The organism is Aeromonas sp. Y293-4, from assembly GCF_027705905.1.
Classification (GTDB): domain Bacteria; phylum Pseudomonadota; class Gammaproteobacteria; order Enterobacterales; family Aeromonadaceae; genus Aeromonas; species Aeromonas veronii.
In genome coordinates this window covers 115,344-171,011 of sequence record NZ_JAPDCI010000005.1, presented here as the reverse complement: position 1 = coordinate 171,011, position 55,668 = coordinate 115,344, and the positions used below count along the sequence as shown (strand labels likewise).

Sequence of the window (55,668 nt, the reverse complement as noted above, 5' to 3'; positions counted from 1 at the left end):
GCCAGCAGAAGTGGTTTGCCCTGTTTGGTGAGCGACTGCTTGCCCCAGCCCTCTGGCAAGGGGGCACCCGCGCCCTGAGTGGCGCGGTGGCGGCCGGGATCTTCGCCTGCTGGTTCCCCATCCCGATGCACTCGCTCATCGCTGTCGGTCTGGCGCTGGCATTCAGCCTCAACCTGCCGCTGGCACTGCTGGCGGTCTGGTTCAACAATCCGCTGACCCTGCCATTCATGTATCTCTACGCCTATCGCACCGGTTGTCTGGTACTGCACCAGACGCCGGAGCCTTTCCACCTCAGCTGGACCCTCCACTGGCTGGAGCAGGAAGCGGCCACTCTGGTACCTCCCTTCCTGCTCGGCAGCCTGCTGCTGGCGGTACTCACCGCCCTGAGCGGCGGCGCCCTGACCGCTCTGCTGTTGCAACTGCGCAAGCTGTGGCAAGGTGCCCGCCACCACTGAGTCGCCCTTACCCTTGTTTGGCGATCAGCCGTTGGCGATCAAAAAAGCCCGTCACCAAGGTGACGGGCTTTTTCATGGCATAGTGCCAGAGCACAAGGCGATGCGATTACAGCACCTTGGCGATCGCCTCGCACAGAGGATCGATATTGGCGCGGGTAATACCGGCTACGCTGATCCGGCCGGAGCCGACGATGTAGATGGCAAATTCGCTCTTGAGGCGCTCCACCTGATCCTTGGTGAGACCGGAGAAGGAGAACATGCCGTTCTGCTCGCGGATAAAGCTGAAATCCTGGCTCACGCCGAGGGCAGCCAACTTCTCTACCAGCAGTTCGCGCATCTCGCGAATACGCACCCGCATAGCGGCCACTTCTTCGACCCACTCGGCATAGAGAGCCGGATCGCTCACCACGGCGGTGACCACAGCGGCACCGTGTGACGGCGGGTTGGAGTAGTTGGCACGGATCACGGTCTTGACCTGAGTGAAGGCCACATCGGCGATCTCCTTGGTTGCGCTGACCAGCGTGAAGGCGCCGACCCGCTCGTTATAGAGGCCGAAGTTCTTGGAGAAAGAACTCGCCACCAGCAGCTCGTCATGGCACTCGGCGAAGATGCGCAGACCTTCGGCATCCTCTTCGATACCACGGGCAAAACCCTGATAGGCAAAGTCAAACAGCGGCAACCAGCCGGCGGCCGCACTCTGCTTGGCCAGCGCTCGCCACTGATCGCTAGTGGGGTCGATACCGGTCGGGTTGTGGCAGCAACCGTGCAGCAGCACCAGCTCACCCGGCTGCACTTCGGCCAGCGAGGCCTGCATGGCGGCAAAGTCGAGCCCCTTGGTGGCGGCGTCGTAGTACTTGTACCACTTGACGGTCAGGCCCGCGGCCTGGAATACGCTGACGTGGTTGGCCCAGGTGGGATCGGAGATCCAGATGGTCTTGGCCAGACCGTTGCGCACCACGAATTCGGCCGCGATACGCAGGGCACCGGTACCGCCCGGCGCTTGCGCGGTCTTGGCGCGACCGCTGGCAACCAGCGCAGAGTGCTGCCCGAACAGCAGTTGCTGCACGATGCGGCCATATTCGATATTGCCTTCAATACCGAGGTAGTTCTTGGTCTTCTCGTCGGTCAGCAGCTTCTGCTCGGCTTTCTTGACGCAGTGAAGAATGGGGGTGGCACCGGACTCGTCCTTGTAGATCCCTACGCCCAGATTGATCTTGTGGCTGCGAGAGTCAGCGCGGAAGGCTTCGGTCAGGCCCAGGATCGGATCCGCTGGGGCGGCAACAACCTTTTCAAACATGGTATTCCCTGTATTCCGTTGAGTTCGTTGGGTGGCAAAGCGGCTTGATAAACAAAAGCGCTCATCTGGCGAGCGCTTCGTCAACTCTTTATATCACCGCGTTCAATGGGGGAAAACCGCTTTTTGGCTCGCTTTCAGGCCAATTTCAACCAACGGCATGCCACGCTGGCGCCAGTGCGCACACCTCGGCCGATAAGCCACCATTGGACTCAACCAAACCGCTACAAACTGCTAACAATGGCTTGGGGATCCGGCTCGGTTCCCAGGGCCGGGCCTCAGTCAAAGGTTGGGCATACGCGCTGAGGATGGGAGCCAGATCACGGGGCAGCCACCAGCTGGCCGGACGACCCAAGCGCTGGGCCAGCGCCTGCAGCCGATCCACCCCTGCAGGGTCGAGGGCGGTGAGATGACTCCACAGCACATTGGGGGGCAAGGCGGCCACCACCTGCTGCAAGGCGAGAGGAGCCGATGGGGGAGCCCACACCAGCAAGGTACCAGCATCAAGGGGCATCTCGGCAAAGGCGCCGACGCTATCTGTGGTGATCACCCGCTCGATACTCCCCTCCCCCCACAGGATCTTGCCAAGACCCGCCAGGGTGCGTTCGGGCAGCGCCACCTCCCCCAGCGCCAGCAACCAGGGGGCTGCGTCGATCAGGGTACCGCCGCTGAAAAAGAGGCTGAACGGCTGGGCGGCGCGCAAGCGCAACAGCTGATCGGCGCAGAGCCGGATCCCCTTGTCCTCGAAATCGATCTGCTCGTTGGGGGTGAAGTTCACCTCGCTCTTGCGATAGAGCGCCGCCAGCACCCGTTCGTTGACCAGCTCCCCCAATTGCCAGCCCTGACCATGCAACCACTCCTCTGGCTCGGGGGGAGCGGTGGCGATCTCGGCCAGCATCAGCTCGCGGGTGAGATAGCGCCGCCCGGCCGGGGTGAGCTCATAGCTGTGGCTGCCGTGGGCGAGCAGCAGCTGGTTATCCTTGAGCAAGCCCACCAGCGGTTGCCACTGGCGGCCACGGATCACCACTGGTGAGTGGCTCAGCAACTGCTGCGCCAGTGCCCGCCATTCGGGGTGACTAAAGTCGATCAATTACAATCCATCCCTGTCAGTGCTCAATCGGATAAACAGCCTGAAAAGGTACCGTTACAGGCCGATGACGCCAAGCCTTCCGCGCCAATTACGTGACCTCGCTCCCTGCAATTTTCCCCAAACAGAAGAGCCCACCGTGGGGTGGGCTCTTCCTTGGATAACACTCGACGCTTATTCGACGTTGAGGCGCAGCTCGGCATCGTGCCAACCCAGTGGCAGGGTCAGCAGCTGATCGATCAGCTCCCGGCGATCTGATTTCTCCAGATAGGCGAGATAGAGCGGACGGCTCAGCGGCTGGCCCCCCTCCACCAGATGGAGCGCCCCCTTCTCGAGGAAGGGGCTGACCATCCGCCGTGGCAGGTAGGCAGCACCACCGTTGGCCAGCACGAACTGCAACGCCATGCTGGCGGAGCTGGAGTGCAGCACCGGGGTCTTTTGCAGGCTCTGCAACCGGCTGGGTTGCGGCTCGAAGCTGGTGCCCCAGTCGAGGTGGATGTGCGGCATCTGCATCAGGTTGTCGGCATTGGCGGCCGGATCCCGGCTCACCAGCTCGAACACCAGCTCACCGATGGGATGCAGGGCAATCTCGTCGATCTTGGTGGGCTCGGAGAGCAGGGCCAGATCGAGGGAGCGCTCCAGCAACTGGCGGCAGAGATGCTCGCGGGAGGCTGTTTCCAGCCGCACCGCCAAACCGGGCGCCAGTGCATAGATGTGATTGAGCCAGTCGTTGAAATCGAGCTCCCAGAACACCGCGGGCGCGCCGATAGCCAACTGCTGGCTGAATCCTGGCGAGAGCGCCACATCCTGCTTGGCGCGACCAAGGGTGTGCAAGATGGCGTCTGCGTAGGGCAGCAGACGCTCACCGGAGGCGGTCAGACGGATATTGTTGCGATGACGGGCAAACAGACTGACACCCAGTTGCTGCTCTAGCTGGCGGATCCGGAAACTCACCGCCGACTGGGTCAGGTAGAGATTTTCAGCAGCCCGGCCAAAATGCCGGGTCTTGCTCACCTCGATAAAGGTCCGAAGCAGCTCGGTATCCATTAATCGATGGACTCGTCACTGCCACCACCGCTGCCACCACCGACATCAAAGCTGCCGCCACCGCTGCTCTCTTCGCTGGCGCCGCCGACGACGGTGCAGAGGCGATGAACGCGCTTGGGACCGATCACCTTGAGGTACTTGAACCACACCTTGGCATGGGGGTTGGCGCCGGCTTCGCCGGATTTGACCTGCTCGACGAAGGCGGACTCGACATCGTCACGGGGTGCAAGGTTGCCCTGGTAGAGTGCCAGCATGGCGGTGCCATACTTTTCCAGACTGTCCGCTTCGGCCACAGTGAATTCGCCACTGCGACGCAGGCCACGGGGAAAATGTTTGAAGTCGTTGAAACGCTTGTCTGATTCGAAGCTCATAGTGCTCTTTTTTCTGGTTAGTTTGACCTTTGCGGGCAAGTATCATCAGGCCATCGCCGAGTGCAAAATCAATTTTCTCACTATGTTAATAAATATCTTTTATCGAAGTCACTTTGCCCCATAGCTGACGCCGATTTTGTGGCATAACACACAAAAAACGTTGATAAATAATAAACTTATGTAAACGTGCAGCCAATTTGCACGTCACTTTCTGGACTGTGCAGGCAAAAATAAAGCGCCATACGGCGCTTTATTTATCACATCAGGTGAACCAGCTGAACCTTTGGTTCAAACATGCTTACTCAATCATGGCCGGTTGGGCCAGGTTGTCGGCACGCCACAGACGGTAGCGCACTTCATACTCCTGCGGCACGTAGATCACGAACGGCAGTTTTGAGTTGTAGTTCACGAAGAAGCCCTGACCGTAGATCTGGACGAAGGTCTCTTTCTGCTGGTTATCCGGGCACATCATCAGGGTGCTGATGGGGTCGGAGACTTTGCCCAGTTTCAGGTAGTTGTAGCCCCAGCCTTTGACGCTGTGCTGTTCCAGGTTGCCTGCAAAACGCGGTACGTTGCAATCAACCATCATCTTTTTGCCGACCTGCAGCTCGACCATCATGTCGGCTTCTTTCTCGACTTCAGGCAGGCGGATCACCACACGTTCCTGATTCACGTCAGCGGCTGGGAACATGCTGATATCAAATTTTTTCGGCTCGGCGGCGAAGGCATGGCCACCCAGCAACAAGGCGCCCAGCAGGCTAAAACGCAATACGGTTTTCATCTGTACCTCATGGGGTTGGTTCAACGCCGCTAGACTAACCGCTCTGCCGATTTCATGCCAGCGATCTGCTACGTAAAAACTGCGTAAAATGATGCAGATCCGGCACACCATGACGTGATCTGGCTATTTTCTGACAGGGCGCACACTCCCGTTGCGGGAACCTGAAACAAAAAGCGAGGCCAATTGGCCTCGCTTTGCATTCAAATGGCGCCAGAGTGCTATTTGGCCGCCTCTTGATGGGCCTTGATGACGGCCACCGCCTTGTCGGGGAAGTCGCTGAACACCCCATCCACATCGGCCTGATAGAGGAAGATGTTAAGGAGATCGGTGAAGTCCTTGGCATAGGCCGGGATCTGCCCCTCATCCTGACGGAAGGTATAGGGGTGAACTTTCAGGCCCGCCGCATGGGCTTCTTTTACCATGCCGGTGAAGACCGGTTTGCCCAAAGTGCCCGGCTCGGTGACGATCATCGGCTTCCACGGGCCAATCCCTTCGGCATAGCTGGCGATGGTTTTCATCGCCCCCGGCTTGAACATCCAGTCATAGTTGTAGGGGGTCGCCTTGCCCTTGGCGTCGTAGACCATGGTCTCGTTCCAGTCGGTCTCGGCCATCAGCTGCACCAGTTTCAGATCCATACCCATGGCGGGCATCAGCTCGCTGTTGATGCGCTTGAGTTCATCGGCATCGAAGCACTGCAGATAGACCTTGTCATCCTTCCCGGTGTAGCCGTACTCCTTGAGCACCTTCAGCACCACCTTGGAGATATCCTTGCCTTCGTGACGGAACAGCCAGGGCGCCTTGATCTCCGGGTAGATGCCGATGTTCTTGCCGGTGCTCTTGTTGAGCCCCTGGATCATCTCGATCTCCTCCTGGAAGGTGTGGATCTTGAAGTCTGACTTCCAGAGCGGGAAGCGGGCCGGATAGACCGACACCTGCTTGCCATCCACCAGCTGGAACGGTTCGGTCATACGCAGGGAGCGCACCTCGTCCAGAGTGAAATCCACCACATAATAACGGCCGTCCGGACGGGCACGGCCGGGGAAGCGAGCCGCCACATCGGTGATACCATCGAGGAAGTGATCGTGCATCACCACCAGCTGGTCATCCTTGGTCATCACCAGATCCTGCTCCAGATAGTCGGCCCCCATGCCATAAGCCAGCGCCTTGGACTCCAGGGTATGCTCGGGCAGGTAGCCGGAAGCGCCACGGTGGGCGATCACCACCTTGCCTTCATCGGCAGCCAACACGGGTAATGAGAGGGATGCCCCAAGGCTCAAGGCGATGAGGGAAACGGCGAGTTTTTTCATATGTGATGCTCTTTATTATTGTGTGTAGGTAATTGTTCTATCAGAGGTTTGTTGCACATTTACGGTGGAAAGCGGTGGGCAGCAGCGCACTGCCCACCGTCACGCATCAGCTCGCCTTGCGCAGAGCCTGATGGTATTGGTCGAGCCAGATCTGCAGCATCTGCTGCTCTGAGTCGTTCAGGCGCAGCCCCAGCTTGCTGCGGCGCCAGAGGATATCATCCAGTGAACAGGCCCACTCCCGCTCGATGAGATAGCGCACTTCCGACTCGTAGAGGCCACCACCGAAGTGAATGCCGCGATCCTCTTTCAGCCAGAGACGGGCATGGGCGCCATAGGCTTCGGCAATGCGCAGGGCGCTACGATCATCAAGCCAGTCAAACTCCAGTGCAAAAGCGCGGGCCAGCTCGCGTACCGAGCAGTCAAACTCGCCGCCGGGCAGACGGCTGGTCGCCGTCCAGTCATCCCCCATCTGGCGAAACCAGGGCTTGAGCTTGTTGCAGGCGGCCTGCGCCAGCTTGCGGTAAGTAGTGAGCTTGCCGCCAAACACCGACAAGAGCGGCGCACCGTCAGACTCGCCAGACAGTTCGAGGGTGTAGTCGCGGGTCACCGCCTGCGGTGAATCTGACTCGTCGTCACAGAGCGGGCGCACCCCGGCGTAAGTCCAGATCACATCTTTCGGCGCAATTTGGCGAGTGAAGTGGGCGTTGACCACCTTGCACAGGTAGGTAATTTCGGCCTCGCTGATCTTCGCTTCCCGCGGGCTGCCGTGATGCTCCACATCCGTGGTGCCGATAAGGGAGTAGTCCTGCTGATAAGGGATGACGAAGACGATACGGTTGTCTTCGTTTTGCAGAATATAGGCCTCTTCGCGCTCATGGATGCGCGGCACTATCATGTGGCTGCCTTTAATAAGGCGAATGCCGCGGGGGGATTTCTCGTGCAGGCTCTCGTCATAGAAGGTCTTGACCCAGGGGCCCGCCGCATTGACCAGACCACGGCAGGTGACGGTGAACTGCTCACCCCCTTCCCGCTCCAAAGTGAGCGTCCAGTGTTTGGATCCGCGCACCGCCTTGATGCAGCGAGTGCGGGTCTGCACATCGGCCCCCTTGTCACGGGCCATCATGGCGTTAAGCACAACCAGCCGGGCATCGTCGACCCAGGCATCCGAGTATTCAAACCCCTTATTGATCCCTGCGGTCAAGCCATCTTGCGGGAGGAAGCGCACACCACAGCTCCCCTTGAGCTTGTCGCGCTTGGCCAGATTGTCATAGAGGAACAGACCGGCGCGGATCATCCAGGCCGGACGCAGGTGCGGGCGGTGCGGCAGGCGAAAACGCATGGGACGGGCGATGTGGGGCGCCATACCGAGCAGCACCTCACGCTCCGCCAACGCCTCTTTCACCAGCCGGAATTCGTAATGTTCGAGATAGCGCAAACCGCCGTGGATCAGCTTGCTGGAGTTGGACGAGGTGGCAGAGGCGAGATCTTGCGCCTCAAACAGGGCAACCTTCAGACCCCGTCCTGCCGCATCGGCTGCGATGCCGACCCCGTTGATGCCGCCACCGACGACGACCAGATCATAATGTTCGCTCATGTTCACCTACTTTCATTTTTATGATTGCCATAACAGCAATGTTTGATTTCGCTCATTTTAGAACATGAAAATACAACAAACGAACATTTTATGGCGAAAGTGTGATCGCCACAGCCCGCCAGAGGTGGCAAAAGTGATACGGCAAGTGACCGAATGGCGTCGGGCTAAAACCGGCGGGTTAATAGCCAAAAAAACCTGATTGAATAGTGGTTTTGGCAATACCCATAAAGGGGTGAGATGAGTGCGGGACTGGGGGAGAGAAAGATAAAGGAGGCCGCCCTGACGGGCGACCGGCACAGCCTTGGCGTGTTTCGCCGTCAGCAGATGTGGCAGGCGATCTGGTGTTGCGCCATCAATCGCGCCAGCTTTTCCGGTGGCTCCTGATCGGTAAAGAGGGCGTGGATCTGGCTGAGATTGCCCAGATTGACCATGGCATTGCGACCAAACTTGGTGTGGTCGGCGGCCAGGAACACCTGACGGGAGTGGGCGATGATGGCCTGGGCGATCTTCACCTCGTGATAGTCGAAATCGAGCAGGGAGCCGTCGTTGTCGATCCCCGAAATCCCGATGACGCCATAGTCCATGCGAAACTGACCGATGAAGTCGCGGGTCGCCTCCCCCACGATGCCGCCATCGCGGTTGCGGATCTCGCCGCCGGCAATGATGACGGTGAAGTCATCCTTGGCCGTCAGAATGCTGGCCACGTTGAGGTTGTTGGTGACGATGCGCAGCTCGCGGTGATCGAGCAGGGCGCGGGCAATGGCTTCGGTGGTGGTGCCTATGTCGATAAAGAGCGATGAGCCGTCGGGAATATTGGCCGCTACCTCGCGGGCGATGCGCTCTTTCTCCTTGAGTTGCATCACTTTACGGGCGCTGTAGGCGGTATTGACGGTACTCGAATGCAGGGAGGCACCGCCGTGATGGCGCCGGATCTTGTTCTGTTCGGCGAGATCGTTCAGATCCCGGCGAATGGTCTGGGGGCTGACGTCAAAGTGGGTCACCAGATCGTCGGTCGAGACAAATCCCTGCCGCGTCAGGACGTCCAGGATCTCCAGATGTCGTTGGGTTTGCTTCACGCTTGCACTCCGATGATGAGACAAAAAAAGGCCCCGGCAGATGCGGGGCCTTTTGGCAGTTTACCTGATCCCCTTTGGGATCAATAAGCTGAGGATCACGTTTTATGCCTTATGGGCAGCCGCTTTCTTGGCCGCAACGGCAATGTTCTCATGCTTGAGGGTCATCGCCAGCAGGATGATGGAGAGCACGCAGGAGACGGTTAGCACCATGAAGCCGCCATCCCAACCGAAGTGGTCAACGGTATAACCCAGCATGGCGTTGGCTGCCACGGCGCCGCCCAGATAACCGAACAGACCGGTGAAACCTGCCGCTGTACCGGCTGCTTTCTTCGGTGCCAGCTCAAGAGCATAGAGGCCGATCAGCATGACAGGGCCGTAGATCAGGAAGCCGATAGCCACCAGCGCCATCATGTCGATGGTCGGGTTGCCGGCCGGGTTGAACCAGTAGACCAGTACAGCCAGGGTCACCAGCACCATGAACAGGATACCGGCCGGTGCACGGCGGCCCTGGAACATCTTGTCAGAGATCCAGCCACACAGCAGGGTGCCCGGAATACCGGCCCACTCGTAGAGGAAGTAAGCCCAGGAGGAGTTGTCGACGGTGAAGTGCTTGGCCTCTTTCAGGTAGGTTGGCGCCCAGTCCAGCACACCGTAACGAATGAGGTAAACGAAAGCGTTGGCGATCGCGATGTACCACAGCAGTTTGTTGTGCAGCACGTACTTGACGAAGATCTCCTTGGCGGAAAACTCCTGCTCGTGGCTTTCGTTGTAATCCTTCGGATAGTCGTTCTTGTACTCCTCGATGGGAGGCAGACCGACCGATTGCGGGGTATCACGCATCACGAAGAAGGCGATCACCGCGATGGCGGCCGCCGCTGCCGCAGGCACATAGAAGGCGCTGCGCCAGTCGTTGAACCAGCCCATCCCGAGGATAAACAGCGGGCCAATCATGCCGCCACCCACGTTGTGCGCCACGTTCCAGACCGCAACCACTTCGCCGCGCTCTTTCTGTGACCACCAGTGCACCATTGTGCGACCGCAGGGCGGCCAGCCCATGCCCTGTGCCCAACCGTTGAGGAACAACAGCACAAACATGATGGCAATGCTGGAGGTGGCCCAGTGCATGGTACCCATCATGAACATGATGGCAGCCGAGAGCAGCAGACCGGCGGAGAGGAAGTAACGGGCGTTGGAACGGTCAGAGACGTTCCCCATCAGGAACTTGGACAAACCGTAAGCGATGGAGACCCCGGAGAGCGCGAAACCGAGATCACCACGGGAGAAGCCCTGCTCGATCAGATAGGGCATCGCCAGACTGAAGTTTTTCCGTACCAGATAGTAGCCGGCGTAACCGAAGAAGATCCCGAAAAACACCTGCCAACGCATGCGTTTATAGAAGGGGTCGACCTTGTCAGCCGGGAGCCTGTCGATGTGCGCCGCAGGCCTGAAGAGACTAAGCATGTTCTGCTTCCTTATTGTTGTTATGGGCGGTTGAGGATGCCCTGACCATTCCAACGAATCATGTGAGTCCGCCGATTCGTAAGCGAGCCTATTGTGCTCATATGCGCTCATTTAATCTGTGATGCATGCTCAAATATTGCAGTTTTATTACAAATAAAAGCTCCAAATGAGAAATCACTCAGCAAGCACCAGCCCTTATGTGGCAAGGGTTGCGAGCTACCCCCTAAGTGGTAACTGGTTGTTATCAAGATGCTTTACGTCACATTTTCTTAGCAATGAGTGGGATCTTGTCCACATTTCCTATGGAGGGGGGATGGTGAAATTATTGGGAAGGGTTATTTTCTGTCACGACCGATAACGAGCGCAAACGAGCATAACGTTTGCGCAAGACGCAAAAACAACAAGGAAACGTTTTCGGCAGCAACGGATAGACACAAAAAGATAAAACGGAACATCAAACCTCTACGGGTGGATATAAGGAACAAAAGTATGAGCATACAAAGACCCAATACCCTGCTTGGCGAGTGCATCGCCGAGTTTATCGGAACCGGCCTGCTGATATTTTTCGGCGTCGGATGTGTGGCGGCACTGGTGCTGGCAGGCGCCAACTTCGGGCAGTGGGAAATCTCCATTACCTGGGGTCTGGGTGTGGCCATCGCCATCTATGTGACCGGCGGTATTTCAGGTGCTCACCTGAACCCTGCTGTAACCCTGGCGCTGATGACCTTCTGCGGGTTCGACAAGCGCAAGGTGGTCCCCTACATCATCGCCCAGATGGCCGGTGCCTTCTGCTTCGCCGCCCTTGTCTACTTCCTTTATGGTAACCTTTTCACCCAGTGGGAAGTGACCCATAACGTGGTGCGCGGCAGCGTCGAGAGCCTCGGCACCGCCGGGATCTTCTCCACCTACCCCAATGCCCTGCTGACCAACATGCAAGCTTTTGCCGTCGAGCTGGTGATCACTGCCGTCCTGATGCTGGGCATCATGGCGCTGGGTGACAACAACAACGGCGCCCCCAAAGGATTCGCGGCCGCCCTGCTGATCGGTATCCTGATCGCGGTGATCGGTGCCTCCCTTGGCCCGTTAACCGGTTTTGCCATGAACCCGGCCCGTGACTTTGGTCCGAAACTGTTCGCGTTCTTTGCTGGCTGGGGTGATGTTGCCCTGACCGGTGGTCGTGACAATCCCTACTTCTGGGTTCCGATCCTTGGCCCCATCGTTGGCGCCCAGATTGGTACCGCTCTGTATGTCAAAGTGCTGGCTCCCTGCGTCCCGGGCAACCGTGTCGTCACCACCGAGCAAGCGACCCAAACCGCCAAAGAAGAGGCTGCCGCATAAGAGCGGCCCCCTCCAACGTATAAAAACGTGGAAAATAGAAACGTGGAGAACATCATGTCTGCTGAAAAGAAATATGTCGTCGCTCTGGACCAGGGAACCACCTCTTCCCGCGCCATCGTGTTTGATCAGGATGCCAACATTGTCGGTACCTCCCAGCGCGAATTCACCCAGCACTACCCGAAAGCGGGCTGGGTAGAGCACGACCCGATGGAGATCTGGGCGACCCAATCCTCCGTCTTTACCGAAGTACTGGCCAAGACCGGCCTGCGCAGCGAAGAGATCGCCGCCATCGGTATCACCAACCAGCGTGAAACCACCGTTGTCTGGGAAAAGGCCACCGGCAAGCCCATCTACAACGCCATCGTCTGGCAGTGCCGCCGCACCGCCGCCATCTGCGAAGAGCTCAAAGCTCGCGGTCTGGAAGAGTACGTTCGCGAGAACACAGGTCTGGTGCTGGATGCCTACTTCTCCGGTACCAAGGTGAAGTGGATCCTCGACAACGTGGAAGGTGCCCGCGAGAAGGCGATGAACGGTGAGCTGCTGTTCGGCACCATCGATACCTGGCTGGTCTGGAAGATGACCAATGGCGAAGTGCACGTCACTGACCCGACCAACGCCTCCCGTACCATGCTCTACAACATCCGCGAGCTGAAGTGGGACGAGAAGATGCTGGACGAGCTGGGCATCCCCATGTCCATGCTGCCGGAAGTGAAACCCTCTTCAGAAGTGTACGGCTACACCACCCGTGGCGGCGGCTCCCGCATCCCCATCGCCGGTATTGCCGGTGACCAGCAGTCTGCCCTGTTCGGCCAGCTCTGCTTTGAAAAAGGGATGGCCAAGAACACCTACGGCACCGGCTGCTTCATGCTGATGAACACCGGCACCGAGCCGGTTCGCTCCAGCAACGGCCTGCTGACTACCGTTGCCATCGGCCCGAAAGGGGAAGTGAACTACGCGCTGGAAGGTGCGGTATTCATGGGCGGCGCCACCATCCAGTGGTTGCGTGACGAGCTGAAGATCATCCACGATGCCCGCGATACCGACTACTTCGCCTCCAAGGTGGGTGACACCAACGGTGTCTATCTAGTGCCGGCCTTCGTCGGTCTGGGCGCCCCCTACTGGGATCCGTATGCTCGCGGCACCATGGTCGGTCTGACCCGTGGTGCCAACCGCAACCACATCATCCGTGCCGCGCTGGAATCCATCGCCTATCAGAGCCGCGATGTGCTGGATGCGATGCAGCAGGACTCCGGCATCAAGCTGGCAGCGCTGAAAGTAGACGGCGGCGCCGTAGCCAACGACTTCCTGATGCAGTTCCAGGCTGACATGATGCACACCCCTGTGGTACGTCCGACCCGCATCGAGACTACCGCCATGGGCGCCGCCTTCCTGGCAGGTCTGGCAGTCGGCTTCTGGAAGAGCTCGGACGAGCTGGAAGACAAGTTCAGCGTGGACCGCGAGTTCATCCCGCAGATGGACAGAGACGATCGCGCCAAACGTTACAGCGGCTGGCAAAAAGCGGTTGAGCGTTCACGCCGCTGGGCTGAAGAGGATTGATCGGGCACCCGACATTCCGTTGAGATAAACACCCAAGAGGCCGACCGCAATGTCGGCCTCTCTTTTTTGCTTTCCCTTGCTGGTTTCTGCCCCTTCCCCGCCCATTGCTCCCTCCTGTTTTTCTGCCGCCCTCTGTTGTCACCATCCGCCACAACACAATTGAGTTCTCTATCTATAATCATCATCTGGGTCGCATATGCGACCTTATTTATGAGGAGAGCGATATGGAGAGGGCGATACACCGTTTTACACTGCACTCACTCTGGTCAGGGCTCGGGATCCGCACCCGGATCCTCGCTGGCGTGGCGATACTGATGGCCATCGCCATCAGCTGCATCACCTTGATCCTCGAGCAGATATCCCACAGTCAGGCCCAGCAGCGGGTCGAACGCTACGAGCTGCCAAGCAGCGTGGATCGCATTGCCAACCAGCTGACCGCCCAGCTTATCCAGCACCTCACCGAGGCGCAGGCGCTGGCCAGCAACCGTTTTGTCATAGACTGGCTGACCGCTGGCATGCCAGAGCAAGAGTGGCCCGCCATGGAGCGCTACTTTCAGGATCTGCAACGGCGGATCGGCGGCAACGTCTTTATCGCCCCCCGCCAGAGCAGCACCCTGATCAACTTCAGCGGCGGCCCCACCGCCCAGAAATCGCTGAGCGAATCAGACCCGAAAGATGAGTGGTTTTTCGGCTTTCTCAAACGCAGCAAACCCTATGAGCTGAACCTCGACATCTCCGATTTTGACAAGCGCGCCTCCCTCTATATCAACACCGCCGTCACCCACGAGGGCAAAACCCTGGCGGTGGCTGGCACCTCCATCGACATGAGTGCCCTGAGCAAGCTCATCAGCGGCTACCGGATCGGCAAGAGCGGTCAGGTCTATCTGGCCGACATGGAGGGCAATATCGAGATCCACCCCGAGCAGGAGGTAGAAGGGGCCGCCCACCACCAGCAATCCTTCCTCGATACCGTCAAGCGGCTTATTCCCAATGCCCGGGAACAGGTGGCCGTAGAGGCGCTAACGCTGGAGGGACAAACCTACCTCATCGCGGTGCGTTACATCCCCACCCTCAACCGGCTGCTGATTGGCGAGATCAACAGCGCCGAGCTGGAAGAGGGACTGCAGGAATCCCGCCAGCTCATTATCATGGTGTCGCTCGCCATCGGCGGGATCGCCATGCTGGCCTCCGCCTGGCTGGCTCACTCCATCAGTCGCCCCATTCGTCAGGCTGCCGATGGCATGCATCACATCACTGCCGATCGGGATCTGGCAACCCGCCTCGACTTCTCTGACGAGTCGGAGCTGGGGCTGATGGCCCAAAGCTTCAATCGGCTGATCCAGAGCCTGAACCAGAGCTTCTCCCGCTTCCAGCAGTCAGGCAGCGCCCTCTCCGCCCAGTCGTCCCAATCCATGCAGCAGGCCCAGGCACTGGCAGGAGAAGCGTGCCAGCAGGCCCAGAGCATTCAGGAGCTGACCACTGTGGTCACCACCATCGGTGACAACGCCGAGCAGATCGCCAGCCGCTCGGAAGGGGTCAACGACGTGACCCAACGCATCGCCAACCATATGCTCAGCATCGAGCAGGATGTGACCCAGAGCGCCGCGCAACTCGACAGCTTGCGCAGCAGCATCGGCAGCTCCTCGGCCCTGCTCGATGAGGTGGTGAAAGACAGCAACAACATCACCCAGATCATGAACCTCATCCGCGATGTCTCGAACCAGACCAACCTGCTGGCCCTCAATGCGGCCATCGAAGCGGCCCGGGCGGGGGATATGGGACGGGGCTTTGCGGTGGTGGCCGACGAGGTACGCCAACTGGCGGTGCGTACCCAGACCGCCACCAAGGATGTGCAGGATCTTATCTTGCGCCTGCAGGAGGGAACGCGGCAGGCCAGCAGCTCGATGGCAGACTCCCGCAACCTGAGCGAAGAGGGATACAACCGGATGAATCAGGCCAGAGAGGTGCTGGTTGATGCCACCAGCCAGATCAACCAGACCGCCCTCGAGATCAACGAGATCAGTGCGCTGGCGCAGGCGCAGAATCAACAGATGGGGCAAGCCAGAACGGCGCTCGACGAGCTGGCCATGGTGGCCGAACACCAGCGGGAACACGCGCAGGAGAGCAATGCCGCCAGCCGCGAACTGTTCGAACTGGCCAAGGCCATCGACGAGCAGATCCGCCAATACCGGATTGGCTAGGCCCGGCGCTTCCCCCTCTCCCTCTCAATAACCAAGACGCCACCGCAGGGTGGCGTTTTCATTTTGCAAATCATTTTGCCTGCGCTCTCGAAACGGGAATGACGACAAGACTTGCAAGCAATTGATAATTAACATGAAAAAATGTGGAATGGCCATTGCTTAGTGATATCAGACTCAACAGAGGGATATCGCCATGAAACCGACCACCAATCAAGCGCCCGTAGCCCACGTCGCCACTCAAAAAGAGACCCTGACCCCCCGCGAAGGCACCTTCCTGATGATGGTGGCCCAACTGGTGGTGCTCACCTGCATCGTACTGGCCGCCACCGTCGGCGGCCTCTCCTGGCAGTGGACCCTACTGCTGGCCATTCCACCGGTGATCGGCGGCGCCCTGCTCAGCCGGGTATGGGGCAAATTGCCCCGCTAACTGCGCTTCAGCTCACACACCTTCCCGAACCGGCGGCCGACCCTCAAGTCGGCCGTCTGTTTATCTGCCGCCTGGCTCATGCTGATTGGCCGTAACGAAGGCGCGGCTTGTTTTTCGTTAAGCAAACCGCAGCGACGAACCGTTCAAACAAACCGCACAAACCAACCTGAACTACAGGGTATGGCTGCCCAGCTGCTCTTTGAGAAAATCGAGCCAGACCCGCAGCCGGATATCCCGCTGGGCATCGGAGTAGAAGACCGCATTGATGGGGCGCGAGGCGCCACTGTTGCTGCGGGCCAGCACCTCCACCAGCGCGCCGCTCTCCCGATCCGGCCCGGTCATGAAATCTGACAGACAGACGATCCCCTGCCCCGCCAACGCCAGCTGACGCAAGGTTTCGCCGCTGCTGGCTCGCAGGCTGGGGGTGATGGCAAAGCGATCCCCCTGCTCGGCACTGAGCAGCGGCCAGTGGTTGAGGTGATCGGGATGCAAAAAGCCGAGCAGCTCGTGACCGCTCAGCAGATCCGCCGGTTGGCGTGGGGTGCCGCGCTCGCTCAAATAAGCGGGAGAGGCCAGCAGCCGCAGCCGCGAACGGCCAAGGGGCAGCGCGCGCAGGGAGGAGTCGGTCAGCTCGCCGATGCGGATGGCCATGTCCACCCGCCGCTCCATCAGATTGATAAAACCCTCCGAGCTGTGCAGCTGTAGCTCGATAGCGGGGTAGCGGCGGCGAAACTCGCCGATGAGCGGCACCAGCCGGTGCAGGATAAAGGGGGTGGCGGCATCGACTCTTAACACCCCTTCGGGTTGTTCCCGGCGCATCAGCAGATGCCCCTCCGCCTCGCTCATCTCGGTCAGGATCTTCACCGCCCGCTGATAGAACCAGCTCCCCTCCTCGGTCAGGCTGACCCGGCGGGTGGTGCGATTGAGCAAAACGGTTGAGAGCTTCTCCTCCAGCCGCTTGATGCCGCGACTCACCACCGAGTTGTCCATGCCGAGGTTCTCCGCCGCCTGGCGAAAACTGCCCGCCTCCACCACCGCCACAAACAGGGTCAGTTCATCAGAATGGGTCTTCATTGCTGTTATCCGGACAAGAGTAATGGGCCTTTATAGGCGCAGCCGCTGTGGATTAGCAAGCGTGCTCAGAGAGACGATCTTGTTTTTCGAAGAGAAATAACCAGAGAGAATCACTATCTCTCATCCTGTTTAATCAGTAGAATGCTATAAAAAGGAATCGTATGAAGCCATGTTATCAAGGAGATACATTAATGGAGTTTGAAGAACGGCTGGCTATTGCCCATCAACTACTGGCTGACAGTGGCCTCAAGGAATTTCACTACAATCCGTGGCTGTTCAAATTGCTGCGTAAACTCGGCGTCCCCGTCAAGCCGCCTTATTACGCGGGCTGGCTTACCAATTTCCTCTGTTCCGGCCTCTCTATTGCGCCGTTATGGGGTCTGATTATGTGGACATTCGTCTGGCATCCAGAGGGAAGGGATCTTTTATCAGCCCTGTTCAACACAGCCATGTTCGCTGGCGTATTTGGTCTTTTCACCTTAATTGGACTCTGGCTCAAGCGCCGGCAGCTTGGATTGACCCCATGGGAGCAGTTGGAGCACCAGCACATCAGTGAAGGCACAGAGAAGAAGGTTAAAGCTCCTGCTGCCGATTGAAACTGGGTGCAATACAGGCTCTGAAGAGCACACTTTCACAGACTCGGACTCTCACCTTGCCAGATTTCGTTAAATTTTTTATCAGCTTTTCAATTAACTGCCTCATCCAAACCGCCATTGGCCTCTTGGTTCTCGCCTACAGGCTTTTCCGCCACCACAATGGCAACTGGCGCAGCTATCGACGAAGCTGGGATCCTCTCCCTCTATTTGCCTCCATTTTCCTTGGCATGGTGATCGCAAAAAAGCTTCATCCGGCCATCATGGCAGCCTTGTAATGATTGGTCATAGCTTGGACAACGTTCACTGCCACAGATAACCGAACAATTCACTAGATGAGCAAACAGTTGAGTGCCTACAGCAAGATATGAAGAACTCTCATCACTCAGAGCGTCCTTCTGTTAGTAAATGAGGAGGGATAAATAAGCATCTGCTAACTTAATTTCTTGATCTGACCATTGCAAGGAGGGCCTCAAATGGAATAAAATTCACATCCATGGTTTTTTGGAAAAACCATAATTTTTTGCTCTTTGAAAAAAATTAATTTAATTAATCAAAACTTATTGGATTTTCAGTAAATCATGCATCTTCATCCTAATGTAAATAATGGTTTTTATTAAGAAATGAAGTGGGGGCATGATTATAATTCACTTACCTTTTATTTATTTTGATCGGGGGTTGCATGGAAAATAAAAGTATACTTGGATGGTCTTTTGGTTTCTTAACCTCACTTCTTGGGGCCGGCTGGGCAGTATTTACATACGTTGTGCCAGACCCATCAGTTTTGGGAATGGAAGCAATCAACTGGAAAAATGTCCTTTTATTTACTTCTTCTTTAGTTGCCATATGTTGGGTCGTTGTTTATTTTTTTCTTCAAAAACTCCCCTCGGTTATTCGTCACCTATCAGTTGTTATTATATATTTCGTTACAGCATTTAGCTTTTTCTGGGTGGGGACAAAATACCAAGACCCATTATTTGGAAGTTCGGAGCAAGAAGCTGTTTACGCCTACAATGACAGTGCAACTATTCTTGGAAAACGTATAGAAACCATCGAGAACATCTCGATCCAACTGCGTGGATGTCAGAAGGTAATGGGAAAAATTGCGTGCAAATTAGATCTTCTAAATAATAATGCAGATCGGGATGTTTCTTTTTCTGGTGATACTCGCGCCTTTGATGACGTAAGCAATGAGATGGAGCTTGACTCATTAGTTATAGGCTCATCAAATGTATCAACATATAAAACCTTCGCTTTGCCAAAAGGTGTAAAAACAACCGTAATGATTGCATTTAAACTGACTAATGAAAACTCCCAGAAGTTAACCTCACTACGCGTAAAACTCTCTGGCTTAAATGGAGTCAGGAAAGGTGTGAAATTTGATGGCGTTCCATTAGTTTAATTGAAGTGAAGTGGTGTTAACCTGTATAACACCACTTCATAATAATTAATATAAGCTCAAGCGTGAACAGTGCTGGAATAATCTGCATAGTTATCCCCATTGCTGCTCTCCCCTCAATACTGTTTTGCAACCAGCGCCCTGTTTTCAGCAAGTCACGGCAGGCATACTGACCCTTCGTTTTTGCCAAGGAGGTTCAGATGTCATCACCCGTGATTGTGATTGCCCAGCTTGAAGCCAAACCCGAATTCGCCGCCCAGTTTCGCGCCGCCCTTGAGCCGCTGATTGCGGCCACCTTGCAAGAGGCGGGCTGCCAGCGCTATCAGCTGCATCAGGACTTGGACAATCCAAACAGCTGGATGCTCTACGAGGTATGGGAGAGCGAAGCCGCCCTCACCGCCCATCAGGGTCAGCCCCACTTTACGGAATTTGTCGCCAAGGCCGAGCCCTGGTTTGCCAGCAGCACCATTCGCCGCTATCAGCCGCTGGGCGCCTGACTGGCCCTAGAGCCTATTTCTGTTCAGCCCATAAAGGGCCAACCACCACCCCATTGAGGAACGAGAGGAACGAGAGGAACGAGATGATCAATATGCCACCCATGGGTCTGGGCACCTTCCGCCTGAAGGGCGAGCCGCTGCTTGCCACCCTGACCAACGGTCTGGAGCTGGGCTATCGCCATATCGATACCGCCCAGATCTATGACAATGAAGCCGAGGTCGGTGCCGTGCTGACCCGCAGCACTGTTGCCCGTCACGAGATCTACCTGACCACCAAGGTGTGGACCAGCGAGTTTGGCCCGGGCAAGCTGATCCCGAGCCTGGAGGTAAGCCTGGAAAAACTGGGCACCGACTATCTGGATCTAGCGCTGATCCACTGGCCCTCCCCCAAGGATGAGGTGCCGATGGCAGTCTATCTGGAGCAGTTGGCTGAGGCCAAAACACAAGGCCTGACCCGGGAGATCGGGGTCTCCAACTTCACCGTGGCCCAGCTCAAACAAGCTATCGAGATTTTGGGGCCGGGGGCCATCGCTCACCAGCAGATCGAGGTTCATCCGCTGCTGCAAAACCGCAAGGTGGTGGAGTTCTGCAAAGCTCACGGTATCGCCGTCACCGCCTATATGCCGCTCGCCTATGGCAAGGTGCTGAGCGAGCCGCTGCTGATGGAGATTGGCAAGCGCCACGGGGTATCGGCGGCGCAGGTGTCGCTGGCCTGGCTGCTGGCGCAGGAGATGACAGTGATCCCGAGCTCAACCAAGCGGGAGAATCAGGCCGCCAATCTGGCCACTCTCGATATCACCTTGAGCAGCGAGGAGATGGCCGCCATCGCCACGCTGGATCGGGGCGAGCGCTGCGCCAATCCCGACTTTGCCCCCGCATGGGACTGACACGAAAGGCGTGAGACTAACGCGAAAAAAGGCTGGCTCTGCCAGCAAGCCAGATAAAACAGGGAGAGCATCATGCTCTCCCTGTCTCTTTTCTTGCCTCACGCTTTGCAGCGCTTGCTGAACGTCCAGCCGCCATATTGATGCCAGATGCAGCCCCGCAATCAGGGCGCGTTCTGGCAAAGGGCGGGATCGAACACCTGATTCCAGTCTGATTTCATATCGACCACCACCCAGCCCCGTGCTTTTGCCTGTGCCAGCCCGTCGATCAGCTTGCCGCTGGCTGGCGGATGGCTGTCGTAGGCGTATTCGCGCTTGGCATCGGTGTGGTGCACCAGCAGGCCGAAAGTGTGGTAATCCGGATTGGTCGAGGTGTATTGCAGCATGGGCACGTCGCCATCGCTGTTACCAAAGGCGCCGACCGGACGCTGCCCCATAAAGAGGTGAATGGCGGCCGGTTTCGCCTTGCTGTCATCGAAATAGGCGCCGTTCATGGTCTTGCGGATCTCGCTGCCCTCCCCGGTCAGGGCAAACTCGCCAAGGGTAAAGGAGCCAATCACCTGCTGGGGCGGGATGCCATACATCTGCTCGGACATCACCCGCATAAAATCGACGCCGCCGCCGGAGACAATCCAGGTCTGGAAGCCATTATCCCGCAGATACCCCAGCAGCTGCTTCATCGGCAGATACCCGAGCTGATCGTAGTGGCAGCCAAAACGGGGATCCTTGCTGCTGTTGACCCAGCGAGTGACCCGCTCGGCAAACTCGGTGGTAGTCATGCCGCTGTGGGTCAGTCCCACCAGCTTGGCTAGCCCCTTCTCCCCCGATTTGGCCACTGCCTTGAGGTCATTGTTCAGCACTGCCGCGACGATGGGGTCGGCCTTCCACTCCGGGTGTTCCGGTGCTAGGCGCTTGATCTCGTCCATCGCAAACTGCAGCTGATAGGTCATGGGCGCTTCAGGCCAGAGGGTGCCGTCATTGTCAAACACCACATGGCGCTTCTCTGGCGGAATAAACGTGGCCTGCTGCTGATCGGTGGCATTGGTTACCCAGCGGGTGATCGCCTGCTTGGCCGCCGTGTCATTCCAGGCTGAGAGGGGATCGCTCTGGCCGGCCTGTACCGCAAAGGCGCCGCACAGCAGCAAAAGAGAGGAGAGTCGGTTCAATGTCATCATGTTACCTGTCAGCTGGATATTGCCTGTCTATTGCCTGTAGATGAAAGCGCACGGCCATCACAACACCGGCGGCGCACATGGGTTCAACACACGAGGGTTTCACAGGGAAAATCCTATGGCGGCCAGCTTGTACTGGAGCTTAAGCAAGCTCAGAAAAGGAGCAGCGTTAATCCCGTTCTGCGAAGCAGATCACTGCGTTACGCTCGCACAGCGTGCAACACAACCCCCTCCTCCCCATCGCCATTGCTGCTGATTTGGCAAAAGTAATTTGATGTCACCGTCATTTTTGCCAACAAAACCCATCGGCATACTGGCGCCATTCTCCCATCGGGAGTCCCTAACCAAGGAGTTGTTATGCCACTGGCGTTATTTGCCCTTACCTTAAGTGCCTTTGCGATCGGCACCACCGAATTTGTGATTGTGGGGCTTATCCCCACCATCGCCGAGCAGCTCAATGTCTCGCTCCCCTCGGCGGGCCTGCTGGTCAGCCTCTATGCCCTTGGCGTGGCCATCGGCGCCCCCGTGCTCACGGCGCTCACCGGCAAGGTGCCGCGCAAGTGGCTGCTGGTGGGGCTGATGGCACTCTTTACCGCCGGCAACCTGCTGGCCTGGCAGGCCCCCGGTTACGAGAGTCTGATTGTGGCCCGCATCCTGACCGGATTGGCCCACGGGGTCTTCTTTTCGGTAGGCAGCACCATCGCCACGGGTCTTGTGGCCAAAGAGAAGGCGGCGAGTGCCATCGCCATCATGTTCAGCGGCCTTACCGTGGCGCTGGTGACCGGCGTACCGCTCGGCACCTGGATTGGTCAGGTCTTTGGCTGGCGTGAAACCTTTCTGGTGGTAAGCCTGCTCGGCCTCGTCGCCATGGTGGGTAGCCTGCTGCTGATCCCGAACAACCTGCCCAAGGGGGCGGCCTCGACCATCCGCGAGCAACTCTCGGTACTGACCAAGAAGCCGCTGCTGCTGGTCTACGCCAAAACCGCCCTCGGTTATGGCGGCGCCTTCACGGCGTTTACCTTCCTCGCCCCCATCCTGCAGCAGGTGAGCGGCTTTAGCGCCGGTGCGGTGAGCCTGATCCTGCTGGTGTACGGGGTATCGGTTGCCGTCGGCAATATCTGGGGCGGCAAGCTGGCCGACAAGATGGGCCCATTGCCGGCGCTGAAGCTGCTGTTTGCCGGTCTGGCGCTGGTGCTGCTGGCCCTCACCTTCACCGCCCCCCATCCGGTGCTGGCGGTGCTCACCGTGCTGGTGTGGGGCGCCTTTGCCTTCGGCAACGTGCCGGGTCTGCAAGTACTGGTGGTGAAGCAGGCCGAACTGCACACCCCCAAGGCAGTGGATGTGGCATCGGGCCTCAATATCGCCGCCTTCAACGTCGGCATTGCGCTCGGTTCCGTCGTCGGTGGCCTGGTGGTGGAACACCTCGGCCTGATGCACACCCCCTGGATCGGCGCCCTTATCGTGCTACTGGCCTACGGGCTGACCCATGTCAGTGAGCGCCGCGAAGCCGTCCGGCTCGCCGCCTGTCAGGCATAAGCTGCGCCAGCAGGCGTCACGCAAGAGCGTGGCGCCTGCTGCAATCGGCGCGGCAGGCTTCTATGCTGTGACACAGCGTTAACCCGGCAACCATTTCAGCAACTGTTTCAGCAACCAAGCCTGTCACCCTCGCATCATTTGCCACGGAGTCTGTTATGAAGGTGCTTATCGTCTATGCCCATCCCGAACCCAAAAGTTTCAACGGTGCCCTCTTCTGCCACGCCATCAGGGCGCTGGAGCAGTCGGGCCACACAGTGATGACCAGCGATCTCTATGCCATGGGCTTTGATCCCGTCTCGGATCGGCGCAACTTCACCGCCGCCAGCGATCCCGATTTTCTCAAGCTGCAGCTTGAAGAGCTGGCTGCCACCGAGCAGGGCAGCTTTGCCCCGCAGCTGGAGCAGGAGATGCAAAAGCTGGAGGCGGCCGACCTGCTGATCTTCCAGTTCCCGCTCTGGTGGTTTGGCCTGCCCGCCATTCTCAAGGGGTGGGTGGATCGGGTCTTTGCCATGGGGCGGGTTTATGGTCAGGGCCATATCTACGAGAGCGGCAAGTTTCGCGGCAAGCGGGCGTTGCTGAGCCTGACCACCGGCGGCCCTGCCGAGACCTATCTGCCCGGCGGCTTCAACGGCGATATCGACGGGGTGCTGCGCCCCATCCAGCGCGGGATCCTGCAATTTGTCGGCTTTGACGTGCTGCGCCCCCATATCTGCTATGCCCCGGTGCGGGTCTCGCAAGAAGAGCGGGAAGCCTGGCTCGCCCAGTGGGCCGAGCGCCTTGGCCAGATTGAGCAGGAGTCCCCCATCGCGGTTGGCCGCTACCAGTAACGGCTGACGCAGCTGACACTCCCCCCCACACAGCACAAAAACAGCGAGCGGCCCCCGGCCGCTCGCTGTTTTTCACGCTCTGTCGTTATGATTTTTGTTATCCGTGGGCAAGCCTTATGCCGCCTGTTACACGCCTGCTTTGCCGGTCACGGCACGCTTGAGCCAGTAGTCGAGGCTGACGTAACGGCCCCCGCCGTAAACCAGCAGCACCAGCAGCATCACAAAGTAGGTGGCGGCAAACTCCATCCCGTTGTTGAGCATCACGGGATCACCCAGCTCAGTGATGTAGTTGTAGCGACCGGGGAAGTTGGCGGCCAGCCACTCGATAAAGCCGTTGAGGCGCAAGGTAGCCTCCATACTGCCGGTAGCGATGGCGTCCCAGCCGTGCTTCCAGTGCACCATGGCACTCGCCACGCTCATCAGGAAGATGGTGGGAATGGCCATGATGCGGGTAAAAAGGCCAAGGGCAATGCAGATGCAGCCCAGCACCTCGGTGCCCGCCGCCAGAAAGGCGAGCAGGGTCGGGAACGGCAGGTTGAGCCCCCCTTCCGAGACCGGGGCACCAAACCAGGCGACGGTGCCGGCAAAGCCCATCACCTTGGAGTGGGCCCCCACATAGATGACCGGAATGAGATAGAGGCGAATGGCCAGCAGGGCCAGAAAATCGAGCCGCTTGCACTGGGCCACCGCCCGCTCGTACCACTGGATCAGGGTGTTGTTCATGGGAATTCTCCTTGGTGTTTGCTAAATGGATGCAAGGGGGCGCCGGGCTGGCGCTCGCCAACGGGCAGGGTCAGCAGACCCAGCCGGTAAAAATGGCGTGCCCACTCGATCAGATCAAAGTCGCGGCGAACCTGTTGCACCTGTTGCAGGAACGCGGCTTGGGTGATCCCCGGCTGCTGTTGCAGCAGCTGGATCAGCGCCACGTCCCATTCGCGCAACCGCTGGGTCACTACCTGATGATCCGGACTGCGAAACAGGCCATAAAAGTGGTTGCCCTGCCGGGTCGGCACCACGCCGCTGCGACGAATGGCAAAGGGGAGTTCAAGCAGTTGCAGGGTAGGGTTGAGCACAAGCGGACTCTCCGCCGTCACCTCCTCCCCCGATATAACTTGCGGCACTACCCCTTCATCAATCTCGACACAGAGGCAGGCCCACTCGTACTCCAGCAGCGCCAGCCGCTGCCTGGGCCAGTTGAGAGAGCCCTCGCCGTGGCGATGCTGCACATAGCGGACAAACTCGGTGGCGATATGGTGAAACTCGGGGGCCTCGGCGCCGTGCGCGATGACAAAGCCCTCCACCAGTTGCCACCTGTCCACCGGCGCCCAGTGAGCGTGGGTGAGCGGAAAGGCGCTCTCCAGCACCGACTCCACATTGGCGCGCACGCTGCGGGCATAGTGGCTGGCGATGCCATCCTGCGGCAGCCGCACCCGGCTCGCCAGCCAGGCGGTCTGCTGCTGCATTCGCTGCGGCGCCGTTTTGGGCGCAGTGATCAGTGATAACCGTCTATCCATAGCGCACCTCCCGCACCTGACTGTCAATCGCCTCGCAACAGGCGCCGTGCACCCGCGCCAGCTCGGCCTCCAGCTCTGCCAGCGGTGGCAGATGGTGATCCCGCTCCAGCAGCAGGGGGCGCAGGCCGTGGGTCTGCACCGTATAACGGGCCAGCGCCACCACCTCCTCGCACACCGGTTTGCCATGGGTATCCAATAAAGTGCCGTCCGCCTCTTCCAGATGACCGGCGATATGGAAATAGCGGATCGCATTGCCCGGCAGCCCGGCGATCATCCGCTTGGGGCAGTAACCGTGGTTGCGGCTGTTCACAAAAACGTTGTTGATATCGAGCAGCAGCTCGCAGCCGCTGCGCGCCACCAGCTCGGCGAGAAAATCCTCCTCCGGCATCTCGTGGTCATAGCCGTGGTAGTAGGAGATATTTTCCAGCACCAGCGGGCGGGCCAGCGCCTCCTGCACCTGCGCGATCCGCTCGGCCAGATAGGGGATGTTCTCCCACTGCCGCGGCACCGGTAAGAGCTCATAGAGATAGCCCTGCTGGTCGCGGGAAAAGCTCAAATGTTCGCTGTAGATCCCGATGCCGAACTCATCCAGAAAGGTGCGGATCTGGCTGAGCAGGGGGCGATTAAGGGGCTGACAATCGCCGAGGGAGAGGCTGAGCCCGTGGGCCACCAGCGGGTAACGCTCGGCCAGCTGATGCAGCTGCGCCCGCTTGGCGCCGCCGATGGCCATCCAGTTCTCCGGCGCCAGCTCGAGAAAGTCGATGCCGGGGCGGACGGGGCCGGAGCAGAGCGCATCCAGATGCTCCTGACGCAGCCCGATCCCCCGACTGCGGGAGCTTATTGGCCGCATACCCCCTCCGTCATCTTGCTGCCCTGGCTGGATGTATTGCCATCAATCCCCTCGCCCGCCACGCCACACTTGCCATCGCGGGCGCGTACCAGCCGCCCCTGCGGATCACTGTCGAGGGCCTGCTTTTCAAAGCGCTTCTCGGTGCCGCACTTGCCCGCCGCACACTTGCCGCCGTGCTGTTCGCTGGGGGCGGCTTTCACCGGCGCATCGCTCGGGGTGGCCGCCAGCGCCAGCCCCGGAGTCAGGGCAATCAGGCTGGTCATGGCGATGGAGAGGGTCAGTTTGCCGGTGGTTTTGTTGCTGCTTGAGTTACTCATGAGCGGACTCCTTGACGGATAAAACGGGGTAGCTGGAGAGATCACGGGCAGCCACGATCTGGCCGTGGAACTGCTGTTTGACGATGGCCATCGCCTCTTTCTTGTGATTGAGGCCAACCCCCATCCAGTGGTTGAGCACCAGCAGCTTGGGGTTCACCTCGGCGGCAATCTTGGCCACCACAGATGGCTTGGCGTGAAGCGAAGCGGAGACAGGGTCGGCCCCTTCGTGGATGGCGAGCGGCATCACCAGAATGTCGGCCCCCTTGGCAAACGGCACAAAGGCCGGGTTGCTGCCGTTCTGATCTGCAGAGATAACGATGGTCCCCTCGGCGCTCTCGATGCGATAGGCCAGACAGGGCACGTCACCGTGAGGGATGCCGAGGGCGGTGATGGTCAGCCCATCCTGCTGATAGACGGTGTGAGGCTGCGGGCTCTGGTAGGGCACATCGTGCAAGGTGATGGGGAAGAGGCCATCGGTGCCATCCTTGAAGCCGCTCAGGTAGGCATAAGCGCCCTTGTCCTTGTTGAAGAGGGCATCGAAGTAGCCGCTCATGCTGGGGAAGGCCGAACCGGCCTCTGGCCCCGCCAGATCCAGCGGATCGCTGCGCTCGAAGAAATAGGCCCCCTTGAGCAGGGCGGGCAGGTCGGTCACATGGTCGGTGTGGAAGTGGGTGATGCCGATAAAATCGACCTCTTCGAGCTTGGCCCCCGCCTGGCCGAAGCGCAGGTAGACGCCGCCACCGGCATCGATCAGGATGCGGGATTTCCCCTTCCACCAGATCACCTCGCTGGAGGAGGCACGCAGGTCGTCGGAGATGGGGCCACCACTGCCGAGCACCTGCAGGGTGAAGGTTTTATCCAGTGGCGTCAGTTGTACCGGTTCGGCACAGGCCGGGGCGACGGTGAGCGCGCACCCGATGGCCAGCGCCACCGCTTTCAATCTCTGTTTCATCACAATTACCTGTCGGTTGGTTGTCGGTTGAAAGTGTGTCGTTTGTGTCGTTTAAAGAGGGGGAGAGAGGGGCCGATGGCGACGAGTGAACGCCAGCCACCGGCCATGGCGGGGCGCGAGCCCCCCGCCGTCAGTTACCGTCCCGTTCGTCCGCCTGCCAGCGCGCTTCCAGCCAGAGCAGGTTGCACAAGCCCAGCAGCAGGGCGAATCCGAGGCCCAAAATCCAGGTGAAGTACCACATAGCAGATCCCTTGAGGTCAGTAGAGTTGATGGCTGTCGCGCTTGATGCGGGCACGGTCGAGCTTGCCGCGCACCACCCGATAGACCCAGCCGGTGTAGCCCAGGTTGATCGGCATCAGCACCAGTACGAGGCCGAACATGATGGCCAGGGTCTTGTAGCTGGAGGTGCTGTCCCACAGGGTCAGGCTGCTGACCGCATCGAGGGATGAGGGCAGCACGAAGGGGAACAGGGCGATGGCCACCGAGCAGAGCATGGCGGCGCAGGCGATGGCGCTGGCCAGCAGCGCAATCCGACCCCGCTCCAGCCAGGAGGCAATCCCGCTCACCAGCGGCGCCAGCGTCCCGATGATCGGCACCAGCCACAGCAGCGGATAGTCAAAGTAGTTGCGCAGCCAGCCTCCGGCGTGGGGGATCACCCCCTTCATCAGCGGACTCAGCACGGCGTTACCGTCAAAGGGCTGGCCTGCCACACCGGTCAGCTGAAACCCTTGCAGATCCACCAGATGCCAGCCGGCCAGCAGATAGCAGAGGCTCACCAGCGGGGCCAGCAGGATGGCGATCCCCCGTGCCCGCAGCGCAGGGGTGCCGATCACCTTGGCTTGCAGAAAACCGGCGCCGTGCAGCAGCAACAGGCTGATGGCAGTGGCCAGCACCGAGAGCAGCCAGCCCCAGTGGAAGTCGAACGCGCCATAGTGCAGGCGCAGCGCCGTATCGAAGCGAAACGGCAGCCCCTCCATCACCAGACCGATGGCGGCGCCGAGGATCAGGGCCGGTATCAGGCCACCCGCCACCAGCGCCCGATCCCACCAGCGGCGCCACACCGGATCGGCCAGCTTGCTGCGATAGTCAAAACCGACCGGACGCAAAAATAGCCCGAGCAGCAGCACCACCATGGGGATGTAAAGCCCCGAGAAAGCTGCGGCATAGGCCAGCGGCCAGGCGGCGAACAGGGCACCGGCACCGGCAATCAGCCACACCTGATTGCCCTCCCACACCGGCCCCACGCTGTTGATCACCAGACGGCGGTCGTCGTCATCTTTCGACACCACCGGCAGCAGCATGGCGATGCCGAGATCGAAACCATCCATCACGATAAAACCGACCATCATGAAGAGCACCAGCGCCCACCAGATGAGTTTCAGGGTTGCGTAATCCATCAGGCGATCCTCGCAAGTTCGGGTTGTTCACCGCTGTAGCGGCCGGTATGGAGAATGGCGGGCCCCTTGCGGATCACATGGCGCAACAGGAACAGCTCCACCACCAGCAGCAGGGTGTAGATGGAACAGATAGCGATGAGGCTGAACCAGAGTTGGCCCGGCTGAAGCAAAGAGACCGAGGCCGAGACCGGCAGCACATCGCTGATGGTCCAGGGTTGACGGCCGAGTTCGGCCACCAGCCAGCCCGCCTCGATGGCAATCCAGGGCAGCGGAATGCTCCAGAGCAGGGTCTTGAGCAGGCGCGGTGAGTCTTGCAGCCGGTTGCGGCAGAGCTGGACAAAACTCACCACCATCAGCCCCAGCATCGCGACGCCGAGCCCCACCATCAGACGGAAACCGAAGAAGAGCGGCGCCACCTGCGGGATGGAGTCCTCCACCGCCTTGGCAATCTCCGCCTCCCCCGCCTTGGCGATATTGCTGGCATAGGGGGTGAGCAGCAGACCGTAGCCGAGATCCTTGCCGTGCTTGGCAAATAGCGCCCGGTTTTCGGCCGAGTCGTTGCCGGCGCGGATCTGTTCGAGGGCACCGGACGCCACCATGCCGCTGCGAATGCGCGCCTCGTGCTGCACCTTGAGATCCTTGATGCCGGTCACCGCCTCATCGAGGGAGCGAGTGGCGATGATCCCCATCAGATACGGGATCTTGATGGCGGCGTGGGTGGTCTCCCCCTGCTGATCCGGGAAGCCGAACAGGGTGAATGACGCAGGCGCCGGCTCGGTATGCCACTCCGCCTCGATGGCGGCGAGCTTGACCTTCTGTACCTCGCCGGTGCGATAGCCAGACTCATCCCCGAGCACGATGACTGAGAGGATGGCGGCCAGCCCGAAGCCGGAGGCGATGGCGAAGGATCGCAGGGCAAACTGCACCTCGGTCTTGCGCAGCAGATACCAGCTGCTCACCCCCATCACGAACATGGAGGCGGCCACATAGCCCGCCGCAACGGTGTGAACGAACTTCACCTGCGCCACCGGGTTGAGCAGCACGGCGGCGATATCCACCAGCTCCATCCGTTGGGTCAGCAGGTTGAACTCGGCCCCCACCGGGTTTTGCATCCAGCCATTGCCGATCAGGATCCAGAGCGCCGAGAGGTTGGATCCGAGCGCCACCAGCATGGTCACCAGCAGGTGCTTGCCGCGAGATAGCTTATCCCAGCCGAAGAAGAAGAGCCCCACCAGGGTCGATTCGAGGAAGAAGGCCATCAGCCCCTCGATGGCCAGCGGGGTACCGAAGATGTCCCCCACATAGTGGGAGTAATAGGCCCAGTTGGTGCCGAACTGGAACTCCATGGTGATCCCCGTGGTGACCCCCATGACGAAGTTGATGCCAAACAGTTTGCCCCAGAAGCGGGTGATGTCCTGATAGATCACCTTGCCGGTCATCACATAGGCCGACTCGGCGATCACCAGGATCCAGGACAGCCCCAGGGTGAGGGGGACAAACAGGAAGTGGAACAGGGCCGTGGCGCCAAATTGCAGGCGCGACAGGCTGACCACGTCATCCGGATTGATCATGCGTCACTCTCTTTTGTTGTATTTGCCTTGCACGTTTCATGCAGGACAAGTACACCACGGGTCATGACACCTATAACAGATGCAGTTATAGTGAATAGCACCTATAACAGTTGATCCAGATCATGCCTCTTTACCAACAACTGGCCGAACGCCTAAGCCGCGAGATCGATGACGGTATCTGGCAACCCGGGGAGCGCATCCCCTCCATCCGCCAGAGCTGCAAGACCCACAACCTGAGCCCGATGACGGTGCTGCAGGCCTATCAGCTGCTGGAGAGTCAGGGGCGGATCCTCGCCCGCCCCCAGTCCGGTTACTACGTCAAGGCCACCTCGCCAAAGGTGGCGCGCCACACCCCGAGCCAGACCCACTACAGCGGCTCGGTGGATATCAACGATCTGGTGTTCGAGGTGTTGCAGGCGAGCAAATCGCGGGCACTGGTGCCCCTTGGCATGTCGGTGGCCGACCCGACCCTGTTCCCCCATCCCCAGCTCGGGCGGGCGCTGGCCAGCTGCATGCGCAGGCTCGATCCCTTCAGCACGGTGGCCGACCTGCCCCCCGGCAACGAGGCGCTGCGCCGCGCCATCGCCCAGCGCTACGCCAGTGACGGGGTGGCGGTCAATCCGCAGGAGATCATCATCACCACCGGCGCCATGGAGGCGCTCTCCCTCAGCCTGCAGGTGCTGACCGAGCCCGGAGACTGGGTGGTGGTGGAGTCCCCTACCTTCTATGGCGCCCTGCAGGCCATCGAGCGGCTGAAGCTCAAGGCGGTGGAGATCCCGGTGATCCCCGGGGTAGGTATCGATCTGGCGCTATTGGAAGATGCCCTCAGCCAGATGCCCATCAAGGCGTGCTGGCTGATGGGCAATGTGCAGCACCCGCTGGGCCACACCATGCCGGATGCGCACAAACAGGGGCTGATGGCACTGCTCAACGCCCACAAGGTGCCGCTGGTGGAGGATGACGTCTATGCCGAGGTCTACTTTGGCCGTGAGCGCCCCAAACCCATCAAGCACTGGGATCAGCGCGGTGACAGCCTGCTCTGCAGCTCCTTCTCCAAGTGTCTGGCGCCGGGCTTTCGGGTCGGCTGGGTGGTGGCGGGGCCCCATGCCGAGCGGATCCAGCGGCTGCAACTGATGTCCACCCTCTCCACCAATGTGCCGAGCCAGTTGGCGCTGGCCGAAATGCTGCGCCAGGGCGGGGTCGATGCCCACTTTCGCCGCCTGCGCCACACCCTGGCCCAGCGCCAGCAGCAGATGCGGGCCGCACTGCAGCGACTGTTGCCGGGCGAGGTGCGGATCTCCTCCCCCGATGGCGGCTACTTTCTCTGGCTGGAGTTTGCGCCCCGCCTCGACAGCCGCGCCCTCCACGCCATGGCGCTCGATTGCGGCTTCTCCATCGCCCCCGGCGCCCTCTTCTCCAGTCAGGGGCAACACAACCACTGCCTGCGCCTCAACAGCTCCCATCCCTGGAGCGAACAGCTGGAGCAGGCGCTCCACCAGCTTGCGGGCCTGATAAACCGGCAGCTGGCAACAGAGGGGTGATCGCCAAAGCGCAGAAACAACAACGCCCCTTGAGCGGGGCGTTATCGGCAATCCATGGCGGTGAGGGTATCAGGCGGGGGCGTTAAGCTGGGCTACCTGCCGCTCGATGCTCCCCTTGAGGTTGTCATCGAGTTTGAGGGCGCGCGCCAGCTCGTCGAGATAACCGCGCTCCATAAAGTGATCCACCTCGATGGCGAGCAGGGAGGCGAGATAGACCTCGGTGGCCAACTCCATATCGGTCACTTCCCGCGCCAGCGCGTGAGGGTCGAGGGGGCGGGCCAGCTCGGCATCAATCCAGCGGGCGGCATCGCTCTGGCCCTGTTCGGTCAGGTACTCCTGAATCTTCTGGCGCTCGGCGCCATCGATATGGCCGTCGGCCCGGGCTGCCGCCACCATGGCGCGCACCAAGAGAGCCGAGCGGGCATCCAGCGCATTGCCTTCCAGAGTGCTGACGGGATGGGTCGGCTGGGCGGGCGCCGCCTGCTGGGCTTGCCAATCCTGATAGAGCTTGTAGGCCAGTCCGCCAAGGGCCGCGGCGCCGCCCACGGCAGCGGCCTTGCCGCCATATTTGCGCATCTTCTTGTTGCCCAGCAGCAGACCGAGCGCACCGCCGGCCAGCGCCCCCTGCATCTGCCCCTTGCGCTTGTCTCCGCCTTCGTTGAGCCAGCCTTTGCCAGCCCCCAGCAACTGTTCCAGCATCTGTTTCATGGTGTCACTCCTGCGGGTCAAAAAAGTGAAATCGGGATGAATAGAGCCAGATAGTGACCCCGCCCCCCTGAATCGGGGATGAACCCTTGACCGGGCAGGCCGATGGGGCAAAGCTCAGGGAAACTCTTCAGGCAATAAGGATGTGACTGTGCCCAATCGCGAACTGACCCTGCAATTTCTGGCCGAACCCTCTGACGTCAATTTCGGCGGCAAGGTGCATGGTGGCATGGTGATGAAGTGGATCGATCAGGCGGGCTATGCCTGCGCCGCGGGCTGGTGCGGCGGCTATGCGGTGACCGTCTATGTGGGGGGGATCCGCTTTTTGCGCCCCATCCAGATTGGCCAGCTGGTGGAGGTGCACGCTCAGGTGATCCACACCGGCACCACCAGCATGCATCTGGCGGTGGATGTCTACAGCCGCCATCCCACCGAGACCGAGCGCCACAAAACCACCCACTGCATCATCATCTTCGTGGCGATGGATGAGCAGGGCAAACCGACCCCGGTGCCCCAGTGGCAACCACTGAGCGAGAGCGATCTGCAGTTGCAGCAGTACGCCAAAAAGCTCATCGCCCTGCGCGAGGAGATCGACAAGGAGATGCGTCAGCACCTCTGATTTTGGTGACGCCCTGCCCGATAGAGCGGGCGCTTTCGGCCAACGGCGGCGCCCCTGTATAATCCCCCCTCTTCCCGCAACCGGAACCCTGCCCATGTCACTGGAAACTGCCCCGCCCGAGGTAAAACTCGCGGTGGATCTGATTGAACTGCTGGAAACCAATGAGCTGGCCCCCGAGCTGGTGCTGGCGGCGCTGGCCATCGTAAAAAATGACTACGATCGCAAGCTGGCGGAGGGGAAGGATCACTGATCCCTCCCCGCACGTTTTCCGCCTTATCTTGCCGACGTCAGTTTTTCCCCACAGAAGTTTTTCACCACATAGCCACTCACTGCGGCCCCATCACCTCGTCACAGAGGGCGATCAGGGCCGAACTCAAGCGGCTGAGCGGTTCACCCCCATCCTTTGCCGCATGGAGCGCCAGCTCCACCGATGCCACCTTGGGCCACTGGGTCAGGGCCAGCTGATCGGCGGGCATCAGCCGCTTGGGCAACAAACTCACCCCGATACCCGCGCTCACCGCCCCCTGCAAACTGGCGAGGCTGGCGCTGACATAGGCGATACGCCAGCGCCGCCCCAGACCATCGAGCGCCTCGGTCATCTGCTGGCGATAGAGCCCTTCGCTCGGAAAGGCGACCAGCGGCAGCGGATCACGCCCCTTGGCCGGCCAGTCGCGGCTATCGACCCACACCAGTGGCTCACTCCAGCTGGCGAGCGGCGAGCCCTGTCCGCGCACCTGCTTGACCAGCGCCAGATCCAGCTCCCCCGCCACGAAGCGCTGCCAGATGTGGTGGCTCAGGCCGCTCTCCACCTCCAGCCGCACCTCGGGGTAGTCGCGGGCAAAGCCGGCCAGCACCGGGGTAATGGCACCGGCGGCGAAATCCTCCGGCACCCCGAGGCTGAGCGATATGCTCCCCTCGCTCACCTGCTCCTCGGCCTGTGCCAGCAGCGCCAGAATGCGGCGGGCCAGCCCCAACAGCTGCTCCCCCTCGGCCGTCGCCACCACCTGCCGACCGGAGCGGTCCAACAGCGGGCAGCCGATCTGCTGTTCGAGCCTGCGCATCTGCTGGCTGATGGTGGATTGGGTCAGATGGACCCGTTCACCGGCCCGGGTGAAGCTGCCGGTGTCGATAATGGCGACAAAACTGCGCAGTAACAGGGGATCCAGCATGGGTTTCTCCATTTATAAAACCACTGAAACTCATTTTATCATTTAATTTCCAAATGGCTTGTTTCGCCGCTAGGCTGGCATTTGTTTAGTCAAATCAGGGTTTTTCATCATGTCTGCGCCCCTTGTTGCCTCTGCCAACGCCCGCCCGCTCCCCTCATCAACCACCCTCCCGATTCATCAGCGCTGGCTGGAGCAGGCGGTGCAATTGGCCAGAGCCAATCACCGGCAGGGGGGCCGCCCCTTCGCCGCCCTGCTGGTACGCGATGAGCAGCTGGTGGCGAGCGCGGTCAACGGCATCCATCTGGATGGGGACCCGACCCGTCACGCCGAGCTGGAGGCGCTGCGCAAGGCAAGCCAGAGCGGGCCGCTCGCGGGCGCCACTGTCTATGCCAGCGGCCACCCCTGCCCCATGTGCCTCGGCGCGCTGGTTATGAACGGTATCGCCGCCGTCTATTACGCCTTTGATAACGCCGATGCGGCCCCGTTCGGCTTTGACAGCACCGCCGCCTATCAAAAGCTGGGGTTGCCGCTGACACCGCCTCCTCTGCCACTGGTCAAACTGGCCGTGACCCTGACGGCGGCGGATCTCTACGGCTCCCAGTTACAACAAGCCACACAAGCAACGCCTGATCATGAGTAAAGGGACAAGCGAACGCCCGGCAGAGGGGCGCCGCCAGCAGTTTGCCCTGCTGGTGCTGGTGATCCTGACGGCCTGAATCTACGCCCCTTTCTTACCGCCATCGGCCCGCTGAGCGGCGAGATTGGCCGCGCCCTGTCGCTCGGGATGGATACCCTGGCCTGGCTCACCCTGTTGCCACTGTGGCTCATCGGGGTCGGCGTGCTGCTCACCCCGCGCCTGCGCAGCCTTGCCAGTGCCACCACCCTGCTGGGGCTGGCCCTGCTGCTGCTCGCGGCGGGCAGTGCCCTGCGTTTTGATGCCCAGAGCGGCGCCCTGCTGATCACCACCGCTGCACTCTGCGGCCTGGGTTCGGCGCTGGTGCAGGGGGTGCTGCCCGCCCTTATCAAGCAGCACTTTGCCCGCAAGGTGCCGCAAGTGATGGGGATCTTCTCTGCCTGCATGATGGGGGGTGGTGCGCTCGGCGCCAGTCTCACGCCACGGTTGGCGGCGAGCCTCGACTGGTCGCAGGCACTGGCGCTCTGGAGCCTGCCGCTGCTGCTGGCCCTCGTCTGGCTAGGGTGGAAAGTGCGTCTGCCAAGCACCGCGGCGGTCGCCATTCCTCATGGCGAGCAGCGACTGATCACCCTGCCCCGCAGCTGGTTGCTGATCGTCTGCTTTGGCATCATCAACAGCGGCTACGGCATAGTGGTGGCCTGGCTGGCCCCCGCCTATATGGCGCAAGGGTGGAGCGCCGCGCAGGCGGGCGAGCTGGTCGCCTGGCTGGCACTGGCGCAGACCGCCAGCGGCCTTGGCTTGCCGCTACTGGCGGCGCGCAGTCTGGATCGGCGGCCGTGGATGGGGCTTGCCATCGCCATGCAGCTGGCGGGATTTGGCGGCCTCTGGCTAGCGCCAGCCAGTGCCCCGATCCTCTGGTGCATGCTGTGTGGTGCCGGTCTGGGCGGCAGCTTTTCCCTCATCATGGTGATTGCGCTCGATCACCTGCCCGACCCGCGCCGCGCCGGCACCCTGAGCGCCCTGATGCAGGGCTTCGGCTTTATGCTGGCGGCCACCGGCCCCTGGGTCGCCGCCCGCCTCTATCACCTGTTCGGCGACTTCGCCGCCGCATGGCAGTGGCAGCTGGGGGGATTGCTGCTGATGAGCCTGCTGGTGCTGCGCCTCGACCCGCACCACTACCCTCGCGTCATGCGGTTACCGATCGCCAGCGAGCCAACCCTTTCGACGGCCCTCCCGGCCAACTCTGCGGCCCAAAGCAACACACCGGCCTGAGGCCGGTGTGTTGGAGATAATAGTGTTGGGGATAACCGTATTGGAGATGACTGGCGGCTGATGCCACTCAGAGGGGCAACTCAGCGCCCCTTCTTCTGCCGTCCGCTGTTAGCAGTGCGCGGCTTGCCTGCGGCCGGTTTGCCTCCCTTGGGAGCCCCTTTGCCTGCACTGCCCTTGCCAGCGCCACCCTTGCCCACCGGCAGCTTCTTCTCGAAGGCTTCCGGGCCCGGCACATTGGGACGCCCGCCAATCTCGTGATCATCATCGCGGCGCGGCTTCTTGCCTTGGGCCGGCTTGGCGGTTTGCGCCGCAGGGGCCTTGGCCGCCTTCGGTTTGTCGCCTTTGGCCGGTTTCACCTCGGAGGAGGAGTCCTCAATCAGCTTGAACAGATCGATCAGCTCGTCGTCGGTGAGATCGCGCCACTCGCCCACCGGCAGCCCCTTGAGGCTGACGTTCATGATGCGGATGCGCTCCAGCTTGGTCACTTCAAAACCGAAGTGCTCGCACATGCGGCGGATCTGGCGGTTCAGCCCCTGCACCAGGGTGATGCGAAAGACGAACGGCGCCTCTTTCTTCACCTTGCACTTCTTGGTCACAGTACCGAGGATCGGCACCCCGGCCGCCATGCCGCGCACAAACTCGTCGGTCACCGGCTTGTCGACGGTCACCAGATACTCTTTCTCGTGATCGTTGCCCGCCCGCAGGATCTTGTTGACCAGATCGCCGTGGTTGGTGAGGAAGATCAGCCCCTGCGAATCCTTGTCGAGCCGCCCGATGGGGAAGACCCGGGTGCTGTGGTTGACGAAATCGACGATGTTGTCCTTCTCGCCCGCCTCTGTGGTACTGACGATACCCACCGGCTTGTTGAGGGCGATCAGCACCAGACTGTCCGCCTCGCGCGGCTCGATCACCTGACCGTTCACCTTGACCAGATCGCCAACCTGCACCTGATCGCCAATCCCGGCACGCTTGCCGTTGATAAAGACGTGGCCCTGCTCGATAAAGCGGTCGGCCTCGCGACGCGAGCAGATACCGCTCTCGCTGATGTATTTGTTCAGGCGCATGGATTCGTTAGCCAGCATGGGTCACCTGCCACAGGGTCTGGGCCGCGCCCGGTTGTGCCATCGCCTGTTCCGGCTGCGCCGGGGAGGCTGTTTGCTGCATCAGCCAATTCACTACGTCAAAGTTCTGCATACCATTCCATCTTCAAAAAAGGCCAATGCCAGCTTATCCATCAAAAAACGCCGCTACAGTAGCATAATTGCCCCCTTTCAGGGGCAGATAGTTGCAAGGTCGCAGCGCCCAAACGGGCATCCGCGGACAAGTTCACGCCGCCAGATGGCCCGCGATGCAGCCTTCGAACGGCCAGCCTGATGTAAGCGGCGTGATCAGGCGCCCACAGCCAGCGCGGCCGAACGCCATCAACTATACATATCACCTTGTTTCCATTAGGCTTTAAGCCGGTTGGCAGCGCCTTGGATGCTGCGCCAAACTCGCCCGCCCAGAGGCGGCTCTACCCCTATCGCCAAGGATTGCACCATGCTGGCTCACACTCGCCGCCTTGTTCGCCGTGCTCTGCTGACCCTGTTGCTGCTGTTGCTGACCGCATGGGCGGTGATCGCCTACTTCGCCTGGCAGGCAGCGCCGCTGCAGCTGTGGCACACAGTGGTGCCCCCCGAACTCAGTGCCGATGAGCTCGATCGCAGCGACTGGCAAGCCTATCTGGCCCGCGAAGCAGAGCTGTTCGAGCTGGTGGCCACCGAGGTAGTCGCCAAAACGCCGCCGGAGCAGCAACTGGCCAGCAATCGCTACTATCAGGACGCCCCCATCAATCCCGCCCGCTTTCAGCAGAACTGGAACCGCTCCTACCTGCTGCGCCCCGAGGGGGAAGTCAAAGGGGTAGCGGTGCTGCTGCACGGCCTGACCGACTCCCCCTACAGCCTGCGCCATCTGGCCAGACGCTATCAGCAACAGGGTTTTATCGCGCTGGGACTGAGGATCCCCGGCCACGGCACCGTGCCCGCTGGCCTCGTGGATGTGGATTGGGAGACCTGGCTGGCCGCCACCCGACTGGCGGTGCGGGAGGCCAGATTGCTGGCACCGGGCAAGCGGCCGCTGCATCTGGTGGGCTTTTCCAACGGCGGCGCACTGGCGGTGAAATATGCGCTCGATGCGCTGGCCGACCCGAGCGGCACGCTGGCAAAACCGGATCGGCTGGTGCTGATCTCCCCGATGATCGGGGTGACCCGTTTTGCCCGCTTCGCCGGGCTCAAGGCCGTGCCGGCCCTGCTGCCCGCCTTTGCCAACGCCGCCTGGCTCGACACCATGCCGGAGTTCAACCCGTTCAAGTACAACTCGTTTCCGGTCAACGGCGCGCGCCAGTCCTACCGCCTGACCCACGCCATCCAGCAGCAGGTGCGCCAGCTGGCCGCCAGTGGCGAGCTGGCGGCATTTCCCCCCGCCCTCACCTTCCAGTCGGTGATGGACTACACCGTCAGCACCCGCTCCATCATTGCCGATCTCTACCACTACCTGCCGGCCAACGGCAGCGAACTGGTGCTGTTTGATATCAACCGCAGTACCCTGTTTGGCCCGCTGATGAGCTCGGCCTCCGAGCTGGCGCTGCACCGCTTGCTGCCAAACGCCCCCGGGCACTATCGCCTCACCGTGGTGGGCAATGTCGACCCCGCCTCTCCCACGACGCAGGCCAGAACGCTGGCCAGCGCAGACCAGCCTGAGCAGCTCCGCCCGCTGGGTATCGATTATCCCAAGGAGATCTACTCCCTCTCCCACGTCGCGCTCCCCTTCCCGATGGACGACCCCCTCTATGGCATGGCAGCGCGCCCGGAGCAGCGGGAGCAATACGGCATCAATCTCGGCGGTCTGGCCCTGCGTGGTGAGCGCGGCGTGCTGATCGTCAACCCCGGCGCCCTCACCCGCACCTCCTCCAACCCCTTCTACCCCTATCTGCAGCAGCGGGTGATGGAGACCCTCACCGCCCCTCCCGTCGTCCGGCCTGCCGCCGTAATCCCTGCCAGCAGCGGTCAACCGGATGCGGCCTATCAGGCAGAAGTGGAGCAGTTTTTACAGGAGAGCGATGAGAGCAGCGCGCCTTTCTAGGGCGTTTCTGGAGTATCGGCAAAGAGCCACTGGCGCTGGGTCGATGGCGATACAAGAAAGGGGCCGTCAATTGACGGCCCCTTTCTATTGATGATGGCAATCGGAGTGATGGCTTGATGGGCTCAGGGATAGATGCTCACTTCTATCAGGTTCTGGTCAGGGTCGAGGAAGTAGAGTGATTCTGATAGGCGTTGCACCGTCAGGCGCCACGCCAACCCTGTCAGGGATAAATGCTCACTTCTATCAGATTCTGATCCGGGTCGAGGAAGTAGATGGATTCTATCGGCCCGCAGGCGCCACTTTTGGTCACCGGGCCCTCGACAATCTCCACCCCGTGGCAGGCCAGCTGGGCCATCACCTGCTCCAGCGGCCAGCGGGTGATAAGGCAGACATCCCCCGACCCCACCTGCGCCCGATTGCGCGGCTCCTGCCCCGGCAGCTGCAGATTGATCTTCTGGTTGCCAAACCCTACCGCCCGGCGCCCCGCACCGAAGGTGATGGCCTCCATATTGAGCACCGAACTGTAAAATTCCACGGCCCGTTCGATATCACTGACCGTCAATACCAGATGGTCGATATGGCTGATCATGGTTACCTCCTGGTGGTGATCTGGCTGATGTGACCGACATATGCCCGCAAGCATCCGACTGTCGTCGCCACGGCGGGCTACCCCATCATACCCGGCAAGGGAGAGCCCATGTGTGCCGTGGCGCGCAAAGAGAGCGCAAATGATGATGTAATTTTTAAGGGGTGTTCAGTTGGGCGTTGCAATGGCTGCTGTTGTCGCGTTTGGCTAACTCTTCACTGGCATTAATGCTTCTGGAGTCATCACAATGAGCGGGATGGCCAGCGCCTGACTCAACCGCTCCGCCAGTTCGTAGGCAGGGCCGATGGTGTCGTAGTCTGCCACACAGGTTGCCAAGGCACAGCCGTTGCTCTCTTCGACTCGCAAGTAAACGCTGTAGCCTTGAACGGTCAGACCGCTGTCACGCACCACCTGTATCTCACCTTCCTGATTGATTGCCTCCAGTTCAACCGCTACCGGTTTCTTGAACATCTGTACTCCTCAGTCACTGCAGATAGTGGCAGTAATAAAGCCCAGCATGGGGTAAGAAAAAAATGCTGCCACATCTTGAATCTGTGAGCCACGTGAAAAAATTAATAATACGGGCTCCATAACCAAACCTGCCACCGATAATAACATGCTGATTTAGATGAAAAAATGATATTATCTCTTTCTTCTATAGACAATGTTCGAGGCTCGGGCGTGATGCAACAATGCGGTATTTATGAACAGCTCATTACTCAACTGCTGACATCTCGACTCGACCGCGAGCACTTTTACGTGGGGGAACGCCAACTTGAGCCTGCCGAAGCGGCAGTTTGGTTATCCAGATTTCTGAGCCGGGTTTTGGAATATGCGGTGGGCTCGGTCACTGGAGAGGATCAGCTGCAACGGCAGATTGAACTGGCTAACCAGTTATTGCTTTGGCTAAAGGATCGCACCCAAGATCCAGACTTTATTGGCGAGAACCTCATCGATAGTCAGGGTAAAATTCTGACCGCGCTCTACCAGTTAGATAACCCCATCTCAGCCAATTTAAAGCAATATGCTGAGGATATTTTCCCTCTGACCGGTCTAACGCAAAGTGAGCTGTTCTGCGGCAGCAATGCGGGTTTGTCGATGGAATCGGAGATTAAACGGGAGATATTATCGGCAGATAGCATCTGCTGGCTGGTCTCATTTATCAAATGGGCAGGAATCCGGATTTTCCGTCATGAGCTGGAAGAGTTCACTCGCAGCGGCCGCCAATTAAAAGTAATTACTACCTCTTATATGGGGGCGACCGATGCCAAGGCAGTTGAATTTTTAGCCAGTCTCCCAAATACCGAAGTCAAACTCAGCTATAACACCCAGCGCGAGCGGTTGCATGCCAAGAGCTATCTCTTTTGCCGAAATACCGGCTTTCATACCGGCTATATAGGTTCATCCAACCTCTCTCATTCTGCCCTCACCAGTGGCTTGGAGTGGAACCTAAAAATCACCTCGCAAGAGATCCCGCATATTATCGAGAAATCCCTGAGTACCTTTGAAACCTATTGGGAATCCGATGATTTTGAGCTGTTCGATAGCAAGCTCGAAAGCCGCAAGAAATTACAACATGCCCTGCAAGAGGCCCGTGGCGATGGGGACAAAAATAACCCGGCCTATTTCTTTGATATCGCGCCGTTTCACCATCAACAGGAGATCCTTGAACAATTGGCGATGGAGCGCACTTTACACCAGCGCTTCCGTAACTTGGTGGTTGCGGCCACCGGTACAGGGAAAACCCTGATCTCCGCTTTTGATTTTGCGCGTTTTCTGAAAACCAAACCTGATGCCAAGTTTCTGTTTGTCGCCCACAAAGAGGAGATCTTGCGCCAAGCATTGGCCTCATACCGCGGTGTGCTCAAGCAATCCAATTTTGGCGAACTCTTGGTCGGCGGTGCCGTACCTACTCACTACCGTCAGCTATTTGCCTCGGTGCAATCCTTGAATAACCAGCTGGCTAATTTACGTCTTAGCCCAGACTATTTCGATTACATTGTCATCGATGAGGTTCACCATATTGCAGCGGCCAGTTATCGTGGTCTGCTCGCTGCCTTTGAACCTCACATTCTGTTGGGATTAACCGCAACGCCAGAGCGCCATGATGGCGGCGATATTCTCGCTGACTTTTGTGGTGTCATCGCAGCGGAGATCCGTTTACCAGAGGCCATCAATCGTCGCCATCTCTGTCCGTTCCAATATTTTGGTATCGATGATGATACTGACTTGCGCCAAGTGACTTGGAAAAATGGTCGTTATGACATCACAGAGCTCACCAATATCTACACCCATAATCAACAGCGGGTGCAGAAAATAGTCCAAAGCCTCTATGAGATCGTCACCGATATTACCAAGATCAAAGCGCTGGCATTTTGTGTGAGCCGTGAACATGCCGATTTTATGCGCAAAGCATTTTTATTAAAGGGTATCAAGGCTGACATCCTCACCAGCGATAACCGAGACGAGCGTCACAGCAAACAACAGGATTTGCGTACCGGCGTTATCAATATTCTCTGCGTGGTAGACATCTTCAACGAAGGTGTTGATATCCCAGAAGTCGATACCTTGCTGTTTTTACGACCAACGGAAAGCCTCACCATTTTCTTGCAGCAATTAGGGCGGGGCCTGCGGCTGGCGAACGATAAAGAGTGCTGTACCGTGTTGGATTTTGTTGGCAATGCTCGCGCAGAGTATGACTTTGCCCAGAAATTCCGGGCTCTGGTGGGTAAAACCAATAAGGCAATCGGCCACGAAATCAAACAAGGCTTTCCCCATGCCCCATTGGGTTGCCGTATCGAACTCTCAAAACAGACCCAAGAGTTAATTCTGAGCAATATCAAGAAGGCGACGCTCAATACCTCGCGCCTCATGGGTCTGATCCGCCGTTTCTCACAGGATTGCGATTTACCGCTGACACTGGCGAACTTTTTGAAGTTCTACCCTCACATCAGCCTTGAGGAGATCTACAAGCGCGGCAATTGGAGCACCTTGGTCAAACAGGCCCGCAACCACACTGTTTCTGAAATGAGCGATGAAAAGCTGTCGACCCTCTACACCCGGGTCATCAAAACCCGACTATTGGGTTGCGATGCGCTCCATTACTTGAACTTCTTACAAACCTTGGTGGAAAGCGCCTTTACCTTAACGGCTGAGCACGATGAGCGAATGGCCTTGATGTGCCATTACGACTTCTGGCAACAGAGCGGCCCCAACGCCGGCTTTAGCTCCTTGGCGCACAGCCTGAAACAACTCAATCAACCAGAGTTGAGGGCCGAGCTTGCAGATCTGTTGCCCATGCTGATCAACCGGGTGCAACACGAGCAACTGGCCATGCCTGACCTTCCCGGCAATCCACTGCAACTGCATGCCCGTTATGCCAGAGAGCAGGTACTGGTTGGCTTTGGCGCGACCACCTTCGCGCAGCAACCCACGGCTCGCGAAGGGGTCTATGTCATCGCAGAGCAAAACATAGAATTGCTGTTCGTTACCTTGAACAAAACGGAGCAGCACTTCTCCCCCACTACCCGTTATCACGACTACGCCATCAACGAGTCGCTGTTTCATTGGCAGAGCCAAAACAGCGCTCGCCCAGAACGGGGGAAGGGGCTGAGTTACATAAACCACAGGGCAGAGGGTAAGCGCTTGTTTTTGTTCGTTCGTGAGCAGAGCAAAGATGAATTTGGCCGCACCCTTGGCTTTGTGAACTTTGGTGAGGTGGAGTACGTATCCCACAGCGGCAGCCAACCGATGAACATAAAATGGCGACTCACCACTCCGATGCCGCCATTTATGTGGAAAGAGGCCGCCAAACTGGCTGTTGGTTAGTAAGGCTTCTCACCCGGTGTGAAGATGACGCAAAACCCACCGGATTCTCGCCCAAAACCCCGGCTAAATTATCCAGTTGCATAATAACCATGCGGCCTTGCGGTTGTTTAACTGGCCCTAACGTCAGATAATACCGCCCGCCTTCAAACCCCGATAACCCGACTTTCAGTGACGGTAATTGATGACTGAGTACCTGCTTTTATTGATCGGCACCGTGCTGGTTAACAACTTCGTGCTGGTGAAATTCCTCGGCCTCTGCCCCTTTATGGGGGTCTCCGGCAAGCTGGAAACCGCCATCGGCATGGGGCTGGCGACCACCTTCGTGATGACCCTCGCCAGTGCCAGCTCCTATCTGGTGGAGCACTATATCCTGCTGCCGCTGGATATCGCCTATCTGCGCACCCTCGCCTTTATTCTGGTGATCGCCGTGGTGGTGCAGTTTACCGAGATGGTGGTGCGCAAGAGCAGCCCGACCCTCTATCGCCTGCTGGGGATCTTCCTGCCCCTCATCACCACCAACTGCGCGGTGCTCGGGGTGGCGCTGCTCAGCATCAATGAGCGACACGACTTTATCCAGAGCGTGATCTACGGCTTTGGCGCCGCCACCGGCTTCTCGCTGGTGTTGATCCTGTTCGCCGCCATGCGAGAGCGTCTGGTCGCCGCCGATGTGCCCGCGCCGTTTCGCGGGGTGTCGATTGCCATGATCACCGCCGGTCTGATGTCGCTGGCCTTTATGGGCTTTACCGGCCTTATCAAGATATAACCATGATCCATATTCTCTTTGCCATTCTGGTGCTCACCCTGCTGGCGCTGGCGTTCGGGATTATCCTGGGCTTTGCCGCCGTCAAGTTTCATGTGGAAGCAGACCCCATCGTCGATCAGCTCGATGCCCTGCTGCCCCAGACCCAGTGTGGCCAGTGCGGCTATCCCGGCTGCAAACCCTACGCCGAGGCGCTCGCCAACGGCGATCAGATCAACAAGTGCGTACCCGGTGGCGAGGCCACCATGCGCAAGATTGCCGATCTGATGGGGGTCGAGCCCCAGCCACTGGGGGGCAGTGACGAGGCCGCCGTGCCGGTCAAGAAGGTTGCCTTTATCCACGAAGATCAGTGCATCGGCTGCACCAAGTGCATTCAGGCCTGCCCGGTGGACGCCATCGTCGGCGCCACCAAGGCGATGCATACCGTGATTGCCAACGAGTGCACCGGTTGCGATCTCTGTGTCGATCCCTGCCCGACCGACTGCATCGAGATGATCCCGGTGCCTACCACGGTCGATAACTGGAAGTGGGATCTCAATAACGTGCATGTTCCGGGCAAGATTCCGGTCAAGATAGTGGAATAAACAGCGGAGCAACCATGCATTCCTTACTCGAACGTATCAAAGCCGGCACGCTCTGGGACTTTCACGGTGGCATTCACCCCGCCGACAACAAGCTGCAATCAAGCCAGAGCCCGGTGGTAGACGCCGGTCTGCCGCCACGCCTCATCATTCCGCTGCGCCAGCACGCAGGCCCCGCCGGCGATCTGCTGGTGCAGGTGGGCGACAAGGTCAAAAAAGGGCAGCCGCTGACCCGTTATGCCAAGGGGCGGGTCGTCCCTGTCCATGCCTCCACCTCGGGCACCATCACCGAGATTGGCAACCACACGGTTGCCCACCCCTCCGGACTCGGCGATCTCTGTGTCATTCTCACCCCCGATGGGGAGGATGAGTGGGGCGAGCGCAATGGCAAAGCCGATTACTGGAATCTGGAGCGGGGCGAGCTGCTCGAGCGCATCCAGCAGGCGGGAGTTGCGGGCCTTGGCGGCGCCGTGTTCCCCACTCACAGCAAACTCGACGGCCGCGGCCAACTCACCGAGATCCTGATCGTCAACGGGCTGGAGTGCGAGCCCTATATCACCACCGATGATCGGCTGATGCAGCAATACGCTGACGAGATCATGGATGGCATCCGGGTGCTCAAGCACCTGCTCAAACCGAAACTCACCCTGATCGGGGTGGAAGACAACAAACCCGAGGCGATCGAGCAGCTGACCCGCCACGCCACCGATGAGGATGTGCTGGTCAAGACGGTACCGACCAAGTACCCCTCGGGCGGTGCCAAGCAGACCATCGAACTGCTCACCGGCCGTCAGGTGCCCAAAGGGGGCCGCGCGGTCGATATCGGCATCATGGTGCTCAACGTCGCCACCGTGTTTGCCATCAAGCGCGCCATTATCGACGGCGAGCCGCTGATCGAGCGGATCGTCACCCTCACCGGCGACAGCTTCAAAAAGCCCGGCAACGCCTGGGTACGCCTCGGTACGCCGGTACGCTGGCTGTTGCAGCGTTTCGAGCTGCAACCGGAAGCGGAGCAGCGGGTGATCATGGGGGGTCCCATGATGGGCTTTACCCTGCCCCACGCCATGGTACCGGTGGTCAAGGCAACCAACTGTCTGCTGGCGCCGACGCAAGCAGAACTGCCCGCACCCGGCCCGGAGCAGGCCTGCATCCGTTGCAGCGCCTGTGCCGATGCCTGCCCGGCCAGCCTGCTGCCGCAAGAGCTCTACTGGTACAGCCGGGCCAAGGAGTATGACAAGGCCGAGAAGCTCAACCTGATGGACTGCATCGAGTGCGGCGCCTGCGCCTGGGTCTGCCCGAGCGAAATCCCGCTGGTGCAGTACTACAAGATCGCCAAAGACGACATTCGCGAAGCCCGTGCCGAGGCCGAAAAAGCCGAACGCGCCAAGCAGCGTTTCGAGGCCAAGCAGGCCCGTTTCGAGCGGGAGAAAGCAGCCCGCGAAGCGCGCCACGCCGAAGCCGCCGCCCAGCGCCGTCAGACCATGACGGCCGCAGGCGGCGAAGATCCGGTGGCAGCCGCCCTCGCCCGCCTCAAGGCCAAGCAGGATGCGCCCATCACAGCCATTACCGCCACCGCCGAGGGCTTGCCTGACAACAGCGCCGTGATTGCCGCCCGCGAAGCCCGCAAACGGGAAGCGGAGGCGCGCCGCGCCGCTAAACTGGCGGAGAGCGCAAACAGCGAAACAGCCGCTGCGGCGCAACCCGCCGAGGCGGTTGACCCCGCCAGCGATCCCAAGAAAGCAGCCATCGCCGCCGCACTGGCGCGCGCCAAGGCCAAGAAAGCCGCTCAGGCTGGCGATAGCGCCGAGCCTGCGACTGCCGAAACCACTGCTGCGCCTGCGGTAGATGCTGATCAACAAAAGGCAGAAGTTGATCCGAAAAAGGCAGCAATTGCCGCCGCCATTGCCCGTGCCAAAGCCAAAAAGGCCGAGGCGAATGGTGAACCGGTAAGCGCTGCCAACGGCACCGCAGCCGAGGCAGACATCCAAAGCGATGCGCCCGTCGATCCCAAAAAAGCGGCAATTGCTGCCGCTATCGCCCGGGCCAAAGCCAAAAAGGCCGCTCAGCAGGGTGACAGCGCTGAGGGCGATCTGACTGCAAACGCAGGCACCAGCGAATCCGCTGCAACCCAAAGTGATGCGCCATCTGCGGCCAGCGAAGCGGTTGATCCCAAGAAAGCTGCTATCGCCGCTGCCATTGCCCGCGCCAAGGCCAAAAAGCTGGCCCAGCAGGGCGCAAGTACCAGTGCTGAAGATGCGAAGAGTGAGCCTACTGCCAACGCGGAGACCCGCGACGATACAGTAGCCAAGAGCGAAGTAACCACCAGCCAAAGCGATACGGCTGCAAGCGAAGCGGTCGATCCCAAGAAAGCCGCTATCGCCGCAGCCATCGCCCGAGCCAAGGCCAAAAAGCTGGCGCAGCAGAGCGCAAGTACCAGTGCTGAGGTAGCGAGTAGCAGTGCTGAGGTAGGAAGTGCCGGTACTCAGGTAGATAGAGCCGGAACTGAGGGTGAGCGCGTATCGGCAGAGCCGATGCAAAGCGATGCCGCCAGCAGTGAGCAACCACTTGCCGTCACTGCCGCGCCTGAAGCGAGCGCCCCTGCGGCTGATGCCCCGGTTGATCCGAAAAAAGCGGCCATTGCAGCCGCGGTGGCCCGCGCCAAGGCGAAGAAGCTGGCGGCCGAGGCAGCCAGAGCTGCCGAAACCGCCGCTGAAGATGCCCCGTCAGCCGACCGAACAACCACAAGGTAATCGACAGACTCATGTTCAATATTGCGACTGCGCCGTTTGCCCATAACCGCAAACAGACCCGAACCCTGATGCTGCTGGTGATCCTGGCCTGCGTGCCGGGCTTGCTGGCCCAGACCTGGTTCTTCGGCTGGGGCTCCTTTATCCAGATCCTGCTGGCGTTGGTGACCGCGCTGCTGTGCGAGGCGCTGGTGCTCAAGCTCCGTGGCCGCGCCATCAAGCCTGCCCTGATGGATGGCAGTGCGGCGCTCACCGCCGTGCTGATCGGTCTCTCCCTGCCGCCGCTGCTGCCGTGGTGGATGCTGGTGGTGGGCACGGCCTTTGCCATCATTGTCGCCAAACACCTTTACGGCGGACTGGGCCAGAACCTGTTCAACCCGGCCATGGTCGCCTATGTGCTGCTGCTGGTCTCCTTCCCGGTGCAGATGACCAGCTGGCTGCCGCCGGAGAGCGTGCGCGCCTACAGCCTCGGCTTTGGTGATGCGGCGTCGGTGATCTTCACCGGCTTTAGTCTCGACGGCTACAGCATGGCCCAGCTCAAGCAGGGGGTGGATGGGCTGACCATGGCGACCCCGCTTGATACCCTGAAAACCGGCCTGACTCAGGGGCTCACCACCGGCGAGATCCTGAGCGGCCCGCTGTTCGAGGGTTGGGGCGGCATCGGCTGGAGCTGGGTCAACCTGGGCTATCTGCTGGGTGGCCTGTTCCTGCTGCAACAGAAGGTGATCAACTGGCGCATTCCGACCGCCATTCTCGGTGCCCTGCTGGCGGCCTCCACCATCGGCTATCTGGTGAGCCCGGATGCGACTGCCACGCCCATGTTCCATCTCTTTAGCGGCGCGACCATGCTGGGGGCCTTCTTTATCGCCACCGATCCGGTCAGTGCCTGCACTACACCGCGCGGCCGACTGGTCTATGGCGTGCTGATCGGGGTGCTGGTCTACATCATTCGCCGCTTTGGCGGCTATCCGGATGCGTTCGCCTTCGCCGTGCTGCTGGCCAACCTTTGTGTGCCGTTTATTGACAGCCTGACTCGCCCGAAAGTGTATGGAGCCCGTCGCCAATGATGTTTCTGCCCTTTTCCCCCATCACAGCTGACGGAGCCCGGACATGTTAAAGAGCATGCGCAAGAACGGCCTTATTCTGGCGATGTTCGCGCTCGGCTGTACCGCGCTGGTGGCACTGACCAACGAGCTGACCAAGGATAAAATCGCCCACCAGCAGCAGCTGGAGAAGCAGCAGACCCTCTCGGTATTGCTGCCAGAGGGGAGCTATGACAACGATCTGGTGGCCAGCTGCAAACAGGTGACCAGCAGGAAGTATCTCGGCAGCGATCAGCCGCAGGCCCTCTATACCGCCAGCAAGAATGGCGTGGTAACGGGCTATGCGCTGGAGGCGATCGCGCCGGATGGTTACAGCGGAGCGATCCGCATCGTGGCGGGCTTTGATACCAAAGGCACCATCACCGCCGTGCGCGTGCTCGCTCACAACGAGACCCCGGGCCTCGGTGACAAGATCGAGCTGAAGAAATCGGACTGGATCAACAGCTTTGCCGGAAAATTCCTGACCCATGACAACGAGCCCCAGTGGGCGGTGAAGAAGGATGGCGGCGAGTTTGATGCCTTTACCGGCGCCACCATCACCCCGCGAGCCGTGGTCAAGGCAGTGAAGAACCTGCTGAAACTGCAGCAGGAGCAACCCGAACTGCTCAGCAACGCCCCGGCTTGTCCGGCGGCGAACTAACGGAGTCGAGCCATCATGAACCAGATGGAACAGATTGAAACGGGCGCAACCCCGATTGCCGAGCTGGAAAGCCGCAAGGGCGAGCTCAAGGAGCTGATGAGTCAGGGGCTGTGGAAGAACAACCCCTCGCTGGTGCAGGTGCTGGGCCTCTGCCCGACCCTCGCCGTCTCCTCCACCTTTACCAATGCGCTGGGGCTGGGCCTTGCCACCATGGCGGTGCTGGTCTGCTCCAACCTCGCCGTCTCGCTGGTGCGCAACTGGGTGCCGAAGGATATTCGCATCCCGGTCTATGTGATGATCATCGCCTCGCTGGTGACCAGCGTGCAGCTGCTGATGAACGCCTACACCTATGGCCTCTATCAGGCACTCGGCATCTTTATCGCCCTGATCGTCACCAACTGCGTCATCATCGGCCGCGCCGAGGCCTATGCCTCCAAGAATCCGCCGCTGCTGGCGGCCCTCGACGGCCTGATGATGGGCCTTGGTTTTACCCTGGTGCTGCTGGTACTGGGTGGCATGCGCGAGATCATCGGCATGGGCACCCTGTTTGATGGCGCCGAGCTACTGCTGGGCGAGTGGGCCAAATCCCTGCGCATCGAGCTGTTCCACGCCGATGCAAGCCTGCTGCTGGCGATTTTGCCGCCTGGCGGCTTTATCGGGCTGGGGCTGCTGATCGCCGCCAAGAACGCCATCAACGACTGGCGGGACCGCAAACAGGCCGCTACCATAGCCCACTGCAACGTTGCCCCGGCCCGCGTCCGGGCGACCGAGCTATGATCGGACGCAAGGCATGAACAACCAGAAACGCAGAGAGATCCTCGAGCGACTGCGGGAAAACAACCCCCACCCCACCACAGAGCTCAACTTCAACTCGCCATTCGAGCTGTTGATTGCCGTGCTGCTCTCGGCGCAGGCGACCGATGTCAGCGTCAACAAGGCGACCGACAAGCTCTATCCGGTGGCCAACACCCCGCAAGCGATGCTGGATCTCGGGGTTGAGGGGCTCAAGGAGTACATCAAGACCATTGGCCTGTTCAACACCAAGGCCGAGAACGTCATCAAGACCTGCGCCATCTTGCTGGAGCGCCACGGTGGCGAGGTGCCGGAGAACCGCGAAGCGCTGGAAGCCCTGCCCGGCGTCGGCCGCAAGACCGCCAACGTGGTGCTCAACACCGCCTTTGGCTGGCCCACCATCGCCGTCGATACCCATATATTCCGGGTATCGAACCGCACCGGTTTTGCGGTAGGCAAGAACGTGGATCAGGTGGAGGAGAAGCTGCTCAAAGTGGTACCCGCCGAGTTCAAGCTCGATGTCCACCACTGGCTCATCCTGCACGGGCGTTACACCTGTCTGGCTCGCAAGCCCCGTTGTGGTTCCTGTATCATCGAGGACTTGTGCGAGTACAAAGAGAAGGTCTATCCAGAGAGCTGAATGACTGGGCGCTACAACCGTCCTACCTGTCTCGCTCGCAAACATCCGCTGCAGTGGTTCCTGTATCATCGAGGACCTCTGCGAGTACAAAGAGAAGGTCTATCCAGAAAGCTGATGGCCTCGCAACCGAGATTGAAAGCAGTACACATCACCAACCCGGAGAACTGAGCAATGAGAATTCTGCATACCATGCTGCGTGTCGGCGATCTGCAACGCTCCATCGACTTCTACACCCGTGTCCTTGGCATGAAGCTGCTGCGCAAGAGCGAGAACAGCGAGTACAAGTACACCCTGGCCTTCGTCGGCTACGGTGACGAGAAAGATGAAGCGGTGATCGAGCTGACCTACAACTGGGGGGTGAGCGAGTACGAACTGGGCTCCGCCTACGGCCACATCGCGCTGGAAGCGGACGACATCTATGCCACTTGCGAAGCGCTGCGCGCCGCCGGTGCCAAGATCACCCGCGAGCCGGGCCCGGTCAAAGGCGGCACCACCGTGATCGCCTTCGTCGAAGATCCGGACGGTTACAAGATTGAACTGATCGCCAAGAAAGATGCCGGTACTGGCCTCGGTGACAGCTTCTAAGCTGCCCTAATCCCGCTGCCGAATGGCAGGATCAAAAAAGAGCGCAGATGCGCTCTTTTTTATATCCGGCTGCCGGGGACGGCGCTAGATCTCGCCATTGCGCCCCATGCTGATCACCACCCGCCGGTTCTTGGCACGACCCTGCTCCGTTTCGTTGGAGGCAACGTGCTGCTTCTCGCCATGCCCCTCCACCGAGATCTTGCCGGGATCAATCCCCAGATCGACAAACACCTTCTTGATGGCATCGGCCCGCTTCTCGGAAAGTTTCAGGTTCGGCCAGCGGCCGCCATAGCTGTCGCTGTAAGCATCGATCACCACCACGTCGATGCTCTTGTCCGCCTTGATAAACTCGCTGATCATCGCCAGCCGCCGCTTGGAGGGGATGGAGAGCTGATCGCTGTTCTTGTCGTAGGTGAGCACGCTAAAGGCGATATCGTTGAAGCTGTAGGGCAAGAGCCCGCTCAGGCAGTCGATAAAGGCCTGATATTTGACCCGAAAGTTGACAGACGAAAGCGATACTCGCACCGCGCGGTTTTGGCGATACCAGTCCCGATACTGGAAAGTGGGCATTCGCCCCCCCTCCAGCTCGTCGAGCATGGTCCAGGCGGTTTGCCCCTCCACCAGTCCATCGAACTGCTGATAGAAGCGCAGCTGGCTCACTTCTCGCCCGGCTATCCCCGGGCGCCATACCGGCGGCATGATGCCAAGGCTCACCGTCTGGGTCTGGGCCTGCGGCCGCTTGCCCTTGAGCTCGAAGTCGAGGTTGATCTTGCGACCGGCGCGGCTGACAAAGGCCCCCGTTCCCCAGTTGGGAATAGGATGCTCGAGGCGACACTCAATCTGGGTATCGGAGGTCAAACGCCAGACGGATTGATCCAGACCGGCACCAAATTCGGTGACCCCAGCCTGTAACTGCATACTCACGGATATGCTGACCAACCCCAACACCCAAGCGTTCAATTGCTTGTCCTCCACACGATCTCACAAGAGATATCGGCGGCAAGAGGCCAAGCTTTAGCGACAAACTGCAAAGGCGTGCCGTTGGTGTGGCAAAGGCTTGCCCCCAAGCGGCAACCGACCGCAAGCGGCGCTTATTCCCCCCTCTTAGCTCCGTGCCAACCGGCAGGAAGCTCGCTACAGTAAAATCAGGGCAACCAGACGCCGCTTATCGGGAACCAAACTCATGCACCGCTCTTGCTCCTCTTTGTTGCAGATGTTGTTGCCAATGCTGCTGGCGCTATCCGGCAGCGTCGTCAAAGCCGCAACACAGGATCAGGAGTGGGCACAGGAGCGCGCCAATGCGGTGCTTTCGCTGATGACCTTCACCGTGGTGCCCGACATCACCGCCAGCAACCTCGATATCGGCAGCGGCACCAATCAATCTGCCGCCCTCAACATGACCCAGATCGGCGGCGGCGCCACCATGAGTGAAGCCGTGCCCATCTATCTGGAAGGGGCGATCGGCTTTAGCCGCTACGATCCCCAGTTTGTGGTGAGCAACGGCACAGAGAGCCGCACCCTCCCGACCAAATGGAACAGCCTGACAGCCTCTGGCGGGGTCGGCTGGGATATCGCCCTCCATGAAGACCCGCGCGGTGGCCACTGGGTGCTGCGCCCCATCGCCAACGTCTCGCTCGGTACCATGGCCAGCGATCTGCGGATCGGCAACTGGCTGCTGGAGCGCACCAAGGGCTACTCGCTGGATTTTCTCGATGGTGGGCAGCTCAATATGTACGGACTGGGAGGCTCGCTGATGCTCGACTACGAGCTCTTTTCAAAGGCGCAGGATATCGATGTCGAAGTGCGCTACTCCTACCAGCACCTGCAGAGCTTTGGCGGTACCTCGACCAGCGTCCGTGGTCACGCCGAGGCGGAGAACCTCGGTCTCTATCTGCGCCGCCGGGCCCCGCTGTTCCACTGGACCCTGCTCGACAGACCGGTGCGTTATGTACTGGAGGGGGCTCATACCGCATATCTGGGGGAACAGCGGGGGTTGCTTGGCTTTGACTCCCTCAACTCTATCGGCGCCGGTCTGGAGCTGGACAGCAGCAAATACGACATCATAGTCACCCGCACCCGGCTGGTTGCCCGCTATATGTTCAGCCACAACACCAGCGGTTATTCCATCGGGTTGGCCATGAGTTTCTAAGTCGTTATATTTTCCTACCACGAGTGGGCAATCCTCAGGGAAAGCACAGTAACACTCCGGATAATTATTTCCGTATTGATGGAGATTTATTGATCTGCCACCTTTCATATTTATCACGACCCAGTCATATCAGGTAAAAATATCTTCCTGCTGGCAGGCTAATTTTCCTCCTCGTACACCGAATATTGGCGTTTTTGTCTGTGTATTTACGGCGTGCAATGGCTGATTGGTCCTGTGATATCACCAGCCTGTGCTATCATGCAACAGAGGAAATACTCTACTCCCGGCATTGCAGCCCTATGGCCAACTTTATCGACACCCATAAGGAACCATCCCGGATGGTCCCCCATCTTTTGCACAGTGACCTGAGCTGCACCTAACTCATTGTTTTAAATGATTTATAGTTTTTCATATTTTATGAACCCAATTAATCCTGTTTTATTTTACTTACATCACCCGACTGCTAAATTTGGCGTCATCCCGGCAGGACGAGGCGCACTGAAACGACTGACTGCGGGCTACCGATAACAGGTGTGCAATGAGCACAGAAATAACGTTCAGGCATAGCAACCGTTATTTTGATGACATCACACTTGCTGATCCTTGTTGATTTGAGGTTATCTGATGAAAAAAACGCTGCTTGCTCTCTCTGTATTGGTCATAACCGGAACCGCATATGCAGGGGTGCCTGATTTATCCGCCAGCTGTCCTGGACATATTAATCTTCGCGTCGAAGATGGCACGGCTTATATCAATAACCAGCAAGTTCCACTTAAAAAAGTGAATTCAAATTTCTACGAGGCGAGCAAGGGGCGCACCACCCTCTCCATGGTGAAAAATGGCGACTGGGGCATCACCTATTTTGTCAAAAATGGCGACAGCGGCGCCTGCCAGCTCAATGACGATGAGAACGATGACGACGGCGATGATGAGAACGCCAGCAGCAGTGCCTACAACGGCAGCACTGCGCAAACCAAGGTTGCCGAGAACGCCTGCATGAACGCCGTTGCCAGAAAAGCCGGCGTCAGCCGCAGCAAACTGACCCTCGACTATGTGGCCGACTCCCAGGCGGGGATGATGATTGATATCAAGGGGCCCCATGACCGGCTCTGGCACTGCCTCACCGACGCCCGCGGCCATATTTCTGGCATCAATCAGGACTGATTTCGAGCCACAGCTCAGCGGGGCCCACACCTACCGTGGGGGCTCCACCCCTTATCCATTGCAATTATTTGATACAGGTAAATGAAGATGAAATCCAAACAGACTCTGCTCAATGTCGCCCTCGGTTGCCTGCTTGCGGTCGGTATCTCCGGCTGTGCCATGGCCAAAACCCATCACGGCCACAAGACCCATGCCCAAGCGCACGCTCAGGAAGGGGCCGTGCAGTATGGCGACGAGAGCCCGTGGGCTGGCAACTATATGGCGGTCACTGACGATGGCCGCACCGTGGCCGAAATTCACGTCGATACCACAGGGGAAACCTATATCGATGGCAATCAGGTCAAACCGAGCCACAGCGGCAGCGACTACCTGAAATTCAAGCAGGAGACCATCACTTACACCCTGCGCAAAAGCGGCGCCAGCTGGAAAGACAGCGATGCCGGCACCAGCGGCC

The 55,668-nt window shown here is 59.6% G+C and carries 55 protein-coding genes and 1 pseudogene (2 of these 56 running past the window's edge); 30 read left to right on the top strand and 26 right to left on the bottom strand.

Translation table 11 applies throughout. The features are described 5' to 3' along the window. Positions 1–455, top strand: partial view of a DUF2062 domain-containing protein gene (locus OKC31_RS08040; RefSeq protein WP_042081972.1) — the 3' portion only. It extends 49 nt beyond the left edge of the window; 455 of the gene's 504 nt are visible here — the last part of the coding sequence; its start codon lies off the left edge, out of view; its stop codon occupies positions 453–455. Positions 456–561: 106 nt separating this feature from the next. On the opposite strand, the gene OKC31_RS08035 is transcribed toward OKC31_RS08040, so the two are convergent. From OKC31_RS08035 to glpT, 9 genes are all read right to left on the bottom strand, one after another. Continuing rightward, a complete protein-coding gene (locus OKC31_RS08035; protein WP_005350888.1) occupies positions 562–1,752 on the bottom strand; it encodes an amino acid aminotransferase in 1,191 nt (396 codons plus the stop codon). Positions 1,753–1,897: 145 nt separating this feature from the next. Beyond that, positions 1,898–2,839 carry a hypothetical protein gene (locus OKC31_RS08030; protein ID WP_270656703.1) on the bottom strand — a complete coding sequence of 314 codons (942 nt, stop codon included), beginning with the start codon at positions 2,837–2,839 and terminating at the stop codon, positions 1,898–1,900. Between the two features lie 171 nt (positions 2,840–3,010). Continuing rightward, entirely contained in the window at positions 3,011–3,883 is an 873-nt protein-coding gene (gene hdfR, locus OKC31_RS08025) for an HTH-type transcriptional regulator HdfR (RefSeq protein ID WP_005337525.1), read from the bottom strand. Beyond that, positions 3,883–4,254: a DUF413 domain-containing protein gene (locus OKC31_RS08020; protein WP_005350885.1), complete on the bottom strand. Its 372-nt coding sequence runs from the start codon at positions 4,252–4,254 to the stop codon at positions 3,883–3,885. Before OKC31_RS08020 ends, hdfR begins: the two co-directional genes overlap by 1 nt. Before the next feature lie 298 nt (positions 4,255–4,552). Further along, positions 4,553–5,035 (bottom strand): serine protease inhibitor ecotin, encoded by a 483-nt coding sequence (gene eco / locus OKC31_RS08015; protein WP_005337529.1) that lies wholly within the window; start codon positions 5,033–5,035, stop codon positions 4,553–4,555. Positions 5,036–5,253: 218 nt separating this feature from the next. Continuing rightward, on the bottom strand, positions 5,254–6,342 hold the full coding sequence (gene glpQ, locus OKC31_RS08010; protein WP_270656701.1) for a glycerophosphodiester phosphodiesterase: 1,089 nt from the start codon (positions 6,340–6,342) through the stop codon (positions 5,254–5,256). Between the two features lie 106 nt (positions 6,343–6,448). Beyond that, the gene (gene glpD, locus OKC31_RS08005; protein WP_270656700.1) at positions 6,449–7,936 is read right to left on the bottom strand and encodes a glycerol-3-phosphate dehydrogenase; all 1,488 of its coding nucleotides are present in this window, start codon (positions 7,934–7,936) and stop codon (positions 6,449–6,451) included. Positions 7,937–8,253: 317 nt separating this feature from the next. Then, positions 8,254–9,012: a DeoR/GlpR family transcriptional regulator gene (locus OKC31_RS08000; RefSeq protein ID WP_005337538.1), complete on the bottom strand. Its 759-nt coding sequence runs from the start codon at positions 9,010–9,012 to the stop codon at positions 8,254–8,256. Between the two features lie 102 nt (positions 9,013–9,114). Next, the gene (gene glpT / locus OKC31_RS07995; RefSeq protein WP_005337540.1) at positions 9,115–10,473 is read right to left on the bottom strand and encodes a glycerol-3-phosphate transporter; all 1,359 of its coding nucleotides are present in this window, start codon (positions 10,471–10,473) and stop codon (positions 9,115–9,117) included. Positions 10,474–10,962: 489 nt separating this feature from the next. Here glpT and OKC31_RS07990 point away from each other — a divergent pair, with 489 nt between their 5' ends. The 4 genes from OKC31_RS07990 (at position 10,963) to OKC31_RS07975 (ending at position 15,996) form a co-directional block, all read left to right on the top strand. Next, positions 10,963–11,811 carry an MIP/aquaporin family protein gene (locus OKC31_RS07990; RefSeq protein WP_005350866.1) on the top strand — a complete coding sequence of 283 codons (849 nt, stop codon included), beginning with the start codon at positions 10,963–10,965 and terminating at the stop codon, positions 11,809–11,811. A 54-nt stretch (positions 11,812–11,865) separates the two neighbouring features. Next, positions 11,866–13,368, top strand: coding sequence for a glycerol kinase GlpK (gene glpK, locus OKC31_RS07985; RefSeq protein ID WP_005337546.1), 1,503 nt, complete (start codon positions 11,866–11,868; stop codon positions 13,366–13,368). A gap of 224 nt (positions 13,369–13,592) precedes the next feature. Beyond that, positions 13,593–15,569, top strand: a complete 1,977-nt coding sequence (locus tag OKC31_RS07980) for a methyl-accepting chemotaxis protein (RefSeq protein WP_270656699.1) — start codon at positions 13,593–13,595, stop codon at positions 15,567–15,569. A gap of 193 nt (positions 15,570–15,762) precedes the next feature. Then, the gene (locus tag OKC31_RS07975) at positions 15,763–15,996 is read left to right on the top strand and encodes a hypothetical protein (protein WP_019446771.1); all 234 of its coding nucleotides are present in this window, start codon (positions 15,763–15,765) and stop codon (positions 15,994–15,996) included. A gap of 171 nt (positions 15,997–16,167) precedes the next feature. Here OKC31_RS07975 and OKC31_RS07970 read toward each other — a convergent pair whose 3' ends face one another. Continuing rightward, entirely contained in the window at positions 16,168–17,070 is a 903-nt protein-coding gene (locus tag OKC31_RS07970; RefSeq protein WP_043825711.1) for a LysR substrate-binding domain-containing protein, read from the bottom strand. Positions 17,071–17,261: 191 nt separating this feature from the next. Between OKC31_RS07970 and OKC31_RS07965 the strand changes: the two genes are divergently transcribed. From OKC31_RS07965 to dkgB, 5 genes are all read left to right on the top strand, one after another. Beyond that, positions 17,262–17,666, top strand: a complete 405-nt coding sequence (locus OKC31_RS07965) for a DUF6404 family protein (protein ID WP_005350859.1) — start codon at positions 17,262–17,264, stop codon at positions 17,664–17,666. A 56-nt stretch (positions 17,667–17,722) separates the two neighbouring features. Further along, positions 17,723–17,941, top strand: a complete 219-nt coding sequence (locus OKC31_RS07960; protein WP_159163860.1) for a hypothetical protein — start codon at positions 17,723–17,725, stop codon at positions 17,939–17,941. 404 nt (positions 17,942–18,345) lie between these two features. Beyond that, positions 18,346–19,065 carry a hypothetical protein gene (locus tag OKC31_RS07955; RefSeq protein WP_270656697.1) on the top strand — a complete coding sequence of 240 codons (720 nt, stop codon included), beginning with the start codon at positions 18,346–18,348 and terminating at the stop codon, positions 19,063–19,065. 197 nt (positions 19,066–19,262) lie between these two features. Continuing rightward, positions 19,263–19,559: a putative quinol monooxygenase gene (locus tag OKC31_RS07950; protein ID WP_040097728.1), complete on the top strand. Its 297-nt coding sequence runs from the start codon at positions 19,263–19,265 to the stop codon at positions 19,557–19,559. A gap of 83 nt (positions 19,560–19,642) precedes the next feature. Next, positions 19,643–20,446 carry a 2,5-didehydrogluconate reductase DkgB gene (gene dkgB / locus OKC31_RS07945; RefSeq protein ID WP_270656695.1) on the top strand — a complete coding sequence of 268 codons (804 nt, stop codon included), beginning with the start codon at positions 19,643–19,645 and terminating at the stop codon, positions 20,444–20,446. A gap of 161 nt (positions 20,447–20,607) precedes the next feature. On the opposite strand, the gene OKC31_RS07940 is transcribed toward dkgB, so the two are convergent. Further along, positions 20,608–21,618, bottom strand: coding sequence for an HAD family hydrolase (locus tag OKC31_RS07940; protein ID WP_233267785.1), 1,011 nt, complete (start codon positions 21,616–21,618; stop codon positions 20,608–20,610). 354 nt (positions 21,619–21,972) lie between these two features. On the opposite strand from OKC31_RS07940, the gene OKC31_RS07935 reads away from it, so the two are divergent. Together OKC31_RS07935 and OKC31_RS07930 are read left to right on the top strand one after the other, a co-directional pair. Next, entirely contained in the window at positions 21,973–23,151 is a 1,179-nt protein-coding gene (locus tag OKC31_RS07935; protein WP_041208527.1) for an MFS transporter, read from the top strand. A 155-nt stretch (positions 23,152–23,306) separates the two neighbouring features. Continuing rightward, positions 23,307–23,978, top strand: coding sequence for an NAD(P)H-dependent oxidoreductase (locus OKC31_RS07930; RefSeq protein ID WP_270656694.1), 672 nt, complete (start codon positions 23,307–23,309; stop codon positions 23,976–23,978). Between the two features lie 126 nt (positions 23,979–24,104). Here OKC31_RS07930 and OKC31_RS07925 read toward each other — a convergent pair whose 3' ends face one another. From OKC31_RS07925 to OKC31_RS07890, 8 genes are all read right to left on the bottom strand, one after another. Next, complete coding sequence (locus OKC31_RS07925) at positions 24,105–24,701, bottom strand: HvfX family Cu-binding RiPP maturation protein (RefSeq protein ID WP_005347058.1); 597 nt, start codon at positions 24,699–24,701, stop codon at positions 24,105–24,107. Continuing rightward, on the bottom strand, positions 24,698–25,492 hold the full coding sequence (locus OKC31_RS07920; RefSeq protein ID WP_270656691.1) for an HvfC family peptide modification chaperone: 795 nt from the start codon (positions 25,490–25,492) through the stop codon (positions 24,698–24,700). Before OKC31_RS07920 ends, OKC31_RS07925 begins: the two co-directional genes overlap by 4 nt. Then, entirely contained in the window at positions 25,485–26,342 is an 858-nt protein-coding gene (locus OKC31_RS07915) for a DUF692 domain-containing protein (RefSeq protein WP_270656688.1), read from the bottom strand. Before OKC31_RS07915 ends, OKC31_RS07920 begins: the two co-directional genes overlap by 8 nt. After that, on the bottom strand, positions 26,330–26,659 hold the full coding sequence (locus OKC31_RS07910; RefSeq protein ID WP_042056354.1) for a hypothetical protein: 330 nt from the start codon (positions 26,657–26,659) through the stop codon (positions 26,330–26,332). The genes OKC31_RS07915 and OKC31_RS07910 overlap by 13 nt, the downstream gene beginning before the upstream one ends. After that, positions 26,652–27,611 carry an MBL fold metallo-hydrolase gene (locus tag OKC31_RS07905; RefSeq protein ID WP_206875528.1) on the bottom strand — a complete coding sequence of 320 codons (960 nt, stop codon included), beginning with the start codon at positions 27,609–27,611 and terminating at the stop codon, positions 26,652–26,654. Before OKC31_RS07905 ends, OKC31_RS07910 begins: the two co-directional genes overlap by 8 nt. A 130-nt stretch (positions 27,612–27,741) precedes the next feature. Continuing rightward, positions 27,742–27,852: a cytochrome bd-I oxidase subunit CydX gene (gene cydX, locus OKC31_RS07900; protein ID WP_005337572.1), complete on the bottom strand. Its 111-nt coding sequence runs from the start codon at positions 27,850–27,852 to the stop codon at positions 27,742–27,744. Between the two features lie 16 nt (positions 27,853–27,868). Continuing rightward, on the bottom strand, positions 27,869–29,008 hold the full coding sequence (gene cydB / locus OKC31_RS07895; RefSeq protein WP_270656686.1) for a cytochrome d ubiquinol oxidase subunit II: 1,140 nt from the start codon (positions 29,006–29,008) through the stop codon (positions 27,869–27,871). Further along, positions 29,008–30,579: a cytochrome ubiquinol oxidase subunit I gene (locus OKC31_RS07890; protein WP_270656684.1), complete on the bottom strand. Its 1,572-nt coding sequence runs from the start codon at positions 30,577–30,579 to the stop codon at positions 29,008–29,010. The genes cydB and OKC31_RS07890 overlap by 1 nt, the downstream gene beginning before the upstream one ends. Before the next feature lie 122 nt (positions 30,580–30,701). Here OKC31_RS07890 and OKC31_RS07885 point away from each other — a divergent pair, with 122 nt between their 5' ends. Further along, a complete protein-coding gene (locus OKC31_RS07885; RefSeq protein ID WP_270656682.1) occupies positions 30,702–32,120 on the top strand; it encodes an aminotransferase-like domain-containing protein in 1,419 nt (472 codons plus the stop codon). Between the two features lie 69 nt (positions 32,121–32,189). Here OKC31_RS07885 and OKC31_RS07880 read toward each other — a convergent pair whose 3' ends face one another. After that, entirely contained in the window at positions 32,190–32,828 is a 639-nt protein-coding gene (locus OKC31_RS07880) for a tellurite resistance TerB family protein (RefSeq protein ID WP_041208540.1), read from the bottom strand. Between the two features lie 148 nt (positions 32,829–32,976). Here OKC31_RS07880 and OKC31_RS07875 point away from each other — a divergent pair, with 148 nt between their 5' ends. Both OKC31_RS07875 and rsmS read left to right on the top strand, forming a co-directional pair. Continuing rightward, positions 32,977–33,444, top strand: coding sequence for an acyl-CoA thioesterase (locus tag OKC31_RS07875; protein WP_041208541.1), 468 nt, complete (start codon positions 32,977–32,979; stop codon positions 33,442–33,444). A gap of 94 nt (positions 33,445–33,538) precedes the next feature. Next, a complete protein-coding gene (rsmS, locus tag OKC31_RS07870; protein WP_270656680.1) occupies positions 33,539–33,694 on the top strand; it encodes a pleiotropic regulatory protein RsmS in 156 nt (51 codons plus the stop codon). 76 nt (positions 33,695–33,770) lie between these two features. Here rsmS and OKC31_RS07865 read toward each other — a convergent pair whose 3' ends face one another. Then, positions 33,771–34,613 (bottom strand): LysR family transcriptional regulator, encoded by an 843-nt coding sequence (locus OKC31_RS07865; protein WP_270656678.1) that lies wholly within the window; start codon positions 34,611–34,613, stop codon positions 33,771–33,773. Positions 34,614–34,722: 109 nt separating this feature from the next. Here OKC31_RS07865 and OKC31_RS07860 point away from each other — a divergent pair, with 109 nt between their 5' ends. Then, positions 34,723–35,253: a nucleoside deaminase gene (locus OKC31_RS07860; RefSeq protein ID WP_270656677.1), complete on the top strand. Its 531-nt coding sequence runs from the start codon at positions 34,723–34,725 to the stop codon at positions 35,251–35,253. After that, a pseudogene (locus OKC31_RS07855) lies at positions 35,246–36,519 on the top strand (cyanate transporter). Before OKC31_RS07860 ends, OKC31_RS07855 begins: the two are co-directional and overlap by 8 nt. An 80-nt stretch (positions 36,520–36,599) precedes the next feature. Here OKC31_RS07855 and rluF read toward each other — a convergent pair. Beyond that, positions 36,600–37,601, bottom strand: a complete 1,002-nt coding sequence (rluF, locus tag OKC31_RS07850; protein ID WP_270656675.1) for a 23S rRNA pseudouridine(2604) synthase RluF — start codon at positions 37,599–37,601, stop codon at positions 36,600–36,602. Then, on the bottom strand, positions 37,591–37,713 hold the full coding sequence (locus tag OKC31_RS07845; RefSeq protein ID WP_005350832.1) for a hypothetical protein: 123 nt from the start codon (positions 37,711–37,713) through the stop codon (positions 37,591–37,593). Before OKC31_RS07845 ends, rluF begins: the two co-directional genes overlap by 11 nt. Before the next feature lie 345 nt (positions 37,714–38,058). Between OKC31_RS07845 and OKC31_RS07840 the strand changes: the two genes are divergently transcribed. After that, complete coding sequence (locus OKC31_RS07840) at positions 38,059–39,639, top strand: alpha/beta hydrolase (protein WP_270656673.1); 1,581 nt, start codon at positions 38,059–38,061, stop codon at positions 39,637–39,639. Positions 39,640–39,859: 220 nt separating this feature from the next. Here OKC31_RS07840 and OKC31_RS07835 read toward each other — a convergent pair whose 3' ends face one another. Both OKC31_RS07835 and OKC31_RS07830 read right to left on the bottom strand, forming a co-directional pair. Beyond that, positions 39,860–40,228 (bottom strand): VOC family protein, encoded by a 369-nt coding sequence (locus OKC31_RS07835; RefSeq protein WP_270656671.1) that lies wholly within the window; start codon positions 40,226–40,228, stop codon positions 39,860–39,862. A 204-nt stretch (positions 40,229–40,432) separates the two neighbouring features. After that, entirely contained in the window at positions 40,433–40,696 is a 264-nt protein-coding gene (locus OKC31_RS07830; protein ID WP_042056561.1) for a hypothetical protein, read from the bottom strand. 213 nt (positions 40,697–40,909) lie between these two features. Here OKC31_RS07830 and OKC31_RS07825 point away from each other — a divergent pair, with 213 nt between their 5' ends. The 9 genes from OKC31_RS07825 to gloA all read left to right on the top strand — a co-directional run bounded on the left by OKC31_RS07825 (position 40,910) and on the right by gloA (position 51,901). Further along, a complete protein-coding gene (locus OKC31_RS07825) occupies positions 40,910–44,053 on the top strand; it encodes a DUF3427 domain-containing protein (protein WP_270656764.1) in 3,144 nt (1,047 codons plus the stop codon). 181 nt (positions 44,054–44,234) lie between these two features. Next, the gene (gene rsxA, locus OKC31_RS07820) at positions 44,235–44,816 is read left to right on the top strand and encodes an electron transport complex subunit RsxA (protein WP_005337600.1); all 582 of its coding nucleotides are present in this window, start codon (positions 44,235–44,237) and stop codon (positions 44,814–44,816) included. 2 nt (positions 44,817–44,818) lie between these two features. Then, positions 44,819–45,397, top strand: a complete 579-nt coding sequence (gene rsxB, locus OKC31_RS07815) for an electron transport complex subunit RsxB (RefSeq protein ID WP_005350799.1) — start codon at positions 44,819–44,821, stop codon at positions 45,395–45,397. Between the two features lie 14 nt (positions 45,398–45,411). Then, complete coding sequence (rsxC, locus tag OKC31_RS07810; protein ID WP_270656670.1) at positions 45,412–48,144, top strand: electron transport complex subunit RsxC; 2,733 nt, start codon at positions 45,412–45,414, stop codon at positions 48,142–48,144. An 11-nt stretch (positions 48,145–48,155) separates the two neighbouring features. Beyond that, positions 48,156–49,208, top strand: a complete 1,053-nt coding sequence (rsxD, locus tag OKC31_RS07805) for an electron transport complex subunit RsxD (RefSeq protein WP_005337606.1) — start codon at positions 48,156–48,158, stop codon at positions 49,206–49,208. Positions 49,209–49,251: 43 nt separating this feature from the next. Further along, positions 49,252–49,884: an electron transport complex subunit RsxG gene (rsxG, locus tag OKC31_RS07800; RefSeq protein WP_270656667.1), complete on the top strand. Its 633-nt coding sequence runs from the start codon at positions 49,252–49,254 to the stop codon at positions 49,882–49,884. A gap of 15 nt (positions 49,885–49,899) precedes the next feature. Further along, positions 49,900–50,661 (top strand): electron transport complex subunit E, encoded by a 762-nt coding sequence (locus OKC31_RS07795; RefSeq protein ID WP_414627609.1) that lies wholly within the window; start codon positions 49,900–49,902, stop codon positions 50,659–50,661. A gap of 13 nt (positions 50,662–50,674) precedes the next feature. Further along, positions 50,675–51,316 (top strand): endonuclease III, encoded by a 642-nt coding sequence (gene nth / locus OKC31_RS07790; RefSeq protein WP_216977950.1) that lies wholly within the window; start codon positions 50,675–50,677, stop codon positions 51,314–51,316. 171 nt (positions 51,317–51,487) lie between these two features. Next, positions 51,488–51,901, top strand: coding sequence for a lactoylglutathione lyase (gene gloA, locus OKC31_RS07785; protein WP_005337610.1), 414 nt, complete (start codon positions 51,488–51,490; stop codon positions 51,899–51,901). An 84-nt stretch (positions 51,902–51,985) separates the two neighbouring features. Here gloA and OKC31_RS07780 read toward each other — a convergent pair whose 3' ends face one another. Further along, the gene (locus OKC31_RS07780; protein WP_005337611.1) at positions 51,986–52,861 is read right to left on the bottom strand and encodes a flagellar protein MotY; all 876 of its coding nucleotides are present in this window, start codon (positions 52,859–52,861) and stop codon (positions 51,986–51,988) included. Positions 52,862–53,084: 223 nt separating this feature from the next. Here OKC31_RS07780 and OKC31_RS07775 point away from each other — a divergent pair, with 223 nt between their 5' ends. From OKC31_RS07775 to OKC31_RS07765, 3 genes are all read left to right on the top strand, one after another. After that, positions 53,085–54,050, top strand: coding sequence for an autotransporter domain-containing protein (locus OKC31_RS07775; protein ID WP_270656665.1), 966 nt, complete (start codon positions 53,085–53,087; stop codon positions 54,048–54,050). A 624-nt stretch (positions 54,051–54,674) separates the two neighbouring features. After that, positions 54,675–55,214: a hypothetical protein gene (locus OKC31_RS07770; RefSeq protein WP_139442564.1), complete on the top strand. Its 540-nt coding sequence runs from the start codon at positions 54,675–54,677 to the stop codon at positions 55,212–55,214. A gap of 87 nt (positions 55,215–55,301) precedes the next feature. Next, positions 55,302–55,668 carry the 5' portion of a hypothetical protein gene (locus tag OKC31_RS07765; RefSeq protein WP_270656663.1) on the top strand. 17 nt of this gene lie beyond the right edge of the window, so only the first 367 of its 384 coding nucleotides appear in the window; its start codon is at positions 55,302–55,304; its stop codon lies beyond the right edge, outside the window.

What these genes read in the sequence shown, in the direction of transcription:
- OKC31_RS08035 (WP_005350888.1), bottom strand. Translation starts at nt 1,752, where the DNA reads ATGTTTGAAAAGGTTGTTGCCGCCCCAGCGGATCCGATCCTGGGCCTG.
- hdfR (WP_005337525.1), bottom strand. Translation starts at nt 3,883, where the DNA reads ATGGATACCGAGCTGCTTCGGACCTTTATCGAGGTGAGCAAGACCCGG.
- OKC31_RS08020 (WP_005350885.1), bottom strand. Translation starts at nt 4,254, where the DNA reads ATGAGCTTCGAATCAGACAAGCGTTTCAACGACTTCAAACATTTTCCC.
- eco (WP_005337529.1), bottom strand. Translation starts at nt 5,035, where the DNA reads ATGAAAACCGTATTGCGTTTTAGCCTGCTGGGCGCCTTGTTGCTGGGT.
- glpQ (WP_270656701.1), bottom strand. Translation starts at nt 6,342, where the DNA reads ATGAAAAAACTCGCCGTTTCCCTCATCGCCTTGAGCCTTGGGGCATCC.
- glpD (WP_270656700.1), bottom strand. Translation starts at nt 7,936, where the DNA reads ATGAGCGAACATTATGATCTGGTCGTCGTCGGTGGCGGCATCAACGGG.
- glpT (WP_005337540.1), bottom strand. Translation starts at nt 10,473, where the DNA reads ATGCTTAGTCTCTTCAGGCCTGCGGCGCACATCGACAGGCTCCCGGCT.
- OKC31_RS07990 (WP_005350866.1), top strand. Translation starts at nt 10,963, where the DNA reads ATGAGCATACAAAGACCCAATACCCTGCTTGGCGAGTGCATCGCCGAG.
- glpK (WP_005337546.1), top strand. Translation starts at nt 11,866, where the DNA reads ATGTCTGCTGAAAAGAAATATGTCGTCGCTCTGGACCAGGGAACCACC.
- OKC31_RS07980 (WP_270656699.1), top strand. Translation starts at nt 13,593, where the DNA reads ATGGAGAGGGCGATACACCGTTTTACACTGCACTCACTCTGGTCAGGG.
- OKC31_RS07975 (WP_019446771.1), top strand. Translation starts at nt 15,763, where the DNA reads ATGAAACCGACCACCAATCAAGCGCCCGTAGCCCACGTCGCCACTCAA.
- OKC31_RS07970 (WP_043825711.1), bottom strand. Translation starts at nt 17,070, where the DNA reads ATGAAGACCCATTCTGATGAACTGACCCTGTTTGTGGCGGTGGTGGAG.
- OKC31_RS07965 (WP_005350859.1), top strand. Translation starts at nt 17,262, where the DNA reads ATGGAGTTTGAAGAACGGCTGGCTATTGCCCATCAACTACTGGCTGAC.
- OKC31_RS07955 (WP_270656697.1), top strand. Translation starts at nt 18,346, where the DNA reads ATGGAAAATAAAAGTATACTTGGATGGTCTTTTGGTTTCTTAACCTCA.
- OKC31_RS07950 (WP_040097728.1), top strand. Translation starts at nt 19,263, where the DNA reads ATGTCATCACCCGTGATTGTGATTGCCCAGCTTGAAGCCAAACCCGAA.
- dkgB (WP_270656695.1), top strand. Translation starts at nt 19,643, where the DNA reads ATGATCAATATGCCACCCATGGGTCTGGGCACCTTCCGCCTGAAGGGC.
- OKC31_RS07940 (WP_233267785.1), bottom strand. Translation starts at nt 21,618, where the DNA reads ATGATGACATTGAACCGACTCTCCTCTCTTTTGCTGCTGTGCGGCGCC.
- OKC31_RS07935 (WP_041208527.1), top strand. Translation starts at nt 21,973, where the DNA reads ATGCCACTGGCGTTATTTGCCCTTACCTTAAGTGCCTTTGCGATCGGC.
- OKC31_RS07930 (WP_270656694.1), top strand. Translation starts at nt 23,307, where the DNA reads ATGAAGGTGCTTATCGTCTATGCCCATCCCGAACCCAAAAGTTTCAAC.
- OKC31_RS07925 (WP_005347058.1), bottom strand. Translation starts at nt 24,701, where the DNA reads ATGAACAACACCCTGATCCAGTGGTACGAGCGGGCGGTGGCCCAGTGC.
- OKC31_RS07920 (WP_270656691.1), bottom strand. Translation starts at nt 25,492, where the DNA reads ATGGATAGACGGTTATCACTGATCACTGCGCCCAAAACGGCGCCGCAG.
- OKC31_RS07915 (WP_270656688.1), bottom strand. Translation starts at nt 26,342, where the DNA reads ATGCGGCCAATAAGCTCCCGCAGTCGGGGGATCGGGCTGCGTCAGGAG.
- OKC31_RS07910 (WP_042056354.1), bottom strand. Translation starts at nt 26,659, where the DNA reads ATGAGTAACTCAAGCAGCAACAAAACCACCGGCAAACTGACCCTCTCC.
- OKC31_RS07905 (WP_206875528.1), bottom strand. Translation starts at nt 27,611, where the DNA reads ATGAAACAGAGATTGAAAGCGGTGGCGCTGGCCATCGGGTGCGCGCTC.
- cydX (WP_005337572.1), bottom strand. Translation starts at nt 27,852, where the DNA reads ATGTGGTACTTCACCTGGATTTTGGGCCTCGGATTCGCCCTGCTGCTG.
- cydB (WP_270656686.1), bottom strand. Translation starts at nt 29,008, where the DNA reads ATGGATTACGCAACCCTGAAACTCATCTGGTGGGCGCTGGTGCTCTTC.
- OKC31_RS07890 (WP_270656684.1), bottom strand. Translation starts at nt 30,579, where the DNA reads ATGATCAATCCGGATGACGTGGTCAGCCTGTCGCGCCTGCAATTTGGC.
- OKC31_RS07885 (WP_270656682.1), top strand. Translation starts at nt 30,702, where the DNA reads ATGCCTCTTTACCAACAACTGGCCGAACGCCTAAGCCGCGAGATCGAT.
- OKC31_RS07880 (WP_041208540.1), bottom strand. Translation starts at nt 32,828, where the DNA reads ATGAAACAGATGCTGGAACAGTTGCTGGGGGCTGGCAAAGGCTGGCTC.
- rsmS (WP_270656680.1), top strand. Translation starts at nt 33,539, where the DNA reads ATGTCACTGGAAACTGCCCCGCCCGAGGTAAAACTCGCGGTGGATCTG.
- OKC31_RS07865 (WP_270656678.1), bottom strand. Translation starts at nt 34,613, where the DNA reads ATGCTGGATCCCCTGTTACTGCGCAGTTTTGTCGCCATTATCGACACC.
- OKC31_RS07860 (WP_270656677.1), top strand. Translation starts at nt 34,723, where the DNA reads ATGTCTGCGCCCCTTGTTGCCTCTGCCAACGCCCGCCCGCTCCCCTCA.
- rluF (WP_270656675.1), bottom strand. Translation starts at nt 37,601, where the DNA reads ATGCTGGCTAACGAATCCATGCGCCTGAACAAATACATCAGCGAGAGC.
- OKC31_RS07845 (WP_005350832.1), bottom strand. Translation starts at nt 37,713, where the DNA reads ATGCAGAACTTTGACGTAGTGAATTGGCTGATGCAGCAAACAGCCTCC.
- OKC31_RS07840 (WP_270656673.1), top strand. Translation starts at nt 38,059, where the DNA reads ATGCTGGCTCACACTCGCCGCCTTGTTCGCCGTGCTCTGCTGACCCTG.
- OKC31_RS07835 (WP_270656671.1), bottom strand. Translation starts at nt 40,228, where the DNA reads ATGATCAGCCATATCGACCATCTGGTATTGACGGTCAGTGATATCGAA.
- OKC31_RS07830 (WP_042056561.1), bottom strand. Translation starts at nt 40,696, where the DNA reads ATGTTCAAGAAACCGGTAGCGGTTGAACTGGAGGCAATCAATCAGGAA.
- OKC31_RS07825 (WP_270656764.1), top strand. Translation starts at nt 40,910, where the DNA reads ATGCAACAATGCGGTATTTATGAACAGCTCATTACTCAACTGCTGACA.
- rsxA (WP_005337600.1), top strand. Translation starts at nt 44,235, where the DNA reads ATGACTGAGTACCTGCTTTTATTGATCGGCACCGTGCTGGTTAACAAC.
- rsxB (WP_005350799.1), top strand. Translation starts at nt 44,819, where the DNA reads ATGATCCATATTCTCTTTGCCATTCTGGTGCTCACCCTGCTGGCGCTG.
- rsxC (WP_270656670.1), top strand. Translation starts at nt 45,412, where the DNA reads ATGCATTCCTTACTCGAACGTATCAAAGCCGGCACGCTCTGGGACTTT.
- rsxD (WP_005337606.1), top strand. Translation starts at nt 48,156, where the DNA reads ATGTTCAATATTGCGACTGCGCCGTTTGCCCATAACCGCAAACAGACC.
- rsxG (WP_270656667.1), top strand. Translation starts at nt 49,252, where the DNA reads ATGTTAAAGAGCATGCGCAAGAACGGCCTTATTCTGGCGATGTTCGCG.
- OKC31_RS07795 (WP_414627609.1), top strand. Translation starts at nt 49,900, where the DNA reads ATGAACCAGATGGAACAGATTGAAACGGGCGCAACCCCGATTGCCGAG.
- nth (WP_216977950.1), top strand. Translation starts at nt 50,675, where the DNA reads ATGAACAACCAGAAACGCAGAGAGATCCTCGAGCGACTGCGGGAAAAC.
- gloA (WP_005337610.1), top strand. Translation starts at nt 51,488, where the DNA reads ATGAGAATTCTGCATACCATGCTGCGTGTCGGCGATCTGCAACGCTCC.
- OKC31_RS07775 (WP_270656665.1), top strand. Translation starts at nt 53,085, where the DNA reads ATGCACCGCTCTTGCTCCTCTTTGTTGCAGATGTTGTTGCCAATGCTG.
- OKC31_RS07770 (WP_139442564.1), top strand. Translation starts at nt 54,675, where the DNA reads ATGAAAAAAACGCTGCTTGCTCTCTCTGTATTGGTCATAACCGGAACC.